The 57,671-nt window shown below is 42.7% G+C and carries 53 protein-coding genes and 1 pseudogene; 25 read left to right on the top strand and 29 right to left on the bottom strand.

Annotated features, from left to right (window positions below; genetic code table 11):
* Positions 1–108: 108 nt before the first annotated feature.
* On the bottom strand, positions 109–654 hold the full coding sequence (gene orn, locus AB4209_RS17580) for an oligoribonuclease (RefSeq protein WP_010434065.1): 546 nt from the start codon (positions 652–654) through the stop codon (positions 109–111).
* A gap of 150 nt (positions 655–804) precedes the next feature.
* Here orn and rsgA point away from each other — a divergent pair, with 150 nt between their 5' ends.
* The 4 genes from rsgA to AB4209_RS17560 all read left to right on the top strand — a co-directional run bounded on the left by rsgA (position 805) and on the right by AB4209_RS17560 (position 5,631).
* Positions 805–1,860, top strand: a complete 1,056-nt coding sequence (gene rsgA / locus AB4209_RS17575; RefSeq protein ID WP_017061306.1) for a small ribosomal subunit biogenesis GTPase RsgA — start codon at positions 805–807, stop codon at positions 1,858–1,860.
* Positions 1,861–1,985: 125 nt separating this feature from the next.
* On the top strand, positions 1,986–2,906 hold the full coding sequence (asd, locus tag AB4209_RS17570; RefSeq protein ID WP_065584498.1) for an archaetidylserine decarboxylase: 921 nt from the start codon (positions 1,986–1,988) through the stop codon (positions 2,904–2,906).
* A gap of 308 nt (positions 2,907–3,214) precedes the next feature.
* Complete coding sequence (locus tag AB4209_RS17565) at positions 3,215–4,630, top strand: DASS family sodium-coupled anion symporter (protein WP_017061303.1); 1,416 nt, start codon at positions 3,215–3,217, stop codon at positions 4,628–4,630.
* A 113-nt stretch (positions 4,631–4,743) separates the two neighbouring features.
* Positions 4,744–5,631, top strand: a complete 888-nt coding sequence (locus AB4209_RS17560) for a DMT family transporter (protein ID WP_017071213.1) — start codon at positions 4,744–4,746, stop codon at positions 5,629–5,631.
* 85 nt (positions 5,632–5,716) lie between these two features.
* Here the strand turns inward: AB4209_RS17560 and epmA are convergent, their stop codons facing one another.
* Complete coding sequence (gene epmA, locus AB4209_RS17555; protein WP_017071212.1) at positions 5,717–6,688, bottom strand: elongation factor P--(R)-beta-lysine ligase; 972 nt, start codon at positions 6,686–6,688, stop codon at positions 5,717–5,719.
* A gap of 451 nt (positions 6,689–7,139) precedes the next feature.
* On the opposite strand from epmA, the gene frdA reads away from it, so the two are divergent.
* From frdA to frdD, 4 genes are read left to right on the top strand one after another with little or no spacing between them, the layout of a single operon-like run.
* Complete coding sequence (gene frdA / locus AB4209_RS17550; RefSeq protein WP_372056696.1) at positions 7,140–8,963, top strand: fumarate reductase (quinol) flavoprotein subunit; 1,824 nt, start codon at positions 7,140–7,142, stop codon at positions 8,961–8,963.
* Positions 8,963–9,727, top strand: coding sequence for a succinate dehydrogenase/fumarate reductase iron-sulfur subunit (locus AB4209_RS17545; RefSeq protein ID WP_009847917.1), 765 nt, complete (start codon positions 8,963–8,965; stop codon positions 9,725–9,727). The genes frdA and AB4209_RS17545 overlap by 1 nt, the downstream gene beginning before the upstream one ends.
* A 1-nt stretch (position 9,728) precedes the next feature.
* Positions 9,729–10,112 carry a fumarate reductase subunit FrdC gene (gene frdC, locus AB4209_RS17540; protein ID WP_017061300.1) on the top strand — a complete coding sequence of 128 codons (384 nt, stop codon included), beginning with the start codon at positions 9,729–9,731 and terminating at the stop codon, positions 10,110–10,112.
* Between the two features lie 12 nt (positions 10,113–10,124).
* Positions 10,125–10,511, top strand: a complete 387-nt coding sequence (gene frdD / locus AB4209_RS17535; RefSeq protein WP_017067166.1) for a fumarate reductase subunit FrdD — start codon at positions 10,125–10,127, stop codon at positions 10,509–10,511.
* 333 nt (positions 10,512–10,844) lie between these two features.
* Here the strand turns inward: frdD and efp are convergent, their stop codons facing one another.
* Positions 10,845–11,411 carry an elongation factor P gene (gene efp, locus AB4209_RS17530; RefSeq protein WP_017067165.1) on the bottom strand — a complete coding sequence of 189 codons (567 nt, stop codon included), beginning with the start codon at positions 11,409–11,411 and terminating at the stop codon, positions 10,845–10,847.
* A gap of 33 nt (positions 11,412–11,444) precedes the next feature.
* Between efp and epmB the strand changes: the two genes are divergently transcribed.
* The 3 genes from epmB to AB4209_RS17515 all read left to right on the top strand — a co-directional run bounded on the left by epmB (position 11,445) and on the right by AB4209_RS17515 (position 13,620).
* Positions 11,445–12,467: an EF-P beta-lysylation protein EpmB gene (epmB, locus tag AB4209_RS17525; protein WP_372056694.1), complete on the top strand. Its 1,023-nt coding sequence runs from the start codon at positions 11,445–11,447 to the stop codon at positions 12,465–12,467.
* Positions 12,468–12,480: 13 nt separating this feature from the next.
* Positions 12,481–13,026 carry a prepilin-type N-terminal cleavage/methylation domain-containing protein gene (locus AB4209_RS17520; RefSeq protein ID WP_102320025.1) on the top strand — a complete coding sequence of 182 codons (546 nt, stop codon included), beginning with the start codon at positions 12,481–12,483 and terminating at the stop codon, positions 13,024–13,026.
* Between the two features lie 105 nt (positions 13,027–13,131).
* A complete protein-coding gene (locus AB4209_RS17515; RefSeq protein WP_004733333.1) occupies positions 13,132–13,620 on the top strand; it encodes an MgtC/SapB family protein in 489 nt (162 codons plus the stop codon).
* Positions 13,621–13,706: 86 nt separating this feature from the next.
* Here AB4209_RS17515 and AB4209_RS17510 read toward each other — a convergent pair whose 3' ends face one another.
* Complete coding sequence (locus AB4209_RS17510; RefSeq protein ID WP_372056692.1) at positions 13,707–15,185, bottom strand: diguanylate cyclase; 1,479 nt, start codon at positions 15,183–15,185, stop codon at positions 13,707–13,709.
* A 237-nt stretch (positions 15,186–15,422) separates the two neighbouring features.
* A complete protein-coding gene (locus AB4209_RS17505) occupies positions 15,423–15,980 on the bottom strand; it encodes a VC2662 family protein (protein ID WP_017061293.1) in 558 nt (185 codons plus the stop codon).
* 441 nt (positions 15,981–16,421) lie between these two features.
* Between AB4209_RS17505 and AB4209_RS17500 the strand changes: the two genes are divergently transcribed.
* Complete coding sequence (locus AB4209_RS17500) at positions 16,422–18,842, top strand: ATP-binding protein (RefSeq protein WP_372056690.1); 2,421 nt, start codon at positions 16,422–16,424, stop codon at positions 18,840–18,842.
* Between the two features lie 153 nt (positions 18,843–18,995).
* Here the strand turns inward: AB4209_RS17500 and groL are convergent, their stop codons facing one another.
* Complete coding sequence (gene groL, locus AB4209_RS17495; protein ID WP_372056688.1) at positions 18,996–20,642, bottom strand: chaperonin GroEL; 1,647 nt, start codon at positions 20,640–20,642, stop codon at positions 18,996–18,998.
* Between the two features lie 206 nt (positions 20,643–20,848).
* The gene (locus AB4209_RS17490) at positions 20,849–21,139 is read right to left on the bottom strand and encodes a co-chaperone GroES (protein ID WP_010433998.1); all 291 of its coding nucleotides are present in this window, start codon (positions 21,137–21,139) and stop codon (positions 20,849–20,851) included.
* 217 nt (positions 21,140–21,356) lie between these two features.
* On the opposite strand from AB4209_RS17490, the gene AB4209_RS17485 reads away from it, so the two are divergent.
* Positions 21,357–22,706, top strand: coding sequence for an MATE family efflux transporter (locus AB4209_RS17485; RefSeq protein WP_017067999.1), 1,350 nt, complete (start codon positions 21,357–21,359; stop codon positions 22,704–22,706).
* 62 nt (positions 22,707–22,768) lie between these two features.
* Here AB4209_RS17485 and AB4209_RS17480 read toward each other — a convergent pair whose 3' ends face one another.
* A complete protein-coding gene (locus AB4209_RS17480; RefSeq protein WP_017067998.1) occupies positions 22,769–23,065 on the bottom strand; it encodes a HigA family addiction module antitoxin in 297 nt (98 codons plus the stop codon).
* Positions 23,065–23,343, bottom strand: coding sequence for a type II toxin-antitoxin system RelE/ParE family toxin (locus tag AB4209_RS17475; RefSeq protein ID WP_017067997.1), 279 nt, complete (start codon positions 23,341–23,343; stop codon positions 23,065–23,067). Before AB4209_RS17475 ends, AB4209_RS17480 begins: the two co-directional genes overlap by 1 nt.
* A 155-nt stretch (positions 23,344–23,498) precedes the next feature.
* On the opposite strand from AB4209_RS17475, the gene AB4209_RS17470 reads away from it, so the two are divergent.
* A complete protein-coding gene (locus tag AB4209_RS17470; protein WP_372056686.1) occupies positions 23,499–23,984 on the top strand; it encodes a methylated-DNA--[protein]-cysteine S-methyltransferase in 486 nt (161 codons plus the stop codon).
* Positions 23,985–24,092: 108 nt separating this feature from the next.
* Positions 24,093–24,281, top strand: coding sequence for a hypothetical protein (locus tag AB4209_RS17465; RefSeq protein ID WP_017071100.1), 189 nt, complete (start codon positions 24,093–24,095; stop codon positions 24,279–24,281).
* A 15-nt stretch (positions 24,282–24,296) separates the two neighbouring features.
* Here AB4209_RS17465 and AB4209_RS17460 read toward each other — a convergent pair whose 3' ends face one another.
* The 5 genes and pseudogenes from AB4209_RS17460 to AB4209_RS17440 form a co-directional block, all read right to left on the bottom strand.
* On the bottom strand, positions 24,297–24,620 hold the full coding sequence (locus AB4209_RS17460) for a nucleotidyltransferase family protein (RefSeq protein WP_019822029.1): 324 nt from the start codon (positions 24,618–24,620) through the stop codon (positions 24,297–24,299).
* On the bottom strand, positions 24,610–25,056 hold the full coding sequence (locus tag AB4209_RS17455) for an HI0074 family nucleotidyltransferase substrate-binding subunit (protein ID WP_017093683.1): 447 nt from the start codon (positions 25,054–25,056) through the stop codon (positions 24,610–24,612). Before AB4209_RS17455 ends, AB4209_RS17460 begins: the two co-directional genes overlap by 11 nt.
* 286 nt (positions 25,057–25,342) lie before the next feature.
* The gene (gpmM, locus tag AB4209_RS17450) at positions 25,343–26,875 is read right to left on the bottom strand and encodes a 2,3-bisphosphoglycerate-independent phosphoglycerate mutase (protein ID WP_017060549.1); all 1,533 of its coding nucleotides are present in this window, start codon (positions 26,873–26,875) and stop codon (positions 25,343–25,345) included.
* A 314-nt stretch (positions 26,876–27,189) separates the two neighbouring features.
* Positions 27,190–27,294 (bottom strand): annotated as a pseudogene (locus AB4209_RS17445) (type II toxin-antitoxin system YoeB family toxin); the annotation flags it as partial.
* A 77-nt stretch (positions 27,295–27,371) separates the two neighbouring features.
* Positions 27,372–28,580, bottom strand: coding sequence for a hypothetical protein (locus tag AB4209_RS17440; protein ID WP_372056684.1), 1,209 nt, complete (start codon positions 28,578–28,580; stop codon positions 27,372–27,374).
* A 425-nt stretch (positions 28,581–29,005) separates the two neighbouring features.
* On the opposite strand from AB4209_RS17440, the gene abiEi reads away from it, so the two are divergent.
* The 4 genes from abiEi (at position 29,006) to AB4209_RS17420 (ending at position 31,859) form a co-directional block, all read left to right on the top strand.
* Positions 29,006–29,530 (top strand): type IV toxin-antitoxin system AbiEi family antitoxin, encoded by a 525-nt coding sequence (gene abiEi, locus AB4209_RS17435; RefSeq protein WP_310736118.1) that lies wholly within the window; start codon positions 29,006–29,008, stop codon positions 29,528–29,530.
* Positions 29,531–29,544: 14 nt separating this feature from the next.
* Entirely contained in the window at positions 29,545–30,435 is an 891-nt protein-coding gene (locus AB4209_RS17430; protein ID WP_372056682.1) for a nucleotidyl transferase AbiEii/AbiGii toxin family protein, read from the top strand.
* Between the two features lie 852 nt (positions 30,436–31,287).
* Positions 31,288–31,458 (top strand): acetyltransferase, encoded by a 171-nt coding sequence (locus tag AB4209_RS17425; protein WP_367971151.1) that lies wholly within the window; start codon positions 31,288–31,290, stop codon positions 31,456–31,458.
* Complete coding sequence (locus tag AB4209_RS17420) at positions 31,458–31,859, top strand: type II toxin-antitoxin system death-on-curing family toxin (protein WP_367971150.1); 402 nt, start codon at positions 31,458–31,460, stop codon at positions 31,857–31,859. Before AB4209_RS17425 ends, AB4209_RS17420 begins: the two co-directional genes overlap by 1 nt.
* 601 nt (positions 31,860–32,460) lie before the next feature.
* Here AB4209_RS17420 and AB4209_RS17415 read toward each other — a convergent pair.
* Both AB4209_RS17415 and AB4209_RS17410 read right to left on the bottom strand, forming a co-directional pair.
* Positions 32,461–32,754, bottom strand: coding sequence for a hypothetical protein (locus tag AB4209_RS17415; protein ID WP_372056680.1), 294 nt, complete (start codon positions 32,752–32,754; stop codon positions 32,461–32,463).
* 108 nt (positions 32,755–32,862) lie between these two features.
* Positions 32,863–33,417 carry a GTP pyrophosphokinase gene (locus tag AB4209_RS17410; RefSeq protein ID WP_372056678.1) on the bottom strand — a complete coding sequence of 185 codons (555 nt, stop codon included), beginning with the start codon at positions 33,415–33,417 and terminating at the stop codon, positions 32,863–32,865.
* A gap of 377 nt (positions 33,418–33,794) precedes the next feature.
* On the opposite strand from AB4209_RS17410, the gene AB4209_RS17405 reads away from it, so the two are divergent.
* From AB4209_RS17405 to AB4209_RS17380, 6 genes are all read left to right on the top strand, one after another.
* Positions 33,795–33,950, top strand: coding sequence for a hypothetical protein (locus tag AB4209_RS17405; RefSeq protein WP_158008997.1), 156 nt, complete (start codon positions 33,795–33,797; stop codon positions 33,948–33,950).
* Positions 33,951–34,202: 252 nt separating this feature from the next.
* Positions 34,203–35,822 carry a hypothetical protein gene (locus AB4209_RS17400; RefSeq protein ID WP_372056676.1) on the top strand — a complete coding sequence of 540 codons (1,620 nt, stop codon included), beginning with the start codon at positions 34,203–34,205 and terminating at the stop codon, positions 35,820–35,822.
* The gene (locus AB4209_RS17395) at positions 35,812–38,907 is read left to right on the top strand and encodes a hypothetical protein (protein WP_372056674.1); all 3,096 of its coding nucleotides are present in this window, start codon (positions 35,812–35,814) and stop codon (positions 38,905–38,907) included. Before AB4209_RS17400 ends, AB4209_RS17395 begins: the two co-directional genes overlap by 11 nt.
* Positions 38,908–38,965: 58 nt before the next feature.
* A complete protein-coding gene (locus AB4209_RS17390) occupies positions 38,966–40,309 on the top strand; it encodes a hypothetical protein (protein ID WP_372056672.1) in 1,344 nt (447 codons plus the stop codon).
* 307 nt (positions 40,310–40,616) lie between these two features.
* On the top strand, positions 40,617–41,780 hold the full coding sequence (locus AB4209_RS17385; RefSeq protein WP_372056670.1) for a tyrosine-type recombinase/integrase: 1,164 nt from the start codon (positions 40,617–40,619) through the stop codon (positions 41,778–41,780).
* On the top strand, positions 41,777–42,364 hold the full coding sequence (locus tag AB4209_RS17380; RefSeq protein ID WP_372056668.1) for a hypothetical protein: 588 nt from the start codon (positions 41,777–41,779) through the stop codon (positions 42,362–42,364). Before AB4209_RS17385 ends, AB4209_RS17380 begins: the two co-directional genes overlap by 4 nt.
* A 138-nt stretch (positions 42,365–42,502) precedes the next feature.
* Here the strand turns inward: AB4209_RS17380 and AB4209_RS17375 are convergent, their stop codons facing one another.
* The 13 genes from AB4209_RS17375 to AB4209_RS17315 form a co-directional block, all read right to left on the bottom strand.
* Complete coding sequence (locus AB4209_RS17375) at positions 42,503–44,443, bottom strand: polysaccharide biosynthesis protein (protein ID WP_372056666.1); 1,941 nt, start codon at positions 44,441–44,443, stop codon at positions 42,503–42,505.
* Positions 44,444–44,757: 314 nt separating this feature from the next.
* Complete coding sequence (locus tag AB4209_RS17370) at positions 44,758–45,924, bottom strand: nucleotide sugar dehydrogenase (protein WP_372056664.1); 1,167 nt, start codon at positions 45,922–45,924, stop codon at positions 44,758–44,760.
* 59 nt (positions 45,925–45,983) lie between these two features.
* The gene (locus AB4209_RS17365) at positions 45,984–46,532 is read right to left on the bottom strand and encodes a sugar transferase (RefSeq protein ID WP_372056662.1); all 549 of its coding nucleotides are present in this window, start codon (positions 46,530–46,532) and stop codon (positions 45,984–45,986) included.
* 1 nt (position 46,533) lies between these two features.
* A complete protein-coding gene (locus AB4209_RS17360; RefSeq protein WP_372056660.1) occupies positions 46,534–47,487 on the bottom strand; it encodes a UDP-glucose 4-epimerase family protein in 954 nt (317 codons plus the stop codon).
* On the bottom strand, positions 47,484–48,695 hold the full coding sequence (locus AB4209_RS17355; protein WP_372056658.1) for a glycosyltransferase family 4 protein: 1,212 nt from the start codon (positions 48,693–48,695) through the stop codon (positions 47,484–47,486). Before AB4209_RS17355 ends, AB4209_RS17360 begins: the two co-directional genes overlap by 4 nt.
* 3 nt (positions 48,696–48,698) lie before the next feature.
* Positions 48,699–49,829 (bottom strand): non-hydrolyzing UDP-N-acetylglucosamine 2-epimerase, encoded by a 1,131-nt coding sequence (gene wecB, locus AB4209_RS17350; RefSeq protein ID WP_372056656.1) that lies wholly within the window; start codon positions 49,827–49,829, stop codon positions 48,699–48,701.
* Between the two features lie 9 nt (positions 49,830–49,838).
* Entirely contained in the window at positions 49,839–50,942 is a 1,104-nt protein-coding gene (gene wbjC, locus AB4209_RS17345) for a UDP-2-acetamido-2,6-beta-L-arabino-hexul-4-ose reductase (protein ID WP_372056654.1), read from the bottom strand.
* Positions 50,942–51,979, bottom strand: coding sequence for a polysaccharide biosynthesis protein (locus AB4209_RS17340; protein WP_372056652.1), 1,038 nt, complete (start codon positions 51,977–51,979; stop codon positions 50,942–50,944). The genes wbjC and AB4209_RS17340 overlap by 1 nt, the downstream gene beginning before the upstream one ends.
* Complete coding sequence (locus AB4209_RS17335) at positions 51,972–53,114, bottom strand: glycosyltransferase family 4 protein (protein ID WP_372056650.1); 1,143 nt, start codon at positions 53,112–53,114, stop codon at positions 51,972–51,974. The genes AB4209_RS17340 and AB4209_RS17335 overlap by 8 nt, the downstream gene beginning before the upstream one ends.
* Positions 53,111–54,514: an oligosaccharide flippase family protein gene (locus AB4209_RS17330; RefSeq protein WP_372056648.1), complete on the bottom strand. Its 1,404-nt coding sequence runs from the start codon at positions 54,512–54,514 to the stop codon at positions 53,111–53,113. Before AB4209_RS17330 ends, AB4209_RS17335 begins: the two co-directional genes overlap by 4 nt.
* Positions 54,511–55,569 carry a glycosyltransferase family 4 protein gene (locus AB4209_RS17325; RefSeq protein WP_372056646.1) on the bottom strand — a complete coding sequence of 353 codons (1,059 nt, stop codon included), beginning with the start codon at positions 55,567–55,569 and terminating at the stop codon, positions 54,511–54,513. The genes AB4209_RS17330 and AB4209_RS17325 overlap by 4 nt, the downstream gene beginning before the upstream one ends.
* The gene (locus AB4209_RS17320) at positions 55,562–56,662 is read right to left on the bottom strand and encodes a glycosyltransferase family 4 protein (protein ID WP_372056644.1); all 1,101 of its coding nucleotides are present in this window, start codon (positions 56,660–56,662) and stop codon (positions 55,562–55,564) included. Before AB4209_RS17320 ends, AB4209_RS17325 begins: the two co-directional genes overlap by 8 nt.
* 199 nt (positions 56,663–56,861) lie before the next feature.
* Positions 56,862–57,671 (bottom strand): IS4 family transposase (locus AB4209_RS17315; RefSeq protein WP_372056642.1); only part of this gene is annotated, 810 nt, incomplete at its 5' end.

Genomic DNA, 57,671 nt, shown 5'->3' with positions numbered 1-57,671 from the left:
GCAAAATTACGAAACTTTTTACTCAACTGCTGTAAAAGCACACAGATTTGCAAAAAAAACGGCTCTTATGTCCCTGAAAAGTTAGATAAACGTGATCATTTTATTCGACTAGATGTTAATAATCGTTTTTCGGTAGTACTGCAGCTCGGCGATCGACTCTCGAATATCGTCTAACGCAAGGTGACTTCCCGACTTAGAAAAACCATCTAACACTTCAGGTTTCCAACGACGAGTCAGCTCTTTCAGAGTGCTTACGTCAACATAGCGGTAGTGGAAGTACTCTTCTAACTCTGGCATGTGCTTGTATAGGAAACGACGGTCTTGACCAATGCTGTTGCCACAAATTGGTGACTTACCTTTTGGTACCCATTTTTCAAGAAACTCAATGGTTTGTTGGATGGCATCTTGCTCTGAAACCGTGCTTTCTTGAATTCGCTTCACGAGGCCGCTGCCAGTGTGAGTCGTTGTACACCACTCGTCCATCTTGTCCAATTCACTCTGAGGTTGGTGAATAGCCAAAACAGGTCCTTCAGCCAGGATGTTAAGCTCACTATCAGTAACGATAGTAGCAATTTCAATGATTTTATGAGTTTCAGGATCAAGTCCTGTCATCTCTAGATCAACCCAAATAAGGTTCTGATCGCTAAAGGACATAAGGCGTCGCCTATTTGTTTATGTGTAAAAGAGGTACTATACCCAAATAACTATACTCAAACTAGCTTTAGGACCATCGAAATCACGTGGTACCAGCAACATCCTGTTTGAGTCCCCAATCATCAAGTTAGATGTGTTAAGTGAAAAATTGTGGCTAAAAAAAAGAAGTTAACCAAAGGTCAAGTACGTCGTGTACGTAGCAACCAGAACAAGCGACTCAAGAAAGAAGATTCTATCCAATGGGATGAGAACATGCTTGGCGGAACCAAAAGCGGACTCGTGATTACGCGCTTTGGCCAACATGCTGATATCGAAGATCTTGAAACTAACGAAGTTCATCGTTGTAACTTACGCCGTAGTATCGAGACTTTAGTTTCTGGTGACCGAGTGACTTGGCGCGCAGGCTTAGAATCAATGGCCGGTATTTCTGGCGTTGTGGAAGCGGTTGAGCCGAGAACTTCAATGCTGACTCGCCCTGATTACTACGATGGCCTAAAGCCAGTAGCTGCGAACGTCGACCAAATGGTTATCGTATCGGCTGTGCTACCAGAGCTATCACTTAATATTATCGACCGTTACCTAATTGCTTCAGAAACGGTAAACATCGCGCCGCTTGTTGTACTGAACAAGGTCGATCTACTGACTGATGAGCAGATTGCTGAATACCGTGAAACACTTAAAGAGTACGAGAAGATCGGCTATAAAGTGATGTTCGTGAGTAAAGAGTCTGGCTACGGCATCAAAGAGCTGGAAGCTGAACTCAAAGACCGTATCAACATCTTTGTTGGTCAATCGGGTGTGGGTAAATCAAGCCTAGTGAATGCATTAATGCCTACGCTAGACATTGAAGAAGGCGAAGTCTCTGAGAACTCAGGTCTTGGTCAGCACACAACCACGGCAGCTCGTTTATACCACTTCCCTTCTGGTGGTGATCTGATTGATTCACCAGGAGTGCGTGAATTCGGCCTATGGCACCTAGAGGCCGACGAAATCACTGAAGCCTTTATCGAGTTCAAGCCTTACCTTGGCGGTTGTAAGTTCCGTGACTGTAAACACATTGATGACCCAGGCTGCATCCTGCGCGAAGCGGTAGAAAACGGAAAGATCAGTCGATTACGTTTCGACAACTACCACCGCATCATTGAAAGCATGGCGAGTAACAAAGATAACCGTCAGTATTCACGCAACAAAAAAGCCGATCTCTAATCGCGTTTTTGTGAACAAATGTGTGCATTTACTGACAATTGGCGCGAATTTAAGTAACATCTCGCGCCCTAAACCGTCATCGACAGATTTAATTGAAAAACAATTAGCATTGGAAAATTAATACAATGGATAAGATTAAAGTTGGATTGCAGTACTGGATTCCACAACATGGATTAACTCGCCTAGTCGGCAAACTTGCGTCTGCTAAAGCGGGCGGCTTAACGACAGCGATCATCAACTGGTTCATCAAGCAATACAAAGTGAACATGGATGAAGCTCTGCATAGCGATCCAAAACACTTTAAAACATTCAATGAATTCTTCGTGCGTGAATTGAAAGAAGGCATGCGTCCTATCGCTGAAGGTGAGTCTGTTATTGTTCACCCTGCAGATGCACGTGTGAGCCAATTTGGCCCAATTACTGACGGTCAACTGATTCAAGCGAAAGGCCATAACTACTCAGCTCGCGAGCTATTGGGTGGTGATGCTGCGCTAGCGGATGAATTTAAAGACGGTGAATTCGCAACGCTTTACCTGTCTCCAAGTGATTACCACCGCGTGCACATGCCATGCGACGGCACACTGCGCCAGATGATCTACGTTCCAGGTGACCTTTTCTCAGTTAACCCGTTAACGGCAGAAAACGTTCCAAACCTATTCGCACGTAATGAGCGTGTCGTTTGTATCTTCGATACGGAATTTGGCCCAATGGCACAAGTGCTGGTTGGCGCAACGATCGTAGGTAGCATTGAGCAAGTATGGGCAGGTACCATCACCCCACCTCGTGGTAACTCGGTTTACAAATGGGATTACCCTGCACAAGGTGACAAAGCAATCATCTTGAAGAAAGGCGAAGAGATGGGCCGCTTTAAGCTTGGTTCAACCGTTATCAACCTGTTCGCTAAAGATGCGATCAAGTTTGACGACACTATGCAAAATGGCGAGAAAACGGTTCTTGGTACACCTTTCGCGCACATTGCTGGCAAAGAAGCGCAAGAAAATGACGATGTTGTTACCGATTCTGCTGAGAACACTGACCAAGCTTAACAATTTGAGTTAACTCATTTAAGCTTTCAAGGCGCGTTACTTTTTCTATTTCAGAGAAGAACGCGCCTTTTTCTTAACTCTACCGATTCATTTGCTACTCAAGCTCTAACAACTCAATCTTTCAAACCCTGCCCAGCCACCTGATGCTTCTCACTCTTGTCTCTAATTGCCCAGATAAAAGATTGACCAAAAACAAAACAACTGTCGAAACCTTAAACAACTTTTTGATTTTCCAACCCGTCTCCAAGTACCAGAAAGCCAGATAACTTACTCTATTTGAAGATATTTTATTTATAGGGTCTTTGTACATGCCTAAACTCAATGTTGGCGTTCTGGTCAAGCTGTTGATTTGTTTTGCGATTCCCTTAGGCGTGTTATTCATGCCGATAGATTCAATACCAATCGATGATCTCACGCTGATTCAACACCGCCTGTTGGCGATATTCTTATTAGCAGCCCTGCTGTGGGTGCTTGAACCTGTTCCGGTATTCGCCACTTCCATTTTGATCATTGCGCTTGAACTGGTGATGATATCTGACAAAGGTTTACACCTATTTAGAAATCCACCAGCGGGGCACGATCTCGGTGAGTTAATCAAATATACCGACATCTTCGGTGCATTTTCATCACCAATCATCATCCTTTTCATGGGTGGCTTTGCTCTTGCGATATCCGCATCCAAGTACGAACTCGATAACAACCTAGCTCGAGTGCTTCTCAAACCATTTGGTACAGAGCCGCGCTTCATTATGCTCGGCTTAATGCTGATCACCGCCGTGTTCTCAATGTTCATGTCAAATACCGCAACAACGGTAATGATGCTTGCGCTGCTCGGCCCTATCGTGGCATCTGCACCAAAAGGCGATATGGGTATCAAAGCGCTCGTGTTGTGTATTCCAATTGCTGCCAATACTGGCGGTATCGCAACCCCAATCGGTACACCGCCCAATGCCATCGCGCTGCAATACCTAACGGGTGAAAATACCATCGACTTCCTCAGCTGGATGATGATGGGCTTACCCTTTGTGATCATCCAACTCACCATCGCTTGGTTTCTTCTACAAAAACTCTTCCCTTCTAAAGAAAGAAACATGGTGCTCAAGCTCGATGGACAATTTAGAAAGAGCTGGCGAGCGATTGTGGTTTACATCACCTTCGCTGCGACAATCTTATTGTGGATGACCACCAAACTGCATGGCATGAACACCTATGTCGTGTCTATCATTCCATTGGCTGTGTTTACGCTCACTGGCATCATGGGTAAAGAAGAGCTCAAGCTGATTAACTGGGATGTGTTGTGGCTGGTCGCAGGTGGTATTGCGATTGGTATTGGCTTAGATAAAACAGGCTTAGCCGCTGCACTCGCACACGCAATTGACTATGAATCGCTCTCACCTGCAGCTGTGGTACTGACATTGTCTATCGTGTGTTGGTTAATGGCGAACTTCATGTCAAACACTGCGACGGCCAACTTGCTGATGCCGATAGCCGCTGCAATTGGTGCTTCCATGGAAAGCCTAGTTGCGATTGGTGGTCTGCAAGGCTTGCTGGTTGTGGTCGCCTTCTCTGCGTCACTTGGCATGATTCTGCCCGTATCGACACCACCAAACTCACTGGCCTACTCGACCGGGCTTATCGAAAGCAAAGACATGGCGAAGATGGGCATCATCTTAGGTATTGTGGGCTTGCTGATGGTTTACCTCGCCCTGTTTATCATCACCTAGCACGTTAATCCCTACTAATGCCCTTCCAGATAGTAATCACGTCTTTGCTATCTGGAAGGTTTAGTGCATATTGAATCCCCCACTTCTACATTTTGACACGGACGTACACTTCAATGGGATTCGAATGGCTGGCTCTTGCTGCCGCTTTTCTTTGGGCTATCGCGAGCCTGATGTCAGTAAAGCCTGCTCAACACTTAGGTTCTTTCGCCTATAGCCGTTGGCGCATGGGTTGCACTGCTATCATCTTATCGAGCATGGCTTGGTTTACTGGTGGCTGGTCAACGGTCGAAGCAGACCTAGTCACGCCGATGATGCTGTCTGGGCTAATTGGCATCTTCATTGGTGATACCGCCCTATTTGCTTGTTTGAACAGAATGGGACCGCGCCAAGCAGGTTTGCTGTTCTCTTGTCACGCCGTGTTCTCGGCAATTCTTGGTTACTTCCTATTTAGCGAAAGCATGACTTCGGTGGAGCTGATTGGCTCGGCTTTGGTGTTCAGTGGTGTATTAACCGCGATATTCTTTGGTCGTCGAGGACAAGCCAACAACCAACTCGAAACCATCAAGGGCACCGTGTGGATTGGTGTAGCTCTCGGAATCACTGCCGCTATTTGCCAAGCCTTGGGCGGTATTATTGCAAAACCCGTGATGCAAACCAGCATAGACCCTGTTGCCGCTTCAGCGATTCGTATGATTACCGCTTTTGTTGCTCACTCCGCATTTCGTCTAACTGGCGCTAAGCTCTCACGCGCAATTAACCCGATGAATGGTCAAATATTCGCGATTACCGCAGTGAACGGCTTTCTTGCTATGGCGGTGGGAATGACGCTGATCTTGTATGCGCTTCAGGAAGGCAATGTCGGCATGGTTGCTCTGTTATCTTCAACCACACCAATCATGTTGTTACCAATACTTTGGCTGTACACCAAACAGAGACCAAATGCCTACGCTTGGATCGGTGCCATTGTTGCCGTAGTGGGTACTGGTATTCTAGTCAGCTAGCTAGTGAAGTTAATTGGCAGCTGATTGGAAACTGAGAGTGAATAGCTAATGACTATTCACTCTCAGTAAAAACAAAAGCAAAAAGTTAAGAACGTGGGAAAGGAAAAGCCGTCACGTCATCGATGTGGTCATAACCTAACGCCAGCATGATCAGACGATCAATACCTAAAGCAACACCCGCACAGTCTGGTAAGCCCGCTTTTAATGCCTCAATCAAGTGATGGTCAATCGGTTGAGGCGATAAGCCCATCTCAATACGTTTGGCATTGTCATCTTCAAAGCGCTTGAGCTGCTCTTGTGGTTTATCTAGCTCATGGAAGCCGTTTGCTAACTCGATGCCTTTGAAATACACCTCAAAGCGATCCGCCACTCGCGAATCCTCAGGATTAATCTTAGCCAATGCCGCTTGTGAAGCCGGAAAGTCATAAACAAACGCAGGGACTTGTTGCCCTATTTTGGCTTCAACCCCAATACTAAACAGCAACTGCAGCAAGGTATCACGATCTTCTTCAGGGTCAGCTATATCGCTGAGCCCAAGTTTTGCTGCGGCTTGCTTTAGCGTAGCCATCGAATCTTCCAGGGGACACACACCTAACACGTCAATAAAGGCTTGTTGGTAAGTCATTCGCTCTGCTGAGCCTGATTTAAGTACCTGCTGTAACAACAGATCCATTTCATCCATCAGGTCATGATGATCAAAGCCAACGCGATACCACTCCAACATAGTGAACTCAGGGTTGTGATAACGGCCATTTTCTTCGTTACGGAAAGACTTACAAATTTGGTAAATACAGCCACTGCCCGCCGCTAATAGACGTTTCATATGAAACTCAGGGCTAGTCATAAAGAACAGTGGCTGACCGTGTGCATAACCCGGCCCTACGAATTCAGTTTTGAAAGTATGCAAATGCACGTCCGTCACCGTGGCGTGGCTCATCGCAGGCGTATCCACTTCCATCACGTTTCGCTCAGCAAAGAACTGACGAATTTGATTAAGGATATCAGCACGTTGCTTTAACTGTTTAATGGTTGCGGCCGGTTGCCATGTAGAGTGCATTATTGAGTTCCATATTACTGAATTCTAGGCGACGAAAATTACCACCTTTCATCGCTTTTGTAAGCTTCTATCTTTCTATTCGTGAAAGCAAAATGTTGTTTTAATGAAGCCAGAAAATCACGTTCTACAATACAATTATCAATACAGATTTCACATCAACATTGATAACAAAAATCATACTCAACAAGCCGTTAACACCCGTCCTGTGGGTTAATCGTTATCAACGATTCATTGCCGTGATTGCAGTCACATAACCTATAATTTCTATGCCTCCATATGCATTACCGACCTAAAAACCCAAATGCATCAACTTTTCGAATACCTTCCTCTCTTACACTGAACCTACCACTTAAGGCTTAGGGGTGCTAAATGGTTCCTACAATTTAGAACCTCCTAAATAGGCTTTTTATAATAACAAGCGGAATACTCCGCATCACACTGGAGAATAACTGTGAAGACAATTACCACAGATATCGCAGTCATCGGCGCAGGCGGCGCTGGTCTTCGTACAGCTATTGCTGCGGCTGAAGCTAATCCTGAACTGGAAGTAGCACTGATTTCTAAAGTTTACCCAATGCGTTCGCACACGGTAGCGGCAGAAGGCGGTTCAGCAGCGGTAATTAAAGACGAAGATAGCCTAGATAACCACTTCAACGATACTGTTGGCGGTGGCGACTGGCTATGTGAACAGGATGTTGTTGAATACTTTGTTGAAAACTCGACTCGCGAAATGATCCAAATGGAACAATGGGGCTGCCCATGGAGTCGTAAAGAAAACGGTGAAGTAAACGTACGCCGATTCGGCGGTATGAAGGTAGAGAGAACGTGGTTCGCAGCGGATAAAACCGGCTTCCACATGCTTCATACTCTGTTCCAGACTTCGATGAAGTACGACACAATCAAACGATTTGATGAGTACTTTGTGGTGGATTTGCTCGTTGAAGATGGCGAAGTACAAGGCCTAATCGCGATTCACATGTCTGAAGGTGAGCTTGTTACCATCAAAGCAAAATCTGTTGTTCTAGCAACCGGCGGCGCAGGTCGTGTTTACCACTGTAATACCAACGGCGGCATCGTAACTGGCGACGGTATGGCAATGGCTTATCGCCACGGTGTACCACTGCGTGATATGGAGTTCGTTCAATACCACCCAACAGGCCTACCGGGCACTGGCATCTTGATGACCGAAGGTTGTCGTGGTGAAGGCGGTATCATCGTCAACAAGAACGGCTACCGTTACCTGCAAGATTACGGCATGGGCCCTGAAACTCCAGTGGGCGAGCCGAAAAACAAATACATGGAACTGGGTCCACGTGACAAAGTTTCTCAAGCATTCTGGCACGAACAGCAGAAAGGCAACACCATCAAGCACCCACTTGGTGATGTCGTGCACCTTGACCTTCGCCACCTTGGTGAAGAGTACCTGCAAGAGCGTCTACCGTTCATCTGTGAGCTTGCAAAAGCGTACGTAAACGTAGACCCAGCAAAAGAGCCGATCCCAATTCGTCCAACCGTTCACTACACCATGGGTGGTATTGAAACTAACGGTACCTGTGAAACTCGTATTAAAGGCCTATTCGCCGTTGGTGAATGTGCTTCAGTTGGCCTACACGGTGCAAACCGCCTAGGTTCTAACTCACTGGCTGAGTTCGTGGTATTTGGCCGCGTTGCTGGTGAAGAAGCGGTGAAACGCGCTGCTGAATTCAAAGGCTGGAACGAAGAGTCTATCGCTAAGCAAGTGAAAGCGGTTGAAGAGCGCATCGCAGGTCTACTAAACCAAGAAGGCGACGAGAACTGGGCTGATATCCGTACTGAAATGGGTCACACCATGGAAGCGGGTTGTGGTATCTACCGTCAAGAAGACTTGATGCAAAAGACCATCGACAAACTCACTGAACTGAAAGCTCGCTACAAGAAGATCAGCATTAAAGACAAAGGCAAAGTATTCAACACTGACCTACTTTACGCTATCGAAGTGGGTTACGGTCTTGAAGTTGCAGAAGCGATGGTTCACTCAGCGATCCTTCGTAAAGAGTCTCGCGGTGCACACCAACGTCTAGACGACAACTGCACAGAACGTGATGACGTGAACTTCCTGAAACACTCTCTATCTTTCTACAACGAAGATGCAGCACCAACCATCGACTACAGCGGCGTTAAGATCACCAAATCTCAACCTAAAGCTCGTCTGTACGGTGAAGCTGCAGAGAAAGCCGCTGCCGCTGAAAAAGCAGCAGAAGAGAATGCTAAGAAGAGCGAAGAGGAGCAAGCATAATGTCAGCGAATCGAATCCAAAAAATTGAAATCCTGCGTTATGACCCTGAGCACGATGCAGAACCTCACTTTCAAACCTTTGAAGTACCATTTGATGAAACCATGTCGGTACTTGATGCGATTGGTTACATCAAAGATAACCTAGATAAAGACCTGTCTTACCGTTGGTCTTGTCGTATGGCGATTTGTGGTTCTTGCGGCATCATGGTTGATGGCGTGCCAAAACTGGCATGTAAGAGCTTCTTACGTGATTACCCGAATGGCTTCAAGATTGAGCCTTTGGCTAACTTCCCAATCGAAAAAGATTTGATTGTCGACATGACGCCGTTCATCGAGCGCCTTGAAGCGATCAAGCCTTACATCATTGGTAACGACCGTAAGCCAGAAGACGGCACGAACATCCAAACTCCAGAGCAAATGGCGAAATACAAGCAGTTCGCTGGCTGCATCAACTGTGGTTTGTGTTACGCAGCATGTCCTCAGTTTGGTCTAAACCCTGAGTTCATCGGCCCTGCGGCACTTGCTCTGGCTCACCGCTACAACCTAGATAGCCGTGACAATGGTAAAGCTGAGCGCATGAAGCTTATCAATGGCGACAACGGCGCTTGGGGCTGTACGTTTGTAGGTTACTGTTCTGACGTTTGTCCGAAGAAAGTAGACCCAGCGGCTGCAGTAAACCAAGGCAAAGTTGAGTCTTCAATGGACTTCGTTATCTCGATGTTCAAGCCTGATGGATCGCAAGTAAAAACAGCAGAGGAGGCATAATATGAGCAATCGTAAGCCTTATGTTCGTGAGATGAAGAGAACGTGGTGGAGCAACCATCCGTTCTACCGCTTCTACATGCTACGTGAAGCGACTGTACTGCCTTTGATTTTATTCACTCTGTTCCTAACCTTCGGTTTGGGTGCACTAGTGAAAGGCCCTGAAGCTTGGGCTGGTTGGTTGAGCTTTATGGCTAACCCTATCGTCGTTGGTATCAACATCGTGGCACTGCTAGGCAGCTTGCTGCACGCTCAAACCTTCTTCAGCATGATGCCTCAAGTAATGCCAATCCGTCTTAAAGGCAAATTGGTTGATAAAAAAATCATCGTACTGACCCAGTGGGCAGCGGTGGCTTTTATTTCTTTAATCGTTCTTGTTGTGGTGTAAGGAGCTTTCGTTATGAACACAAATTACAAAGTAAAACCTGTTAACCACAACCCACAACGCTCTGATGAGCCAATCTGGTGGGGCCTATTTGGCGCTGGCGGTACTTGGTTTGCGATGATCACACCAATCACGATCTTAGTGCTGGGTATCTTAGTGCCAATGGGCATCATCGATGCGGACGCAATGAGCTACGAGCGTGTGTCTGAATTCGCCACCAGCATTATCGGTGCGCTATTCATCATCGGTACGCTAGCACTGCCAATGTGGCACGCAATGCACCGTCTTCACCACGGCATGCACGACCTTAAGTTCCATGTCGGCGTTGCGGGTAAAGTGGGCTGCTACTTCGTTGCAGGCCTAATCAGCGCATTGTCTGTTATTTTCATCTTTATGATTTAAGAGTTAAGGGCAGATTCGAGATTCGAGATTCGAGTAATCGAGTAATCGAGTAATCGAGTAATCGAGTATCGAAGAGCTTAAAAGCAGAAAAGCGAAAGCAGAGCTAGGTTATCCAGCTCTGCTTTTTTGTTATTTGTTGAATATCTTATCTCTCTGACTCGACTCTGATCTTCCTGCTTTTCGTATCTCGCATCTCGTTCACACATATCTGCTCTTCCAGCTCTTCGTATCTCGCATCCCGCATCCCGCATCCCGCATCTCGTTTACGCGAATCTGATCTTGGGATACAAAAAAAGGCCGCCTAAGCGACCTTTTTCAGATACTTGAAGTCAATTACTTCACACGACCAACGTATTCGCCAGTACGAGTATCAACTTTAACAACTTCACCGATAGCGATGAATAGAGGTACGCGAACTACCGCGCCTGTTGCTAGAGTTGCAGGCTTACCGCCAGTACCTTGTGTGTCGCCCTTAAGGCCAGGATCGGTTTCTGTTACTGCGATCTCAACAAAGTTTGGTGGAGTTACTGTGATAGGGTTATCATTCCACAACGTTAGAGTACATACGTCGTTTTCAACTAACCATTTAGAAGTCTCGCCTACTGCTTTTGCATCAGCAGCGATTTGCTCGAATGTTTCGTTGTTCATGAAGTGGTAGAATTCGCCATCGCTGTATAGGTAGCCTAGTTCAACGTCTACAACGTCCGCTAGTTCTACTGTATCGCCTGACTTAAATGTTTTCTCTAACACTTTGCCTGACAGCAGTTTACGAAGTTTAACACGGTTAAACGCTTGGCCTTTACCTGGCTTAACGTATTCATTTTCGATAATTGAGCAAGGCTCGTTATCCATCATGAATTTTAAACCGCCTTTGAATTCATTGGTGCTTACTGACGCCATGATTTTCTCTTCCACATCTTTGAGTTAATTTCAATGCCGCATATCATAACCCGAAAAGTCGAATCTGTTGAGCAAAACTGGCTCAAACAACTATCGAATGCGATCTCTGACCCGACAAAACTGCTTGAGGCATTGGAAATAGACCCAACACCATGGCAAGCAGGCTTCGCTGCTCGTGAGTTATTTGCACTTCGGGTACCTCTTAGCTTTGTCGAACGAATGGAAAAAGGCAACCCACACGATCCATTGCTACGACAGGTTTTACCGCTAAGCGAAGAGTTTGAGGTACACCAAGGCTATTCCGCCGATCCTTTGGAAGAACAAGAAAATGCAATTCCGGGCTTACTGCACAAATACAAAAATCGTGCATTGATGATTGTAAAAGGCGGTTGTGCGATTAACTGCCGCTACTGCTTTCGTCGTCACTTCCCTTACCAAGATAACAAGGGCTCGAAGTCGGTTTGGCAAACCAGTCTCGACTATGTGGCGGCTCACCCAGAGATCAACGAAGTTATCTTGTCAGGTGGTGATCCACTGATGGCAAAAGACAGCGAACTCGAATGGCTGATCAATGCCATCGAACAGATTCCACATGTAAAGACCGCTCGAATTCATAGCCGATTACCGGTTGTGATTCCAGCGCGAGTGACTGACGAACTCTGCCAAACATTGACTAACACTCGCCTTAATGTAGTGATGGTCAGCCACATTAACCATGCTAACGAAATCAACTTAGAGCTCAAACAAGCCTTCCACAAGCTTAAGTTAAGTGGTGCTACTCTGCTCAACCAAGGCGTGATGCTTAAAGGCGTAAACAACAGCGCTAACTCATTGAAAGAATTAAGCGAAAAGCTATTCGACGCCGGTGTTTTACCTTACTATATGCATGTACTTGATAAGGTTCAGGGCGCCGCTCATTTCTATATTTCAGATGAAGAAGCGAAACATCACTTTAAAGGATTAATCTCTGAGGTTTCAGGCTACCTAGTTCCGAAGTTAACCCGTGAGATTGGCGGGCGCAGCAGCAAGACACCGCTCGACCTACACATTGAATAGAGAAGTTGTATCAATGAAACACAATACCTCAGTTGCTCCACCAGCAACCATATCTCAACCAGCGCTTAGGTTCAGCTCAAGAGGTTTCACCATCATCGAGCTGGTCGTGGTGATCGTGATTCTAGGTATTGTGTCGGTCACTGCAGCTTCTAAGTTCCTCAACCTTCAAACCGATGCTCGTATCTCGACATTAAACGGCCTTAAAGGCGGAATGGAGGGCGCAAGTGCTATGCTTTATGGTAAGACATCAGCATTGGGCTTAGATAAAGCAGCTAGCGCATCGATTAATGTTGAGGGTGACAATATCTCAGTGGTCTATGGTTATCCTGCAGCGATGAACGATCAAACTTGGTCACAGCTCATCGAATCAACCTTTCTAGATGCTGTTTGGGATACGGGTCGAGCTGACTGGTTCTTTACCAACACAGATGCGAATGATGGCATTATTCTTTATGCGCCTTCTAGCCGAAAAAAACAGGCTGATAACTGCTACCTTGAGTACCAAGAAGCGACAGAGACCACGACACCAGCCTTCACCTTAACAACAAGCGGCTGCTAGGTTTTAAGTAATCTTTATCAATCGTTAAGACAAAAAGTTTTTGTTCGATCGTCCGGTCTATTATTAGCATACTCGGCTCTATTCTAAATTTTTAGGAGGGGTGATATGTCACAATTTATAGAACAAACTCTCAACCTTGCCCCCTTTAGCTGGGCAGGCCTCGCTGCATGCATGCTGTGTGGTTCTTTAATCGGAATCGAAAGGCAAACACGCGGTAAACCCGTCGGAATCCGAACGTCGATTCTGATCATCAGTGGTACCTATTTCTTCCTCACCATGGCGATCAGCCTATCCCCCAACACACTCGATCAAGCTCGTGTGCTTGGTCAGATAATTACGGGTGTTGGATTTCTTGGGGCTGGTGTAATGATGACACTGGATGGCAAGATTCATGGCGTGACTTCAGCCGCAATTATCTGGGTACTCGCAGCATTAGGTATGATGATCGCACTAGGGCATCTTTCCCAATCGGTCATTATCACGCTAATGGCGCTAGTGATTCTGCTTGGTGTCGATAAAGTGGAAAACAGCTTCCAGAGCCTGCGTCGTGGCGTTCACCAAAAGTGGATGCGAAAAGGTCGCGTGAAGAAATAGCGCAGCACTTGGTAGCCTTAGTGGTAATGCCAATGATACAAAGAAGCCTAGTCAAACGACTAGGCTTCGCATTATTTTGGGAGAACTTAATACACTTGAATACACACCTGATTCTTACCCGCAGCCTTTGCCTTATAGAGCTGCTCATCAGACGAACGAATACTCTGGTTTTCCCACAAGTGCCCTACGCTGTCGAACTTATACAAAGAGTAAAGCGTCGCGCCACCAGACACTGAGATACTAATCTTGTCACCCGTAGGGCATCGATAACTCTGTAGGCTAATGTCGTTTTGAATTCGCTCAAAGATCGATGAAAGCAACTCAGACGATTCACCCGTAATCGCGACAACAAACTCTTCGCCACCAAATCGAGCCACGATATCTTGCTGTCTAACGCTGTTCAGCATCAACCGAGCAACATGGCAAATCACCTCGTCCCCCACTTTATAGCCATGCTGATCATTAACGACTTTGAAATCATCGATATCAAACACGCCAACACCAATAATCGGCTCCTCATCTTGCGCCAGTAATCGAGCCTCAAAACCACGTCGATTCAGCAAGCCCGTTAATGGGTCGCGCATTGCTAGCTCATTTAAACGCTGGTGCTCTTGTCTTGTATAGAAGCGCCATAGCCATAAAACTGAGAGCAGATACAAAACCAACAGTATCGAAAGCTGAATCTTCTCCATCTCCAATACATGCAGAAAGTGCTCGCTCTTATCTTCTTCAATACTCAGATATAACTGGGTGTCAATGTCATCAACATACAGAGGCTTGGAATACGTAAAATCCATAAACCCGTATTTGTTTGCGCCTCGAGTACTGGTGACTTTATAGCCATGGGTAGGGTTCGATACTAGGTTCGAGACATAACCATCGACACCCAACACCCCTTTAAACTCACCATTAACGTAGATTCCTTTGGTTAAGGTCACCACTTTCTGACCTGTCAGGTAGTCATCATATTGGCCGGTATACACCACTTGGTCTTGCCCTTGAGCTAAGCCAAAGCGAATCGTGTTCACCCAATAAGGCCTGCTATTCACAACCGAATCAAAGGTGTCGCCCTTAATGTAACTGGCAAAATCAGAAGGCGAAGAGATAATGAATTTCTCTTTTGAAATGAAATAAATCGCAGAGATGGTATCAATGGTATTGGCAAAATAAGCCATGGTCGGCGCGATGAACAGGCGCTTGCCCGCTTCGGTATAAAGGTCCGATTCCGGGTTGCACATCTCGCGAGGGCCAGAGAACATAAAATCAAAACGAGGGGCATGTTGCTCCTCACTGGTGAAGTAACACGTCTCACCCTCGATCTTTTTGTCATGCGAGAATACGTAGGTATCCCCATGCAGTGGATAAAGCGCAGTGATGTTGTACTCAAGCGCATTGATGATCTGTGTGAGCTCCGCTAAAGAGCGTGTTACGCCTTGGTTCTCCATTCCATACTGTTTATCTGATTCTTCCGCTGAATCAACGAGCAACAAGCTCAAAACTACTAAAAAACTGGCGGTCAGGCCTAAGAAAGCCTTTTTAAAATCGACGGTATGGTGGTTAATCAAAGCATATAAATCATCATTGGGAATTTATCGCACATTGTACCTATAAATTAAAACATCGCAACAACAAATATAAAACAACATGCTTATTGGGTAATTTGAGAAGTTTATCGTGGAAGTAGAATTGAATGTAATAACGCCCAAACAAGGGTTTAGGCGTTGATAGGCTTAGCGCTTAAAAGCTAATGCACTAACTGAACGTTGCTCGCCAATGGGAGAACCAAAGGCTAAACGACAGCGTTATTTAGCAAAGTTTACAATCGGGAAGCACGGGAAGAAACCGTTGTCAGCACAGTTGATCAGACCAACTTGTACGCCTTCGATTTTGTTGGTTTTGTTGAAGATACCAACCTGAACCGTAGACACTTCTGAAAGGTTCGCAGCGCCAACATCAACCATAGTGTTACCTTCTGAGTAGTTGACGAAACTCACGTTCGCGCCTTTCACATCATTAGTAATGTTCACAGCACCAAGGTTAACACCCGTTGTTTTACCCGTGTTCCAGTTGAAGAAACCTAGAGATGCACCGGTCATTTCTTGGTTCACTTTTGATGCACCCAAAATACCCAGGTTCACACCTGTGGTCGTTTGCGTCTCAGACATACCAACAACAGCAAGATCAAGACCTTTAAGGTCGTTCACTTGTCCGTGAAGTAAAGCCAAGCGCACACCGCCAACAGCATCTGAGTCAGGTGCGTTGAAGCCATTGATCGTTGAAAACATAACAGGCGAAGAGGCAAATGCCGCCGGTGCCATTACTGCTGCAGACACAGCAAGTACTGAAAGTAGTTTTTTCATTGGGGAGTCTCCACTGACTTATTGTTAACTTGATTAATCCATTTTTAATCAAGCATTTATTGTCCTTTATTCAACAGCTACCCATGTTAAATCAATGTAATAACTGTACTGTTGAATATAAGCCGCTAAATCATAAAGAGCAATGGTTAAGAGCAGATGCGGGATTCGAGTGAACGAGATGCGAAAAGCAAAAAAAACAGAGACCGAAACCTCCGCTCTAACGCTTATTATTCCAAACAAAATTCTAGGCGAGAAAATCAACATGTTTCACAAGCTTATAGCCCACACACTTATTGCCGCATCTAAAGCGATGTCATCCTAAAAAATTTATTGATAAAAGCTCAACAGACCTCAGGTATTCAAAAACTAATGTTCGTAAAATTCTGAAAATAAACTAAATTCTAATATAGGAATAGAACGATATGAAACAGTGGGAATAGCATGATTAAGGAACCTACGAATAAACAGACCATTAAAGCGATTATTTCGCGTGGTTTTTTGGCTATCGTGTTATTTTTAGGCCTCTATATCTATGTTAGCCATGCTCTGAAGAACAAAGAGCAGGACATGATTAATCTCCAGCTCAGTCTTTCTGAAGCTTATAGCGTTATGCTCTCTGTCAGACGACAAGAGCAGCAGTTTGTTTCCACAAGGCAACCAGAGATTCAAGAACAACTCAATATAAAGCGAAGTCAGCTGATCGAAAAGCTGGCTGAGATCGATGGGAAAATCGTACGAAGCGACCTCAATATTTCTTTTAATTATGCCAAAGTTGTCGAGTATCTCGACGAGTACCACACCGCCTTTACATTATTAGCCCTTGAGTTAGTCAGCATACATGGCAAGAGGGACCAAATTGGGCTCATTGAGAAACTAAAAAATGCAGCGTTGACACTTGAGCGCTTCGTACATGAATCCAATAATGTGCAGCTTGAAGAATTGACTTTAGAAACACAAGATCTCATGTATCAGTTCTTTACCGATTTTGATCAGACAACATTAGATAAGATTGTCGATTCATTGTTCAAAATCCAAGATGAAATAGAACAGAATTCCCGAACGATCAGTGCATTAGCTTCGTTTAATAATTTTAAACGCCACTTTTGGCGATTGCAGCGAGGGTTAAAGAGTGTCGGGTACAGCTCTGATAGCGGCCTCAAAGGAGAACTCACCAGCAGTATTTATCATGTTGAAGATGAGCTCAACTTACTTTTCACCGAAACACCCAAGCAGATCGCAGAGAGCCTGACGCAGATAAAGTCGTACAGCTACTTATCGACAGCCGCATTAGGAGGGGTGACGTTACTGGTGCTGCTTTATGTTGTGTGGCGTGCCAGTCAACTTGAAACTCAATTGATTGTTTCACAAGAGAAAGCACGACAAGCAAACCGTGCAAAAAGTGCCTTTCTTGCCAATATGTCTCATGAGATACGGACACCGCTTAATGGCGTGATTGGTATGTCAGAAATACTGGCAGAAACCAAACTATCCGCAGAACAGAAAGACTGCCTTGGGACTATCTATACCTCTTCTCAAACCTTACTTATGTTGATCAACGATGTTCTCGATCTGTCCAAAATTGAATCGGGTAAACTGGAAATTAATCCACATACGACAGACTTAAGAGAGCTGCTGTTTGATAGCGTGACTCTGATTTCTTCTAAAGCTTATCAAAAGCAGATTAAGTTGGAAGTTGAAATTGATGGCGAGCTCCCAGAGTACATTCATGTTGATGGGAATAAGATTCGCCAAGTGTTGATGAATTTAGCCTCAAATGCGATCAAATTTACAGAACAAGGCTCTATCGTATTCACCGCTAAACGGCTTCCATCATTGGAAACAGAGTGTGTGGTCGAGTTTTCTGTTCGAGATACAGGTATTGGTATCGCAGCAGACCAACAAGAGCACATTTTCAAAGCGTTTTGCCAAGAAGATACCAACATCACCTCCAATATTGCGGGGACCGGATTAGGGCTTAGTATTTCGTCACGTATGGTGGAAATGATGGGAGGCTCGATAAGCGTTGAGTCAGAGAAAGACGTGGGCAGTTGCTTTCATTTCCAATTAACCGTAGTGCCATCAGATCATTCTGAACATAAAAATCGTAAACAAACCGTTGTCTATTATTCAGATGCGCCATCGAAACTTTTACTCGATGACTTGTTCCGCCTTGGTTACTCACCACAACTAAAATCAATCGAAACAAACTTGGCGGCAACTGACCTCCCAGAGATCGCTTTGATGGAAGATATTAACCAAGCCAAAACACTGCATCGCTTAGCACCAGAGGTGAAAATCATCATAGTGAAAGATAATCTTAGTGATCCTATGAGTGAGTGTCATTTTATCTCAGGCTATGTGACTCTTCCTATGCTCGGTTCCCGCTTAAGTAGCATGTTGAACTCCGTGCTTGAAAGGTCACAGCCACAACCCCCTCAACATCAACCAGAGCCGATAGAAGCGACTGTACGTCAAAAAGTCCTCGTAGTTGAAGATAACCGCGTAAACCAGAAGGTGGTATGTATCAATTTAGATAAGTTAGGGATTGAATATTGGATTGCCAATGATGGACAAGAAGCGATTGATTTATATCGAGAGCATCATCAAGACATCGGCCTTGTTTTGATGGACTGCATGATGCCGAATGTAGATGGCTTTGAGGCAACAGAGCGAATCAGGCGCTATGAAGAAAACCTGCAACTTCAGGCAACACATATCCTCGCTTTAACGGCATCCGTGCTCGATGATGATATTAAACGTTGCTTCGAGTGTGGAATGAACGATTATCTTCCAAAACCATTTAAGCGTGACATGATGCTGCAAAAAATTGATGAACAACAGTTTACGCACAAGGCAGGCTGACCAAGGAGCTTTGGAAAAAAAGAGTGATGGTGAAGCTGAAATACAGATACGGGATGCGAATAAATAAGGCTTAAGAGCAAAAAAACGGAGACCGAAGTCTCCGTTTTCTAAAGCTTATGTGTGACTTTCTCTGCTATAGAGAAAGGGGGATGATTACATCATGCCGCCCATGCCACCCATACCGCCCATGCCACCCATATCAGGCATTGCAGGAGCTGAATCTTGTGGCTTATCAGTGATCATCGCTTCTGTTGTGATCATAAGACCAGCAACTGACGCTGCGAACTGAAGTGCAGAGCGAGTTACCTTAGTTGGATCTAGGATACCCATTGCAATCATGTCGCCGTATTCGCCAGTCGCCGCGTTGTAACCGTAGTTACCTTCGCCAGTACGAACGTTGTTAGCAACAACAGATTCTTCATCACCTGCGTTCTTCGTGATTTGACGGATAGGCGCTTCCATTGCACGTAGTGCAACACGGATACCGACGTTTTGCTCTTCGTTGTCGCCTTCAAGGCCAGCAACTTTAGATGCAGCGCGGATAAGTGCAACACCACCACCAGCAACCACACCCTCTTCAACGGCAGCGCGAGTTGCGTGAAGTGCATCTTCAACGCGGTCTTTCTTCTCTTTCATCTCAACTTCAGTTGCAGCGCCTACTTTGATTACTGCAACACCGCCAGCTAGCTTAGCTACGCGCTCTTGAAGTTTCTCTTTGTCGTAGTCAGACGTTGCATCTTCGATTTGTTGACGGATTTGAGAAACACGACCTTGGATCATTGTTTCTTCGCCCGCGCCATCGATGATGGTTGAGTTTTCTTTAGTGATAGTTACACGCTTAGCTTGACCTAGGTCTTCTAGCGTTACTTTCTCTAGGTCTAGGCCGATCTCTTCAGAGATAACCGTACCGCCAGTTAGGATAGCGATGTCTTGCAGCATAGACTTACGACGGTCACCGAAACCAGGCGCTTTAACAGCAGCCACTTTAACGATGCCACGCATGTTGTTCACAACTAGAGTTGCAAGCGCTTCGCCTTCTACATCTTCAGCGATGATAAGAAGTGGACGAGATGCCTTAGCAACTGCTTCTAGAGTCGGAAGAAGTTCACGGATGTTCGAAACTTTCTTGTCGATAAGAAGAATGAATGGGCTTTCTAGATCAACAGAACCTGCTTCTTGGTTGTTGATGAAGTAAGGAGATAGGTAACCGCGATCGAACTGCATACCTTCAACTACGTCTAGCTCGTCTTGTAGAGCCTGACCTTCTTCAACTGTGATAACGCCATCACGACCTACTTTTTCCATCGCTTCAGCAATGATGTTACCTACTGTCGAATCAGAGTTCGCAGAGATAGTACCTACTTGCGCGATAGCTTTTGTATCTGCACATGGAACAGAAAGGCCTTTTAGCTCTTCAACTGCAGCGATAACTGCTTTGTCGATACCGCGCTTAAGATCCATTGGATTCATGCCAGCAGCAACGGCTTTTAAGCCTTCAGTGATGATTGCTTGAGCAAGAACTGTTGCTGTAGTCGTACCGTCGCCCGCCGCGTCATTCGCTTGCGAAGCCACTTCTTTAACCATTTGCGCGCCCATGTTTTGGAACTTGTCTTCAAGTTCGATTTCACGTGCAACTGAAACACCATCTTTAGTGATAGTCGGTGCGCCAAATGATTTGTCTAAAACAACGTTACGGCCTTTAGGACCTAGTGTTACTTTTACTGCGTCAGCCAGAACGTTTACACCTTCTAGCATTTTAATACGTGCGTCATTACCAAATTTAACGTCTTTAGCAGCCATCTTAATTTCCTTTCAAATTCTTTGTTTCGGGGCGTCTCAGCGTTATCGCGTCATTCTGAACAGTGAGGGACGAACGTGATTCAGAATCTACTCAAATCGCACTCTGTTTAGATTCCAGATAATTCGTTCCTCATTTCTGGAATGACGATATGAATCATCCAATACTGGCTCTGATAACTTTTACTGAGAGTTAAATGAAAAATAGATTACTCGACGATCGCCATGATGTCGTTTTCAGACATAATCAGAACTTCTTTGCCGTCGATTTTTTCAGTTTTCGTGCCGTAACCTTCAGCAAAGATAACGGTATCGCCAACTTTTACGTCCAACGGTTGCACTGAACCGTTTTCTAGAATGCGGCCTTTGCCGACAGCTAGAATGATACCGCGAGTCGATTTTTCTGCGGCAGAACCAGTTAGAACGATGCCACCAGCAGATTTAGATTCAACTTCTTGGCGCTCAACGATAACTCGGTCATGTAGAGGACGGATATTCATCGGTCTTATCTCCTGATAATTTCCATTTAAATTTTGATAGTTGCCACGATTAGCGTGGGTCAAACAATATGTTGGGGCGATGTGAAAGATCCCAAGGGGGGAACGAAAAAATTGTGAGCTAAAGTGCAGATTCTCACCCCTCATCTTTCCCTGCTTTTCGTTTACTCGTATCCCGCATCTGTTTATCCTACGCTTTTGGTTTCTATCGGCGTTTTGCATGCAAGATAAGCACGGGCTATTAACGGCCCCAATTGAGAGTACATTGCGTACCATGACCATACCGACCATATTCGGTATGGTGGCGATCTTGATGTTTAACTTGGTCGATACCTTCTTTATCTCACTGCTCGGCACACAAGCACTTGCAGCAGTGAGCTTTACCTTTCCAGTCACCTTTGCCATCAACTGCATCACCATGGGGATTGGTATTGGCTTATCGACATGTATCGGTCGATTGCTTGGCCAAGGCAGCGCACAAAATGCAGCACGCTTTACCTGCCATGGATTATTACTCGCGCTACTTCTGGTCTGCTGCGCTTCCGCTGTTGGCATTATCTCACTCGACCCCTTATTTACTTTATTGGGTGCCGAAGCGGAGTTACTGCCTCTGATCTCTGAGTACATGCTGATCTGGTATATCACCATTCCCCTATTAGTGATCCCAATGGCAGGCAACAGCGCTATTCGTGCCAGTGGCGATACCAAAACGCCTGCTAAAATCATGATGCTGGCAGGGTTAATCAACGGCGTTCTCGACCCTTTGCTTATTTTTGGATACGGCCCCTTCCCTGAACTAGGGATTCAAGGTGCTGCAATTGCAAGTGGTTTCAGTTGGTTTGGCGCTTTGTGTTGCTCGCTGTACATCTTGATTAAACGAGAAAAGCTTCTGGCTTTACCGAATATCAAAAACATCCTTAGCGATTGGTATCAAATACTGACTATCGGCACTCCTGCGGCACTGTCCAATGCGCTCAATCCATTAGCGGGTGCCATCATAATGATGATGTTGGCCAAACAGGGAACCGAAGCCGTTGCTGCTTATGGTGCTGCTCAGCGTATTGAATCCATTCTTATCATTGTGTTGATGTCTCTGACTTCAGCCCTTACGCCTTTCATGGCGCAGAACTTTGGCGCAAACAACTCTCAACGCAGCTTTAAGGCATTGTTTCTCAGTATGCGTTTTGCTGTGATGTTCCAAGGTTTGATTTTCTTAATGATGGTGCCGTTGAGCATCCCCTTAGCTGCCCTGTTCTCTCAAGAAGAATCCGTACGAGGCATTTTGTGGCATTACTTGTTGGTCGTCCCCTTTAGCTATGGATTCCAAGGTATTGTGATGATGCTGATCAGTGGAATGAATGCCATGCATCAACCACTCAAAGCCTTTCAATGGAGCTTCATGCGTTTGTTTGTGTTTACCTTGCCCTTTGCGTGGATAGGCAGCCAAATTGATGGTGTCGAAGGGTTGTTTATTGGTTTAGCCTTGGGGAACATCATGGGTGGTATTTCAGGGTATTGCTTTGCACTTCGTGTGAGGGCTAAAGCAGATGCGGGATACGAAGAGGGATAGTACAAACCAAAAACTGAAAGACAAACGCTGACTACGCAGCGCTTAGTCCATCTTCGTTATATTTATGTCGCTAGAGCAAAGTTGATCGTATTTACCTTCGCTAGATTAACGTTCTGTTTTGCTTGCCACAGATCATAGTGATCCTGCATTGTTAACCAACTCTCCGGGGTTCTACCCAGTGACTTAGAAAGACGTAAAGCCATTTCAGGAGAAACTGCACTTTGGCCTTTAAGAACACGATTCAGCGTAGAAGGGGATACATCAAGCTGCTTTGCAACAAAACGACAGCTATAACCAAACGGTTCCATATATAGGTCATAAATAAACTCACCTGGGTGAGGAGGGTTGTGCATACTCATTAGTGATAATCCTCATAATTTAAAATATAGGCATTACCATCAATAAATTCGAAAGTAATACGCCAATTACCATTTACTGTGATTGACCAAATACCATCTCTATCCCCTTTTAATGGGTGAAGCTTAAAGCCAGGTAGATCAACATCATCAATAATGGTTGCAGTATCTATAGCTGCCAACTGCATCCTAAGCTTACGCTCATGCTTAGCTTGAATACCGGCTTTACTGCCAGTCTCAAAAAACTTTTTGAGACCTTTATGCTTGAATGTTTTAATCATACAGAGAGTGTAGCGTGTTGCGCATCATGAATCAAATTTCAAGCAGCTTAAGAGCAGATGCGAGATTCGGGTAAACGGGATGCGAAGAGCCTCAAAAACAGATACGAGATTCGAAGAGCTTGAGAGCAGAAAAAGACTAAAAGAAGGAAGATGACATGGAAGACACCACTTACAAAATGTTCTATGACGCACCGATTGGCAAGATGATCATTGTGAGTAATGGTGTGTCGCTTATTGAAATTGACCATGTAAATCACGAAGAGCTAATGACTAGCAATCCAGATGAGCTTTGCCAACTGGCGACGAAACAGTTAGATGAGTATTTCGCAGGTCAACGAACAGAATTCGATTTGCCATTAAGAGCGATAAAAGGCACTGACTTTCAAAAAGTAGCTTGGCAGGCTTTAACAACCATTCCTTATGGCGAAACCATCAGTTACGGTGAACAAGCAAAGAGAATGGACAACCCAAAAGCCGTAAGAGCTGTGGGTGGTGCAAATGGCAAGAACCCATTTAGTATTGTTGTACCTTGCCATCGAGTCATCGGCGCAAATGGCACATTAACCGGCTACACCGGCGGCATGAACCGCAAAGAGTGGTTACTGGATTTTGAGCGTTCGGTTGTAGATAGAACGCAATAAGCCTTACCTCGCTAGATCAATAATATAAAGTTTCACCATCAAGAAGCGCCATTATCACCAGACAACATATAGTCTATATTTAAAATTTCATACAAAGAGGTGATGGTAATGTCCACTGATACGATTGAATCTTATGAAGATCGAAAGCGTAGAGATGGAGCTATAGCGCTAATGAAACTATTATCGTTTTCTATTGATGATAAAAAACATGGCCGAGTCAATTCAGGTACTCAGATTCGAGATAAACTGGCAAAACGTAAACAATCGGTTCAAGAATCAACATCACCGTTACGCTGATAATAATACGTTCGGTTACTTTAGTTTAATCCCATAAGTGTCAATATGGGCAAGTAACTCGCTTGATGTAATTCTATGCTTAACGAGCAAGTCAACCTTGAATGGAAGCGACGACTGTTCTAAACGATCTTGCAAGCCTGCGACGACACTTAACGAAATCCCATGCCCCTCGATAACAATATCGATGTCGGAGTTATCTTTATAAGTTCCAAGGGCTCTAGAACCGAATACCCAGGCATGAATGACTGAGACATGGTTCAAAACAATATCCTCAATCAGCTGATACTGATGAGGCTTAAGGCCGACCGAGTCTGGTTTAACCAAATAACTATCGATCACATTTAACCTCTTGTTCGCATTGACCCTCTTGATCACATTTAAGCTTTAAATAGAGTGTGACTTGCCCTATCACTGGTGAAAATGACTCTAAGATCAGTGACTGAGCTTCAAGGACATTTTCCTCATCATAGGTGTGGGACAATAAATTTCGTTTTATGAGTGCTTCAAGCATAATCTCACACTGCTCCGAAGACAGGTGCTTAGCTTCTAAGGCCGTACGAAAAACGCTCCTCGGCGAAGCCACATCAAACCCTTCAAACTCAAGTAAGTCTTTAAGGGTCTTCCATGTCAGTTCGAAAGAAAATTCAAAAGTTTGTACTAACCCAGCGAGCTCTAACTCATTGTAGCTATCTTGTGAGCACGCTCTCTCAAGCCTTTGCTGCGCTTTCATTAAGTTTTGCAGTCGTTGCTTCCAACGGTCTGGGTTTGAGTTCATATAAACAGCCTAAATATAAGGTAAAAGACAAGTATAGTATGAGCCTTAAGCTACCTAATCATTCAAGCAATGTCACTCTTTCGATATTCATCAAGACTGTTCTTTTCGTCTTTTGTTTAAGGTCGTGCCCTTCTGTTCTCCCCTGCATGTTTTTCTTACCCAATTCCTGCCCTTAAGCTCTTCGTATCCCGTTTACTCGCATCCCGCATCTATACTCAAATTCCAGATACAAAAAAACGGCCACACTCACGCGTAGCCGTTCTAGTATTCGATGAAAGTTAAGTGATTACTTAACGATCACATCGCCTGACATCTCAGCAGGGATTGCGATACCAGACAAAGAAAGCATCGTTGGTGCAAGGTCAGACAGCTTACCGCCCTCTTTGAACTCAACGTCTTTGTTACCTACGTAGATAAGTGGCACTGGTAGGTTAGTGTGTGCAGTGTGGATGCCGCCCGTTTCTGGGTTTACCATCATTTCCGCGTTACCGTGGTCAGCTGTGATTAGCAGTTGGCCGTCCGCTTCTTTGATTGCTTCAACCACTTTACCAAGACATTCGTCTAGCGACTCTACCGCTTTAACTGCTGCATCGTAAACGCCAGTGTGGCCAACCATGTCACAGTTAGGGAAGTTACAAACGATAGCGTCGTATTTGCCGCCTTTGATTGCGGCAACAAGCTTTTCAGTTAGCTCTGGTGCGCTCATTTCTGGCTGTAGGTCGTAAGTTGCTACTTTTGGAGAAGCAACAAGTTGACGCTCTTCACCTTCGAACTCGTCTTCGATACCGCCATTGAAGAAGAAAGTAACGTGCGCGTATTTCTCTGTTTCAGAGATACGTAGCTGCGTTTTACCTTCCTTCGATAGCCATTCACCGTAAGTGTTCTCTAGAGAAGCCGGTGGGAATGCACATAGAAGCGGGATGTCTGCTGCGTATTGAGTCAGCATCACGAAATCGATCGCTGGGAATACGTTACGAGCAAAACCATCGAAATCAGGAACGAATGCACGTGTAATTTCACGAGCACGGTCAGCACGGTAGTTCATGAAGATAACTGCATCGCCATCTACGATAGCGGCAGACTCTTCGCCTTCTGCTTTGATTTCAGTCGCTTTTACAAACTCATCGTTTTCATCACGAGCGTAAGCCGCTTCTAGGCCAGCAACCGCTGTATCAAACGTGAATTCTGCTTTTGCTTGAGTCAGCAGGTCGTAAGACTCTTGAACGCGATCCCAGTTGTTATCACGGTCCATTGCGTAGTAACGACCAATAAGCGAAGCCACACGGCCTTTGCCTAGCTTAGCGAACAGTTCTTGGAAACGTGCCAGTGTGTTTTCTGCGCTACGTGGCGGCGTATCACGGCCGTCTAGGAATGCGTGTAGGTAGATTTTCTCTGCGCCACGTTCTGCTGCCATTTCAACAGCTGCGTAGATGTGATCTTCATGAGAGTGAACGCCACCTGGAGACATAAGGCCCATGATGTGAACCGCTTTCTCAGCTTTCACCGCTTTATCGATAGCGTTCACTAGCGTTTCAGTTTGGCCGAACTCACCATCTGAAATTGACTTAGTAATACGAGTAAGATCTTGGTATACCACGCGACCCGCACCAATGTTGGTGTGACCCACTTCAGAGTTACCCATTTGGCCATCAGGTAGGCCTACATCTAAGCCAGAAGCCGAGATTAGCGTGTTAGGTTGGTTAGCAATAAGACCGTCTAATACTGGTGTTTTAGCGTTCGCGATAGCGTTGTCTTGGTTGTCTTCACGGTAACCGTAACCGTCAAGGATCACTAGAGCCATTGGCTTCTTAGCTGACATAGGACTGACCTCGTTCAATTCAAAATAAATCGGTATTAAAACAAATTAGCGTAATTTTACTACAGTTTACAGTCAAAACTGTAGTGGAAGATCAAGAAAGGTGGCAGGTAGTAGGATCGGTTGTGAAAAAAAGTGTCATTTGATGAACAACGTTTCGCCGACATGACTATCGAGCAAGCCGTTATTCTCTGAATGAACAATGAAGTCGAGCGATATCTTTGAGGTGTGGTTATCCAAAGGAAAACCCGCTTCGCCCCCCCCCTCGTCCAAGCGGGTGGTGACAGTCTTTTCTACTCATGTAATTGGCGCCGCTTTTAGTCGTGGTAACGACATGAAATTATTGTTGTTGCTTGCTCATCGATTGCATAAAAAAGCCTATTTGTATCGTCAATACGGCGAGACAAAAAGCCAACTAAAGATAAAGAGCCTACTTATTTGTAGGCCTTTTTACTTTATCCGTCTAATACTATCCTTTAGTTACCCACTTCAAGCACAATCAGGAAAACAACTCAGACGGATCTATTTGAAAAAACGGATTGTTAAAGCGAGACGCCTCAATACGCTGCTTTAAACGCAACTGTAACTGCTTAACCGTTTTGACCTCTTGGCATTCAGCCAGGAGATCTTGCGCTTCTTTGTGCAAATTATCACGGTACTCTCGTAACCCTTTCTGTCGTGACGCCTTATTACCCCCACCAAACCGTTGCCAAATGATACTTTTGATATCACCACCATGCTTAAGCTCTTGATAATCAATATTTAATTGCTCAATTTTTTCAGTCAGCGTGATCTTTAAGCGTTCAAGCATCCCTTCATCCATCACCATCTCATGCTCAGGGAGGTATTGCTGAGCCAGCATAAACAAGGCCACCACATCTTTGTCTTTCTTCGCTTGTGATAGCTGCTGCATTAATGCGCTTTTCTCTGACTTCTTCTCTTCGTCCGTTTCTTTGTCTGGATGTAATTGCTTAGCCAGTTGGCGATACAACTTGCTTATCTGTTTATCGCTGTAAAGCGCGTCGCTCTCTTGAGGATGCGACACTTCGAAGTGTGCTTGGTCATCGGTTTGAGAAAAATAATCCTCACCTCCCCAATCGATGTCATCCTCTTCAACATGTTCCTCTTCCATTTCTTCAGCCATCACGCTTTGCAGATAGTCGTGAAACTTTTGAGGATCCTTGATCATGGCCATTAATTCATCATCGCTGACATCAAGCTCGTAACCCAGCATCATGGATATCTCTTCGCGAAACGCCTCCATTTGCTCTTCCGTTATCAAGATGTCTTCCGCTTGGTTCGATGGTAACGCCAAAAGCGCTTGATTGAACGCCTCACGTAACACCCTCGAGTCCACAGGATTAAAGGGATTTGATTCTAAAATGCTCAACTCTTCTTGTATCCAATCGTACAGAGCTTCACGTTGCGGCCCTTTAATCGTTTTGCGCGGGATAAAAGTCAGCAGATGATGGATCCATTTCTCAGCCGCTCGGCACACTGCCTGCTCTTGCTTTTCAGTCGATGCTTTGAAGTCATGATAAAAATCATCCAGCTTGGCTTGATAACGTTCGATACGCCTTTGTTTTTTTCCTACTTCCTCCCATAGCTGGTTAAGCTTATTCTTCTGCTTTGGGGTGGATGAGGTCGTTGCTAAAAAAGAAAGAGGGGCGGTTGTCATAATTCGCGAGTCGTTGAGAGTGATGGCCATATTCTATCGCGTATTCATGGTTCGAAAAAGTAGAGGCTTTGTTGCGTAATTCATCAGAGGGTGACTTCTCACCGCCTTATCAGGCGATGCTTCTTGATTCGTCGGCTATAGTTCGAAATATCGAGTCTTACGTAAGCCTCTACATGTACATTTAACGGAACAAGAATAGTCTTCACTACTCTACTTGTACAGCCAGCTGAACATGCGATATTGAGCATCCGCTTGCGCAACCCCGCTCCTCAGGGGCAGGCCGAGCAAGTTGTAACAAGCATGGATAATTTGTATTGAAAAATGGCAGCCGCCTCCAATAACCAAGTTTCCTTGTCAAATATATGTCCTGTATTTTTTCTGATGGATACCACCATTTCTTTTATCCACAATATGGTCTACACTAAATTACATATTAAGTAACTTAGTGTAGACCAGTGACTAAGGTAGAAAAACTAATTTCAGCGATGGCTGAATCAAGTAAATTTGGCAAAGGCGTATTCAGTAAGGCTGAACTTGCCTACCTTCTCAATGTCGAACAAACACCCCGTTTTAACAAATTTCTGTACGACTGTGTTAAAAAAGGCACCATTAATCGAATCGCTAATGGTCTCTTTGAAAGCACAATCACCCCTCCAAATCCCCGAACTGCAATATATGAAGTCGCCCGTAAATTAAGGCCTGGCTACCTAAGTTATATAAGTTTAGAGAGTGAATTATCACGTACTGGAAAGATATCTCAAATCATTATGGATCGCCTGACTCTAATGACTCGGGGGCGAAGTGGGACATTTAAAACTCGCTACGGAGTGGTTGAGTTTACACATACTAAGCACAAAGTATCACAGCTTGAAAATGACCTATTCTTCGACGAAGAGGTGAAAATGTATCGAGCTATGCCTCATCGAGCATTAGCCGATTTAAAAAGCTGTAAACGAAACCTACAAATGATAAATCACTAACTAGGCTCTCTACTATGCTAAAACAAAAAATAGACGAAATTCTAAAACGTAACCCTGAGTTAGCACCCGTTGTTGAAGTGATCGAAAAAGAGATACTTCATCATGATATTTTGCATGTCATGACAGAACACGGGGCACTACAAAGACTCACCTTCATTGGCGGTACCTCACTACGCCTTTGCTACAACAGTTCTCGGTTATCTGAAGACTTAGACTTTAATGGTGGTCATGATTTTAAGCCATCGATGTTTGATGGGCTTGAGGATGAAATACAGAGCTTTTTGCAAAAGAAATATGAGATACCTGTATACGTCAATAAACCTAGCCCAGACAAGCAAGGGAATACATCATCGTGGAAAATCAGCATCGAGAAAGAACCAAACCGTGCTGATCTGCCCAGACAGAAAATGCACATTGATGTTTGTGCTTTACCCTCTTTCGATTTGACAAATCGAGTGCCTATAAATCACTACGGAATCGACACACAAACAGAAGGTATGCTGATCCGTTGTCAAACAATGGACGAAATTTTAGCGGATAAATTCATTGCTCTAGCATACAGGGCAAGGCGAATTAAGCCCCGTGATGTATGGGATATTGTGTGGCTAAATCAAAGAGGCATTGAGGTCAATAACCAGTTAATCAACAACAAACTAGAGGCCCGCGACAAAGAGCGCGATGATTTTTTGATTGCGCTGGGCAGGCAAATAAAAAACCTAACTGAAAATGATGCAGTCAAGGCAGACTTCAACAGCGAGATGAGTCGATTTGTACCTCAAACATTGCAAGCAAAAACGCTTGATGTACCTGAGTATTGGGACTATGTGAGAGAAACGATTAGTAGCATGGGTAAGAGAGTTTCACAACCAAGCTCACCAACAAATAAATTTGATATGAGCCTTTAGCTTTATCTTAGGTTGCTGTCTCATTTCGCAATGAGCATACCCCGTAAAGTCTTAAATATTATAGATGGCACTGTTAATTTCAAGATTTGGCACCGTTGCTGTGATTACTATGTTAACGCTTAAAGCTAAATAATCTTACGTATGCTGGTAAACGCTCTCATGAAAAACAACTCATAGAGAGACCACCGTCAGCAGTATTCTCACCGTTTGAAGTTTTAATTCAAGGCCGTAGCGCCTTAGCGCCATTTTTACTCAGCCCGAAAACCCAATTAAAATCAAAGTCTTGCAGAGATTAACGTTTCACCCTGAGACACAATCGTGGCGACTGAGGCCCCTTTGAGACAGTGTGCATCGCAGTGACCATGGCAACCGACTTGTACCGACGCCATGAAAAAGGGGCTCAATGAGAGCGCCAAGTACACCCCTTGCATCGTTCCTTTTTCGTTTGATATTCGATATGAAGTGACACCCAATATGGGCTAAAACAGGGGGTATTTTGATATCTCGCCCAGTACGATGCACGTGCGCATACTGCCAAAGCGTCGAATACCTCACCAGCGCTCTTAATCGTGACAAGATGATGGGGAGATCACTATCATAAAGTGAACTGATCACCGTTTTTCTGCTGGCTCTGTACCAGACAGAGGGAGATGTTGTAGGTGTTAAGGGTAATAGCGATGATCACAAGATTATGGCTTGTACTCGCTTGACACGGGTAGCATGTTCAGTTTAGAAGGCGTTTTGTTGACAGCGCAGTCATAGCGTTGCCTCGCCACCTCATACGACGTTATGTTTTTTGGGTGGGTTAATAGTATAATAGATTTTAAATGGTTATTTTAGAGGTGAAGGTCGATGAATAAGAAAATGGAATCTTATGGTGTGGGCGCGGTTGAAAGGCCCAGGATCAAAGCCACAAAAAAACTCGATTTATCAGGAATTTACGGACAACAAATTGTTAAATCCGAGTCCAAATTAGCATTGAGAACGCACCGGAAAACGTTTGAAAAACTGGCTCATATGTAATGGACATTATTTGTTTTCCATTCGAGCGAGTCATAGAAATCAATACATTCATACTCGATACTGAGCCTGGTATGAATGGGGCCGTCGATATTCCTAAATTGCAAGGCGCTTTAGGTAGGATTGATAATGCTATTGTCTATGATGGTTTAGACGATATTTTTGAGATTGCTGCAAAATATACGGCTAGTATTGCGGTAGCCCATGCGCTTCCGGATGCAAATAAACGAACTGGATTAATGGTGGCTCTTGAGTACTTATCTCTAAACGACTATGAGTTGACCAGCGATAACGAGTTGTTGGCTGATGCCGTTCGAGACCTAGTGCTCGCTGGTATCTCGGAAACCGATTTTGCAGATATTTTGTATGCTCAATATGCGCAAGAAAACAACCTCGTTGATTGAACAGAATTAAGGTGTTGCGCAACCTGATCTGCATCATCAAGACTGAATGACAAGTAAAGTAATTTTCTGTACTTGGATAGTTATCAGAATCGGTTAGCAGTCAACAATATAATAAGAACCATCTACAACGATGATTAAAACTTGGAATCAGCATGCTATACATCCGTTTGTTGAAGCTCGGTTGATGACCACTGGTACAATACCCAAACAAGTATATCCCCTTTAATGACCTAGCACTCACCGCTCTGACATCGCTACAAAACCAGGAGTGAAAATCAAAATGCTTTTTCCGCCCGCAATGAGTCATGACCAACACAGCAATCCCTACTGTTGACTGCTTAAACCTTCCACTTTTTCAATGGTCGTATTCATGTTTTTTCCTCCTCTGTAAACCAAAACTTAAGCTCGTTGATGTCTCTTTACCCCATCAACAGGTGCATTTAAGAATACTCTCAGCAATATCGATAGCTTACGCACTACAAGCTTCATGAATCGTTTAGCCATAAATGGAGAAATTGGTATCGACATGAAAGAAGCTCACTTTCAGTAAGTGCATCCATTCAGATCTTATGCTTAAAAACTCGAATATTTAATGACCTACTCACTCTTGAAACTCACCCAAAGTATTCTCATCAAGTTCTGTTAATGCTTGAGCATTCAGGTGAGCAATGACTGCTAAGCGAGCACTCATTGGTCTAAACCATGAAGCAGAGTCAACATTCTTGCCTTCTAAAGCTTTCATAAGTCCTTCAAAAAAAGTGGCGCTCATCATATAACCAGCAGGCTCATTGTTCGATAAAACGACGACAGGCTCCCCTGATAAGCAATCTTTAAAGTGCTTTCTAGCTTCGCTTGATGACACTGCTTTTTCTGCATAAATGGTACTTGTTTTCATAGCACCCTCGCGTACTTAATATTGTTTATTTGTACATGATTGAGTTGCTTTGAACATCGAGTGTTTACAACGAAACACATGGCTCTTGTAATGTCGCCGTGATAAATCTTAAATAAAGCTTCGCTTAAACTTCTCATGGTTTTCGACATTCGACCTCAAATCTTCTTTATCCCAAATTTGAAGTTCCCACGGAAAGTAAAAGTTACTTCTATTTTTAAAATAGATGTGAAGTCCTTTATAGCCTTCCTTATCACGCAAATACCAGTTTTTCAAACCAAGTTCATCTTGCCAGTTATCCAGCTCTTCCATCACTTCTGCAATCTCGGACTTGGTTAATATAATCCTTGCCCCAAAAATATCATTGAGCCAATTGTTCACCGGATACTGATTGTCGCGCTCACTATAACGCGTAATTTTATCGTCGATACTTTCTCTTGTTTTTACTCGATAAAAGTATTTCAAGTCAATATGAGAGGTCATGAGATAGTCATTGATGCTTTCATGAAGCACTAAGCGGTATTTATAGATATGAGAGGCCGGAACGTTCGAGATTGTCCTAGATAGCTTCACTTGCTCAAACATCCCCTGATCAAAGCAAGATTCTGAAAACTCTTTGTGAATTCTATTGATCTCTTCAATGAGTTTTTTAACTTGCTCTTTCATCCCACCTCCACGGCTTTAACTGACTGATGAATAATCTGACATGATTAAATATAGATGGAAGTATAGCAAGTGTGGTAATGGAAGCAAAAGCCACAAAAGAACCTCTAAAGCTCTGCAGAAAAAACACACTGCACCTCCCTATGAACATTAAGCCTTATTGGGTACATATCTTGTACTCCGACCTCCCGAAACGGTTCTCTCTAAACACCCTATATCGACCAAATAAGCAAGATGTCTGGTCGCATTCTTCTGCTTTGGGGAGGATGAGGTCGTTGCTAAAAAAGAAAGAGGGGCGGTTGTCATAATGCGCAAGTCGTTGAGAATGCTACTCAGAGATTATCGCAAATTCATGGTTCGAAAAAGTCCGAGGTAAAGTTTTGATGATACTGATCCGGTTATTAGGCTGCGTCACCTTAAAAGCCGGTAACATTATTGCTTGTTGTGAAAAGAACCTAGATAACGCCTCCACTCGCTGGGTATTGGATGCGGTTATCTTCGATATAAACCTTAATCAAGTCACTGTACTGGCTTGAGACGCTTCACCTTAGCTCGGCGTGTCTTTTACCTCTTATGTTTCCATATTGTCCGTGTCATCCGGCAGGCCGGTAGCTTAAGCTCTATGCTACGCGATTCACTTTTTCTGGATGCCAGTTCACATTTACCGCACAAACAATGGCAACCTCCTTTCTTTCTCTTGACCTCACAAATCACTCTTGATTTTATTATAAACATCAGTTCATTAATTGAACAATATTTCACTCTAGGATTATTCTGAGAGGGGCGCTTTGGGTTATACTGCGAACGAAAAAAGAAAAAATCGAAACAAACAAAGTGGCGCCCCTTACCCTGAAGCCAAGCTCTCGGTCACTTCCCTTACCCGAATTTTCAAAAATTTAAATCGCAGCCGACTCCCGATACGAAAACGAGAAAAATTCTTTTTTGTGTTCATTTATCTTTGGCTTACGGGCGAATTAGCCTCGTTAAGAAAACAAGACAATAGCGCTAAGATCTCAGACTACACACTGCCCGATCTTTTCCGCCAACAGGCTTACAAAACGTGTCAAAAAAATGCGTTTAGAACCGTCATGTACGACTCCACTTCTTGGGTTGAATACGCTGTCGCTTACCCAGTCAAAAACCGCATCGTCTATTTATGGCAACCTGTCCCCTCTCGTCTCAACCCTTTTTTTCAGCGATTTCTTTCCTTACGCGGCTACGAACGTCCTTTTTTAAGCTCAAACGAAAAAGGCGAACTCAAGACCATGATTGAGAAACGTTGGAAACAACATGGATTGGATGAGTTAGAGCAATCGGTGGGCCGAAAAGATAACCTCATTAACTATTTCAATATCTGCATTCAAAATGACAATCGCCTCTCCGCACTGCCTCGATATGTACTTACTCATCAGCATCATAGGGTTCATCACGACCATGCTCGGTATTATCAACAAGAATCCAGTGACCGAATACGAGCGAAAATATTTCGAGCGCATGAACGCTATCTAGAACGCTTAATTTTTGAGATCAGAGCGTTAAATCTTGAAGAGAAATTCACCGTAGAGAGACGCACAAAAAACCGCTCGGGGATAGAACGCGTCTACTTGGTGGATACCACCTTAATACAAAGCATCCCTGCGGCATTCGAAGCTCATAGCATTGAACAACTTCACTATCACGAAGGCGAATCCAAGCCAAGTTCAGCGCAAACGCCCATATTGATCGGCAGCCGACGTAACGTAGATGTGGTGACTTTAGCGAGCTTTTTTCGCCAACTGGAGAGTGATGTCCATTCACACGCCATAATGATTGAGGAAGACAACTCTCTCGAGGCGCTCGTCTCCTATTACAATTTATGCACTTATCATCTCACATTATGCTTTTTGATCTGTACTGGCGTACGCCCCACCCACCATATCAGTATTGAGTCTCGGCGTTACTTTCCAGGGAAAAAAGCGAGTGTGTACGATAAGGGGCATTATCGTGAAATCTTCATCAATGAGTACCTTTCTGAGCAAATTCATCAATATCAGCGATTACAACAGAGGGTAATGTCGCGCTTACCCACGCAGGCTTTCCAGTTAGAGAAAGACATATTGTGGTATCTGGTCAATGATAATCAAAAGGCGCAAGCGGTCTCTGCCAGTCTCTTGCGCCAGTTTTTAAAACAACGAGGTGCGACCTTTTTGGCCTACTCGATACGCCATACTTTTGCTCAATTCGCACTCGAACATGTTACCCCTTCTTCTTTAAGTAACGCTCAAATCGATAGACTGATGGGGCACGCGAACCTCGGTGAAAATATCGGCAATGACCATATCTTCCCCCTGCATCGTCAACAACTCGTTCAACACGTCAATCGCATTGCCTCGAACTTTAACTTACAAAAGGTGTGCTATGTCAGATAACTCAGCGCGCAGCGCGCCTTCAACAAGCCATAAAGACGATAAAGACGATAAAGCCACCATCCAGGCTTCTGCTTCGTTCTTGCATGCACTCTCTATCCAGCACATTGTGCATTACACGCAGCAAAACCATGCATTAACGCCATCAGAAGACGCCATAAAGTGGGTGTTACACCGCTGGCCAAACACTCAAGAAGCCCGCCGTCAAGTCACGGAAACCACGTTAAGTGACATCAGACGACAATGGATACACCAACCGGCAAGACTCAAATCGAATTACCAAAACGCATTGACCGCCATTTTACTGTATCTCCACCATGTACTTGGATGGGAAATACCGAAAACAGAAGAAAAAAAATTAGTCGATCATGACGCCAAGCTCTTTGAGAACATCACGTCTCATGCGTGTGCGTCCTATCACCTTCTTCAAAGGTACAACACATTTTTAGAGACCTTTTATCAAAAGAGAACTCCGCTTAGTCAAGAGCAGGTCGCGTTAATCGTAGCGCTAGAAGTGGCCCCTTTGCCCATCGACTATCTCCACCACATACTTACGTCGCCAGGTTGTATTGAAATCGTCGATAACCGTCTTTATCTGCGTCTAATACACATCCAAGGCCGCCAAAGTAAAGGCCGGCCAGATAAAGAAGCCGATGACGCGTCGTTTACTCGCTACCATTTACCGCTCTTCGTTTATCGCGCCTTAACCATCTTCTATGAGCAACACGCGGCAACGCTTTCTCATCCCTCAATGGGGCTCAATCGGCTCAAAGACCGACTTCATGCCTTAATTAACCAACTGATCAATGACGTCGAGCCATCAACTGGCGCTTCCTCACCAACCCATCCTTGCTCAAAGGCGCAGTTGCATTTTCTCTTGCAAGCGATCTGGTATTACCGTGACGACGTAGTGCCAACACTCTTAAAAGACATCGCTTACCCGGCAAGACACGTCGCCTATGAGCTGAAAACACTCAGTATTCCCAATCAAGAGAAGCAGCTCGATGATATTTATGCACAAACTTGGGATGACAAGTGGTATGAAAAAGTAAAGCCAGGCGAAAAAGAACAATGGCCTCACCAGCAACTCTTAAATGCGTATAAGAAAAACCGAACAAAGCCAACTGAGTACGACGTGACGAGATGGCAAATGCACAATGTCTTGCCTCAGCTGGCGGGGCTATTTGTAAAAAACCTGATATTGTACGGTGGCGAGCGGGTTAAAGTTCTCAGCGACAATACACTGACTCAATATTCAGGATTAACGAAGATACTCAAGTCGTCCCCTTTAAGTTTTGAAGCGAGCCAAAACCATGATGAACTCATGGCTTGGGCACACCGCACGTATGCAAAGCTCACCACTTCCAATTCACAACAAACACTCCACCGCTTCTTTAAGTTTTTAACGACGCAAGATTTAACCGATCACATCGATTTAAACGAACTGCACAACCCAATCGTACCCGTCAATGTGGACGCCAATTTCATCTCTATTGACGCGTTGCACCAGATTGTTCATGCCTTAGTCAGTAATACAAAAGGGCATTTCTTCCAGCGCTTATTCAGCGCATCCGCAGTCATTCTGGCGTATTTTGGCAAACTCAGACGCAGTGAAATAATACGACTGCGAATTAAAGACATTTGGCCCGCTAAAAAAGCCGTCCCGAATCATGGTTCAGATGATAATCAATACTTTACGCTGCATATAACCCAAACGAAGGAAGGCAAAACGAAAAACAGACAATCACGATGGGTGCACGTACACCTTCCCCCTGAGTTTGCCACACTCATTCGTATGTGCATCAAGCTCAAACCGAGATTGTCCGCTCGCACGGGCATTACCAGCCGTTCCCCACAGATGCCACTCATTGGTTTCGAAAATGAAAGCACGACATCAAGACAGCTGCATTACTTATTACCCGCCACCAAAGCGATTAAAGCGATTTGTGGTGAAGATGCCCGCTTTCATCATTTAAGGCATTCGGGTGCCTTTGTTTCTCTTCTTCAAAGCCTGCATTTCATCAGCCATGGCGTTGATACCGATATGGGATTACCACCCAAACTACAAGCCTTGATGACCCAAGAGGTATTGAAAGCGCAATTTCAGCATTGGTTAGAAGTACAGGACACGCTTAGTCTCAATGATAATTTGGTGTTTGAAGAGCTCATTCGAGAAATCGGGCACAAACACTACGCCACAACACGTAAGCACTATGTCCATGGCATTGATTGGCTTTACCCGTTTTATCGAAAATCAGGGAATCCAAAAGAGAATAAACCTTACACTCGAGCAGAACTGTGTTGGCTATTGGGGTTAAAAAAAGGATCGAACGATCTATCTCGACGCATCGCGAAGTTAGACACGCAATACGCGCAGCTTTCAACAGAAGAAAAGAAGCATTACTCACTGTTATTCTCCGAAGAGGCCCTTTGCAACCACTTGTTCCCTCCAAAGCCCAAGGGCCAACCCAACACCGTAGCAACATCACACTTAACTACGCTGCTTACGGAGCTATCCGATAAAGCGTTACGTGCAAATCAACCGGATTGTCGCCCTTTTCCGAGCATTCAACACAGTTTACTTAAGACGCTTTTTTGCCAGCAGTTCAATCACAATAAAGACCGCCTCCTCATTTCAGACATCAGCACCATTTGGGCTTACTCCAACAAGCATAAGCCTGAGGTTTCACGCAAAAAATGGGAGAAAGCCATAGGCAAAGTGAAACATATGGAACTGATTGACGGTGATGGAAAGCCGCATATTTTAATCAAGATGTCGACAAACCAAAAGGATGGCGCCCTATTTCGAGAGGCCTTTAAAGTACCCGAGCTTCAGTTTTATCACTCGACCTTTAACCTCATGGTGAATGGAAAGACAGACCCGACGCGACAAAAGAAAAACATCCATGAACGCTTTGCCGATGAAAAAGACACGATCCTTATCACGAAGAAAGACGAAGGAAGCACAGAGCTTCATATCACACTCTCCCTTCGAGAGAGCATCACACTGGCACCGCAAACGGTGCATTATATCTATGAGTATCTGGCCTATTTTCAGACTCACACCGCAAGAGTCATGAAGGACTAGAGCAACCAAACGCCGCTCAATATCAATGACGACACCTTCAACCAATAAAGGAAATTGAATGAAAAAAAAGACCGTCCCACTTCATATTAACGCGAAATTCGCCCAAAAAAGCTTACAACGCATACAACGTCAACTCATCAAAAATAGCGACGACTTTTGTGTCAGCTTCTGTTTTGACTTTGAGAAAAACCAATGCAAAATCATTGGTGGGCATACGCCTGAATATTCACTCATTGCCTTAGATCTCAACGACGGCATCAGAGTGAACAAGGCGCTACGCTCATTTTCATTGTCGGGTGATATCTTTAAAAACTGGCTTGAATCTGCCATCGAGCTTAAAAACCTCATGAAAGAGGACTTCGTTACTCTCCACATTGACGGTCATTTAAAAGACACCACGCCTTCTATCATTATCTACGACACCAAAGCGGTCTCTCTTCTTAACAAAAAAAATGACGTCGATGCCATCCTAGCTCGTGCTTGTCGTCGCCAAATTAAGACGCAAGATCCGCTTGATCTGCACCTTCAGTTTATTGATTCAGATGTTCAACGTGACTATCAAACGATCAGCAAATCCACCTGTCAAAGTCTTATCCATGAGATAAAGCCGCATTCCCCTTTCCAAATGATTGAATTTGAGCCGGAGACGAAAGAACTCAAAATCATGCGCCAAGGTAAGGTTGCAACGAGCAAAACCAACCTTAACATCGATCTCGGGCATTCGTTCATTTCCTCTGAGCCTGGTGTCGAAATGCTTGGGCACATGATCGAAAACACGGCCGATAAAGACATCCTGATCCGCCAAGAAAACGATAAACTAATCATCAAAACTTCCGAACAATGCTCGGCACTGTCGCTTGAGGGGCTTGATGAATTTAAGCAAAAAATGGCCGATACACTTGACGTATTGTCCACCTTTACCGTTGACATCTCTCCATTCAAGGCTGAAGTAACAGCTTTGCGCAACTATCTTGATGTCCGCTCTCAAGACGTTGCGTATTTTGTGATTCAAAAAGAGGACTCGTTCTTAGTCGCGCAAGTTGAAAAGGAAACGCACACCAAACCCATTTTGGTGTCTAACTTATCCATGCCAAGCTACAAGCAAATTATCGTGCTGATTCATTTAAAACCGTTTCTCGACTTAAAAATTTCGAACTTAATCGAAATGAAAGAGATGAAAGTCACCATCTATAAAAATGACCGTCTCGAAACGTATATGGGCTTCTTTGACGAAGCCAGAAAAGATCTCCCGACACAATCCCTTGCTGTCGAACTCATTAACAACGCGCAGAAAATTCGAGAGATTAATATCGCGCTGGAAGATTATAAAAAAGACAAAGGCTTGGTTAAGCCGGAAAAAGCAGGAGAAAACCACACTTTAGATTTAGAGTCGATGTTTTAAAAAGCGAAGCGGTGCAGAGATAACCGCACAGAAAATTCGCACAAACACTGGACATTAAAACAGTGTGAGTCTAAATTAAATGGTGAAACTTTATACAGGCAGGGTGATAGGTTCATTGGGCAATAAAGCCGTGATACACGCCCGAGTTTGAAAAGAGTAAGAATGCAGTTGGGATAGGAAGGCGGCAACCTCCCTACCCCGTACCGGCTGCGCGACGTTTAAACCACCCCAGCCGATGGCTCGATTCTAGCGAATTCCATTGGTGAGGGACAGATCTATTTAAGATCTGACATCCATGGAGGCCACTATGGCTCACATTCGCATCCGTCCCAATGGGCGCATTCAGTTCGATCTTCATGTGTACGGCCAGCGCTTTCGCGAAGGCACCAAACAAATGGCTAGCCCAAAAAATTTAAGGCTTGCTCAAGCCGCCCTCAAACAAATGAACGCCGAGATTGACCTTGGGACGTTTCAATACCGCGACTACTTCCCTGACAGTAAAAAAGTCGACCTGTTTGAACGTTTACAGCGTGAGAAGTACCCCGACCGCCTGTATCCTTTTTTTAATGACTTTGCGAACCAGTGGTATGAGCGTCAAAAAGGCAATTGGAAAAGCAGCTATCAAAGCGTGGTCAAAAACACGCTCGAACACTACCTCATTCCGCACTTTGGCAATACGCTCGTTTCTGAGGTGTCACTCTCCCAAGTGGAGTTTTTTCGTCAGACGCTGCAAGAAGGTCGAAAAGATGATGGCACGCGCAAGCTCACCAACAAGCGCATCAATAATATTTTATGGCCACTGATCGCCATTATCAGCCTTGCCGCTGAAGAGCATGACTTCAAATATCCCTTTCGACGCTACAAATCCCTTAAAGAAGAAAAAGCAGATTCGAAACCACTGACCATGGAAGAAGTGCGCACTTTCTTAGAGTGCTGCGATGAGCAGTGGCATGATTATTTTTTACTGCGATTTTGGACGGGGATGCGAAGTTGTGAGGTACATGGACTGCATTGGGAGCACATCGATTTTGAGCATAGATTGATTCGTGTGAGACAAAATTATGTGAATGGGGAAATTTGCGATGTGAAAACACCCAAATCTCGTCGTGATTTGCAGATGTGTGACACCTTATACGCCGCGTTCAAGCGTCAATGGAACAAAAGAAATAACAACAGCCCGTTTGTATTTCCCTCCAAAACCGGAGAGGGACTCAATACGCAATACATCAGTCAAAAGGTATGGCATCCAACCTTGAAAAAGGCCGGGCTCACACCTCGCCGCGCCTACGAGACGCGTCATACTGCGGCGGTGCTGCATATTGCCGCACATGAGAATCCACTCTTTATCTCACACAAGTTAGGGCACAGCGATACCAAGCTCCTTTTTGAGGTGTACGCCCCTTATGTCGCCAACGCTTCCAGACAAGACGGAAACGCGTTTAACGATATGATGTTAGGAGGCATAGCATGATGATACTGTCTTTTAACCGCGTCCAATACTTTCATCAAAACCTAACGGACAAGCATCAACTGTGCGCCTTTGCTTTAGGTATAGAGCTGCCTTCGGTTTATACCCTCATCGGTAACAAACGAGTCATGCCGTTGAGCTCATTGAACGAACAAAACCGTTTAGAAGCGATAGCAAAGCAATGTTATGAGCGCTTTATGGAGGAACCGAGGCTACATTCGGTATTGAATGAGTATGCCGACAGCATACTGAGCGCAGAGATGGTCATGTTTCACGATGTTCGTTTACACACTCAGTACGCTGGGCTGCCTTTAGCCAAATACTACAGCGCACTGAAACAAACCGATGGGCATTGGGATAGAACGACGATCTGGGAAAAGCATCTTCAATGGTATCAAGCGTTATCGTTGGCTTTGTATGAGCATTATCAAGATCCACGCAGTAAGATTTCTTATGGCGAGAAAACCGTCATTATCGATAAACCGCATGATAGGCAGTGTTATAGCTATACGACCATCAAAACACCGATCTCGTTTGAGCTTAACCAATACCACTATAGCCAGCGACCTTGGCAGTGGGAGGATTAGCTGTACCGATCTTTACGACAGAGTTAAAGTAAGTTTAAAAACCGCTAATCAGAGCTAGAAAGCCTACAGCGATAGAGATACAAACAAAAAGAGCCCCGTAATCACATTACGAGGCTCTTAATTATCTATGGGCTTTCACTAAGCACGGGTTGTATTAGGATCTTCTTGTCTTTGACTCGCATTCCAAACCAAATCACCGATACCATCCGTTGGTTTAAAACCTGTTGGGGCATCGAGCAACAACTGGCGAATCACTTCATGCTCTAAGCTATGGCAAGCAAAGTCTAAGGATTCAAGTAGCATGTCGTATTCATCAATTGGTAAGAACACTTCTTGTGCGGTCATGATACGTTCGTGAGCGGTACGTGCGACATTATCGCCAATCAACAACTCTTCATACAACTTTTCACCAGGGCGTAAACCTGAGAACTGAATCTCGATATCACCGTGCTGGTTCTCTTCGTTCTTCACTGAGAGACCTGAAAGCTTAATAAGGTTTTCCGCGAGGTCGGTGATTTTTACTGATTCGCCCATATCCAGCACAAACACATCACCGCCTTTACCCATAGCGCCTGCTTGAATCACCAGTTGAGCAGCCTCTGGGATGGTCATGAAGAAACGGGTAATATCAGGGTGAGTCACCGTGAGTGGGCCACCGGCTTTAATCTGTTTCTTAAACAACGGGATCACTGAACCTGAAGAACCAAGCACATTACCAAAACGTACCATACAAAAACGAGTACCGTTCTCTTTTTGGTTTTCTTGTTGTGCTAAGGCTTGTAAGCCCAATTCCGCCATACGTTTGGTAGTGCCCATCACGTTAGTAGGGCGTACCGCTTTGTCTGTCGAGATAAGAACAAAAGACTCTACACCCGCTTCAATAGCGGCTTTCGCCGTATAGTAAGTGCCGTAAACATTATTACGTACGCCTTCCACTACGTTGTACTCTACAAGAGGGACATGCTTATAAGCGGCCGCGTGATAAACCGTTTGTACGCCAAAGGACTTCATTGAGGTTAGCAAGCGATGTGAGCGCTGGACCGAACCTAATAAAGGCACAATTTCAACATCATAACCTTTGGTTTCTTTCACGAGCGAAAGCTCACGATCAATTTGGTACAAGCCAAACTCAGAGACTTCAAACAGCACTAACGTTTTAGGCTGTTGTTTCAAAATTTGACGACACAGCTCTGAACCAATAGAACCGCCAGCACCGGTCACCATCACCACCTTATCTTTAATATTGGCTTCCATTAACACTTGCTGAGGCGCAACCGCATCTCGACCTAATAAATCTTCGATAGGTACATCGGTAAGTTCATCAATTTTCGCTTTGCCAGACACAATATCCGCCATGTCTGGTACCGTTTGGATTTCAACAGGTAACGGCGCTAATAAATCCAGAACTTGCTTACGACGTGCACGAGAAGCGCTTGGGATCGCGAGTAAAATTTTTGAAATATCATACTTATCGATCAAAGCTTGAGTTTTGCCTAAACCGACAACAGGTAACCCTAAGATCACTGTGTTAGTAAGTGTGCTATCGTCATCAATAAATGCTCTGACTCGATAATCTTCGGAAGCACGAAGTGCCACCGCAAGCTGCCGACCACCGGAGCCTGCACCATAAATCAACACTTCTTGACGAGAGTCTTTCGATGGTGACGTAGTGGCAACAAGGTTACGAACCACAAGACGAGAGCCCCCACACAATAGCGCCAAGTAAGCACCATAGATAATAGGGACAGTACGAGGGATTGGCTCTTGCAGGTAATAAGCGAATACGGCCAAAGATACTGCCGATAATATCGCACCAGCCATCACCACAAACAGCGCTTGAAAGGTGAGGTAGCGGAGAACGGCGCGATAAAGCCCTATATTTGTAAAAATGATGACCGTTGTAACTACTGTTAAGCCAGCCAGTAATAAATTATCACCATCACTCAAAAATTGAAAATTGCCAAGCCTTGTCCACAAAGCAATGTGCAGAGCAAAGAGAATAAGCAAAGTATCAATCGTGACACTTATGATCCGCTTTTTCAAGCGAGACAGTTGCCATATAAAATTTAGACGTTGCATAAAATTATTCTTATTTGTTGGTATTTAGGTGTACTGAGAGCGTGTTAAAAAAACTATCGAAGTAACATTCATTGACAAAGCCCATCAATATATTATGTACCTGATCATGCTCCACGCTTAACTTATCATGAACAAACGCCCTAATAGTCTCAAATTTAAACCTATTAGGGCATTTAGGTAACGCTTCAAAAGAAGGAGCTTAAACGATCACCAGCCTCAGGGATGAGACAGGGAGTGCTTTAGAGTAATGATTAATTAACAAAATTACCTTAGAAAAAGATCAGCCCCAATAGGCCGCACGGAATCGAGGGAAATTAATCAGAACCAAATAAGTCACGAGTATAAACTTTATCCGCAACATCTTTAATTTCATCGACCATGCGATTTGATACAATCACATCACAGCTTTCTTTGAATTCTTGTAGATCGCGTATGACTTTTGAATGGAAAAACTCATCGTCTTTCAAAACAGGCTCATACACAACTACTTCTACACCTTTCGCTTTGATGCGTTTCATCACACCTTGAATACTTGATGCGCGGAAGTTATCTGATCCAGATTTCATGATAAGACGATAAATACCAACACGTTTGGGATTTTGACTTAAAATCGACTCTGCGACAAAATCTTTACGAGTAGTATTTGCATCAACAATTGCTCCGATAATATTATTCGGAACATCAGCATAATTTGCTCGCAATTGTTTAGTGTCCTTTGGTAAGCAGTAACCACCGTAACCAAATGAAGGGTTGTTATAGTGAGAACCAATACGCGGGTCTAAGCTCACCCCTTCGATGATTTGGCGAGAGTCTAATCCATGAGATTCAGCATAAGTGTCTAGTTCGTTGAAGTAAGATACTCGCAGTGCCAAGTAAGTATTAGAGAACAGTTTCACAGCTTCAGCTTCTGTCGAATCAGTAAACAAAACTTCAATATCTTGTTTCTTCGCTCCTTCAACCAGTAAACCAGCAAATATTTTAGCTCGCTCACTACGTTCACCAACTATAATACGAGAAGGGTACAAGTTGTCATAAAGTGCCTTTCCTTCACGTAAGAACTCTGGAGAGAAAAGTAAGTTATCACACCCAAACTCTTCTTTAATACGAGCAGTGTAACCCACAGGGACGGTCGACTTAATAACCATTATTGCGCTGGGGTTAATCGCCATGACATCTTTAATTACAGCTTCAACCGATGAAGTATTAAAGTAATTAGTTTCAACATCGTAATCCGTAGGTGTAGCGATGATGACAAATTCCGCATTTGAATAAGCCAAGATTTTATCAAGCGTTGCTGTGAATTTTAAAGGTTTGTTTGCCAAAAAATCTTCAATTTCAGCATCAACGATGGGTGATAATTTATCGTTAAGTAATCTCACTTTCTCTTCGATAATGTCGACTGCGACAACGTCATGATGCTGTGATAACAGCATCGCATTTGATAAGCCTACATAGCCTGTACCGGCAATTGCAATTTTCATAAGTAGCCAAACATGTTCGTAAATTAAAATAAAATAAGGGTATATTCTTGCAATAAGTTCTACTTAACGGCGTCACCAGAACCGCTGCCCGTTACAGTCATTAGGATATACTTAAAGTAATCCTTTAATGTCAATGAATCGATCATTTGTTTGTCCACTTTAGCCAGCAGATCTGGAGTTGACATATCAATGTTCTGAACCTGAGCGAGTCCAGTCACACCCGGTAAAACATCATACACACCTAGAGCATCACGCTCTTTAATCAACTCTTCTTGGTTAAACAAATTGGGGCGAGGACCAACTAAACTCATTTCACCTTTCACAACATTGATTAATTGCGGTAGCTCATCAATTTTAGTTTTACGCAAAAAGCCACCAAGCCTTGTGATTGAAGCATCGCTCGCTAAATGACTGGCTACCGACTTTGTCTCAACCGACATGGTACGAAACTTAATAAGTTTAAATGGTTTTTTGTTACGACCAACACGTTCTTGAATAAAAATTGGTGAGCCTGTATCAAACATGCCAATAATGATTACAACAACAAGAACTGGCCATAGGAACAACAAACCAAACAAAGAAGCGAGAAAATCGATTAAACGGATCATGTTACTTGTTACCTCGTTTATTTAAAATATGGTCAGCTGTTTCTTTAAAACCATCTTGTAAAGACTGAGGTGGTGTCCAGTCTAGTGTTTCTTTGGTATGAGATATATCTACCTGCAAAGAACCAATAAGGCGATCAACAACATCTTCTTTTTTAAGCAACTTGCCCGAAAATTTGTAGCACCAAGCAGGAACCGGTAATTGGAAGTTTTTCTTACCACAAGCAACTGACATTTCACGAACCATTTCAGAAGTAGAAACATCGTGATCATCTGAAACTAAAAACACTTGATTTTTTGCTCTAGGGTGCTCGATACAGGTAACAATTAAATCAACCAAATTGGTCACAGATACCAAACTACGCTTATTTGAATTGATCAAACCAAATGGTAAAGGAAAACCTTTAGAAGCCAAATTCATTAAAGAAGCAAAGTTAGCTTTAACACCTGCACCGTAGACTAAGGTTGGTCTGATAATCACAACTTCTAGTCCGGTATCTTGAGCTAACTCTAATAATTGAACTTCAGCTTCAGACTTGGATTGACCGTAAAAATCTTCTGGGAGTCTAGGGCTTTCAAAACTAAAAGGATTATTATCGTAAGTATGTTCACCATTGGCTTTGATACTACTAATAAAAATAAATCGTTTAACACCAGATTCTGCAGCCTGCTTAGCTAGGTTCAAGGTTCCTGCAGTATTAACTTCTCGATAATCATTAAGGGGCTCTACAGATTCATCCTCCATTATATGAACTCGAGCTGCAAGGTGTATCACGACATCAACCCCTCTTAATGCCACTGAATAATCCGTGTCACTACCAATTTCAAGATTAAAAAATTGTTCAGAAGATTGTATCTTAGGCTTTTTACGGCCTAATGATAGTGTGCTTTTAGCTGGAAGTTGCTCTAATAACTTACTACCTATAAACCCCGAAGCACCAGTTAAGATTACTTTCATTTGTTTGATTTCTCGATTGTGTTTATTATCTGACTACTGGCAGCTTCAACTGAGAAGTAAGCTTTAAGCACCTCATAGGCTCTAGAACCCATTGCACTTCGTAAACCTAGATCTTGAAGTAACATCAGCGCAGCATCATACAAAGATTGATCTTCACCATTTATATAAGCCATACCAGTTCCTTCATGATTGATAAACTCAATGACATCATTACCTTGGTTTACACTACCTAAAATTGGCAAAGACTGAACCATATAACCCAATAATTTACCAGGGAAGTTATGCGCTTTATGGGTTTTGGCAAGAGAAAACAAACCCACATCGACTTGAGTCAAAACTTCTTTGTAAGCTTCTTGGCTAATTGAGGGGAGAAGCGTCAAGTTATTTAGCCCTTTTTTAACCTTCGTTTTTTCGACTAGTTCAAACTCATCACCCTGCCCGATAAAGAGAAAATGAGCTTTAGGGTGATCTTGCATGCTTTCAACTAAGTGCAATAAGTTACCCATATCTTGCGCATGACCGATGTTGCCACCATAAAAGTAAATAACTTTGTCATTCAGTTGGCACTGCTTTCTTATATCAATCAACGAGGTACTATAACTTTTTGGGCTCACGTCAGCCCAGTTACGAAGAACTTGAAGGTTTTGATAGCTTGGGTGCAGCTTTGAAAAATACGTCACATTGGCAGGTGACATTAAGCCGATAGTATCCGATGCGTTGTAGTTCACCCTTTCGAAGAATCGAAAATAACTCGCTATAGGAGATTTTTCAGATATCAACCCCTCATCGATAACCCATTGTGGAAACATATCCCTTAAAACTAGATAGTTATACGTACTACAATAGCGCTTGAACCAGTGCATTAGAGGGCCAAAGAATATTGTAGGGGAATAATTCACGCAAGCATCAAATGACTTAATATTATCAGCACCTCTTAATGCTAAATACGCATTCAATGACAGTAGCGACTCCGTGATCACTCTTTGCACCTTCCCTTTCCCTCTCATTGGAGGACTGCGAAAGCGCCAAACTTCTACACCATCTAGTTGCTCTCTCATCAAGCGTTGCTTTTGCTTGCCATGACTAGGGGTAATGATAACAGGCTCGTGACCGAGCCTTTTCAGCTCCAAAGCTAGCTCATGAAACATTTTCGCATGAACCAGTGTACTACTTGGTAAGTAGTCATCAGGAAATAACGCGATTCTCACAGTTTAGTATTCCTTCCAAACTACTCGCTTGACGTAATCAGTATACGAGTGAATGATTCTCACCATTTTGTCAGATACATTCGGCATGCTGTAATCGTATACTGGGCGTAATAATCGCTCATCACCACTTGGCTGAGTCTCTAAAACTTGCAGCGCTTGCATTACACGCTCGACATCTAAACCAACCATCATGACCGAAGCTTCTTCCATTCCCTCAGGGCGCTCATGTGCTTCTCGCAAGTTTAATGCAGGAAAATTCATGATCGAAGACTCTTCATTAATAGTGCCGCTGTCTGAGAGAACGACTTTGGCATTTTTTTGAAGGTGGTTATAGTCATGGAAACCCAATGGCTTGAGCAATTGAATATTCTGATGAAACTGAATACCTTGAGCTTCAATTCGATTACGAGTTCTAGGGTGTGTTGAAACTATCACTGGTAAATTATAGTATTCTGCAACAGTATTTAATGCCTCAGCGAGCTTCGCCAGTTGTTTCGGAGAATCTACATTTTCTTCACGGTGAGCACTCACCACAAAAAACTGCCCTTTTTCAAGTTTTAAACGAGCTAGCACATCTGAACAATCAATTTGAGGCATGTAATAACTTAATACCTCAAACATTGGGCTACCTGTTTTGATCACACGATCAGCAGGTAGACCTTCTGCTAGCAAGTAGTCGCGAGCAATAGAGCTGTAAGTTAGATTTATATCGGCTGTATGATCAACAATGCGGCGGTTAGTTTCTTCTGGTACACGTTGATCAAAACAGCGATTACCCGCTTCCATATGAAAAATGGGAACTTTGCGACGTTTCGCTGGTATTGCAGATAAACAAGAGTTGGTATCACCCAATACTAGCATTGCATCTGGCTGGATCTCTTCTAATGCTTGATCGACTTTAATGATAACTTGCCCGATAGTCTCTGCTGCATTTTTACCTGCAGCATTCAAGAAATAATCAGGTTTACGTACGCCTAAATCATTAAAAAACACTTCATTTAGCTCGAAGTCATAATTTTGACCAGTATGAACAAGAACATGGTCGCAGTGTTCATCTAACTTAGCTAAAACTCTAGATAATCGAATAATTTCAGGTCGAGTTCCGACCACCGACATTACTTTTAATTTTTTCATTTTAAATTCCTACAGTGGCTTTGCAAACGTGTCTGGCTTTTCTCGGTCAAAGATTTCATTGGCCCATAGCATTACGATTAGTTCAACGTCACCTATATTAGTCACGTCATGAGTCCACCCGGGAACCGTTTCGACAACTTGGTAATCATCACCAGTAACATCTAATTCGTAACACTCACCTGTTGAGATATGTTCAAACCGGAATTTTGCTCGCCCTTTAATAACTAAGAATTTTTCATTTTTTGAATGATGATAGTGCCCACCACGAGTGATACCTGGATGAGCAGTAAAGAAAGAAAACTGCCCCGCATCCCTAGTTTTTAACAGTTCACAAAAAGAACCACGAGGATCAGTGTACGCAGGCACTGTGTACGAGAACTGTTCAGGAGAATAATAACTAATGTAAGTCGAATAAAGTGCTCGTAAGAAGCCCGAGCCTACGTTTTCCGTTATTAAAGATGATTTACTTGCTTTAAATGCCTCAAGTGCGTTAGCAACCTCACCAACAGTCGTAGGATAGATTGGCTTAATTGACTGCTCGCCGGATTCCTCATCATGGTTCAAATGATGAATAAAATGTTCACAAACTGTATCTATATAAACTAAATTGACTTTTGCTGCAGGGTCGTTGATTGTCAACGGTAAATCATTAGCCACATTATGGCAAAAAGTAGCAACCATTGAATTGTAATTTGGTCGACACCACTTACCAAAGACATTTGGCAAACGATAGATATAGACTTTTGCTTGAGACTGAAAACCGTATTCCTTTACAACATCTTCTGCCTGAGCCTTGCTAACACCGTATGGGTTCGATTGTTCAGCTTGTATGGAAGAAGTAAGAAGAATAGGAGTAGCTTTGTTGAGCTCATTTAGCTTGGTTACGATATGCGAAGTTAGGTCAGCATTGCCTTGTTTGAATTCATCGTCATTTTCCGGCCGATTAACACCTGCTAAATGATAAATGAAATCTGCTGTTTCTAATGCGTTATATAAATCTTGAAGTGAATGGGCTCGGTCAATTTTAACAATATCTGTAAAACCTTGCTCTTCTAATTGAAAACACAGGTTCTTACCAATAAAGCCTTTTGCGCCTGTAACTAAAATTCTCATTACACACCTTCAGGTACGTTAAGGCTACCAGCTTCGATATCAGCAATAAAATCCAACTTATGAAGTAGCTTAACCATACCAGCTACATCTAAACGTTCGGTATTATGAGAGTTGTAATCTTCAATAACACTTAAATCTTGTTCACCCTCTTCAACGTATTGTGAATAATTTAAATCTCTGTTGTCTGAAGGGACTCGATAATAACCACCTTGGTCTTCAGCAACAAACATCTCTTCACGACTACATAATGCTTCATACAATTTTTCGCCATGACGAGTACCTATCACATTGACTTCATGTTCGGGTTTAGACGTGATGGTTTTTAAAGCCTGCACTAAAACATCAATAGTCGCTGCGGGTGCTTTTTGCACAAAAATGTCACCATTAATACCATGTATAAATGCATGTAATACAAGATCGACAGCATCATTCAATGTCATCATAAAGCGTGTCATATTCGGATCTGTAATTGTAATTGCATCGCCATTTATAATTTGACGCAAAAACAACGGAATTACCGAACCACGAGATGCCATAACATTGCCATAGCGAGTAGCTGATATTACTGTTTTATTAGGATCAACATTACGTGACTTAGCAACAATAACTTTTTCCATCATCGCTTTGGAGATACCCATCGCATTAATTGGGTAGACCGCTTTATCTGTGCTTAGACAGACAACTCTAGCAACTTCGTTTGCGATACAAGCTTCAAGGACATTTTCTGTCCCCAACACATTGGTCTTAACAGCTTCCATAGGGTGGAATTCACACGAAGGTACTTGTTTAAGTGCTGCTGCATGGTAAACAAAATCAACACCACGTGTAGCCGATAGAATAGAGTTGTAATCGCGTACATCACCAATATAGAATTTTAATTTGGGTGAATGATACTTCTTACGCATATCATCCTGTTTTTTCTCGTCACGAGAAAAAATACGGATTTCTTTAATATCTGTTTCTAAGAAACGGTCAAGCACCGCGTTTCCAAAAGAACCAGTTCCACCAGTTATCAATAAAACTTTATTTTTAAACATTATTAACCTTAAGTTTGGAAATACAATTTAGATATTTTTTTGCTCTATCCTTCGCACTTGGTTTTGAGAGTGCAAAATGATAGGCATTAACTAAAACTGATGTTAACTCTTGATTGAGTGTTAAATTATCAAAAATCACTCTAGCAATATTTTGTGCATCATATGGGTCAAAATAAAAAACATGGTCTTCACAAACATCTTTAACAAAAGGTAAATTAGATGCAAAAACAGGCACCTTCATTAACATACCCTCTAAGGGCGTTGCTGAAAAACATTCCAAAAGGCTTGGAAATATTAACGCATCAATTTCTCGATAAAAGGAAGGGCATTGATTGCTATTTATAGGTCCAATAGAATGGAAGTTAGGTAAGTCATTGAACTCTAAATCCGCCATTTCGTCATCTGTTAGCGTAAATAGAAAACGATGTGTCAAGTTCAGATCATTTTCTAAAATATGACTAACCTTAGCCAGTATTTTAAGATTCTTATGATAATAGCCTCGTCCCAAAAAACCAAAAGTTAGCACGTGATCGGATTTGTTAAAAGGTAAGGAAATCCCCGCCCATGTTTCAGGTTTATTATTAAAAAAACCTGAAACACAGTTTTCAACAACAGAGATCTTATCTATATCTACCTTTCTATTCTCAGTTAGTGCCATCTTCACATGTGGGAGCTCAACAATTAATTTATCAGCCTTATTAAAGTAAAGCCATTGGACCTCATACTTAACTCTATTTAATATACGTCGGAAAAAATTAAAGTTATGAAAAACTGGATTATTAGGATACGCAATCCAAGCTTGAGCGAATCCGACAATATTAAAAGCCGCATCGTTATTATGGTAGTTCGGGCCAAAGACAGTAAACACCACATCATATCCATTAAAATATTTTTCTTTGCAAGCCGTCTTTTTTACGCCAAAAACATCAATCACATTAAATTTATCGAATGAACAGAACGAAAACTCTTTATCCAAGTTGTAATAGACCGAAGTAGAGCAAACTACACTAATACGAGCTTCTTCTAGTAGATTTGAAGCATTAAGAATGTCAACGAGTTCAGAAAGAAAGGAAGCTGCAACCTGTACTCCACCACCAACATGAAGGTTAGAAGCATTAATTAGAAGTCTCATCATCTAAAACCTAAATTATAATACCTAACAACTTTATAACTAAAACCAACAACTAATACATAAAGCAACACTTTACTGAGGAAAAAATACAAACCATCCAACCAATGATTTAAAAAACTCATAAGAATGTAGACCGAACAAATAGAGAAAAAAAACAAGGGTATTACGCTAAAGTTAACAATATAAAAACGCATGAAATACCGACATACAAAAAAGTGAAATATGCATAAGAATACATATGACAAAATCGTTGCCCAAGCAGCACCTTTTAACCCCCATAAAGGAATAAATAAATAGTTAAGCAAAACATTAATAAACAAAGCAAATAATGTAGCTAAAGATATAAAGGCTGTTTTTTTTCTATAATAGGTAAAATTTGCATATATGAGATATATATGAACGAGTGCGTTGGAAATTGTAATCAAAGGAATAATAGGTATTCCTTCATAGTAACTCGAGTTGCTTAAAATAACAACAAACTCTTGACTAAATAATACTAAAAGAGAACCCACGCAAAAAATCACAACACAGCTAAACCTTGTTACTTTTAATATATCTAAATTTGAACCACTTTTAATTAATTCAAAAAATCTCGGTTGCCAGGAACTATTCCAAGCCATAACGACAACGATGACAGCCATTCCAAGATTATAAGAAAATGAATAAATACCAGTAGCATGAGAACCTAATAGATCATTAATAATAATTCTATCTGCATGCGCAAGTAAACTTGTAGCCAACACATGAGGGATCAATGGAATAGAAAACTTAAATGCATCCTTCACAAATTTGATTTCAAATTTGAATTTTACAATATAAAAAATAGAAGGTAAAATAATAACCATTGATATAGAAAAAACAATAATACTAGCATAAACCTTTGATAAATACTTATCACTAAGAAGGCAATATGCAATTAAGAACATTAATATAACTTCAGTCAATTTAGATGTTATATTTATAACGGCATAACGACGACTCTGTCGAGATGCTTGAAGGTAACTACAATAGATATTGAAGTAAGTCATCAAAAAACAAACAACAACAACCAAAAACAAATCAAACTCATTCAAACCAAACCATTTGGATAAAAAAGAATGGTAAAAAGGGAACAATCCAATCGTCAAAATTTGGATTGGAAATAATGTTAATAAATTTGAAAAAAGATAGCTACCAAAATCATCCGATGAGTGTAAATATTTATTATAAACTGCATTTTGAATATTAAAAGAAAAGAATACAAATAAAATTGATATTGCTGAAGTTATTAATGACAATATTCCATAGTCTTCCGGAGATAATACCCAAGATAATAAAGGCAATGAAATAAACAAAAAACCTTTGACAAATAAATCCGAAATGAAATAATTGATAAAATCTTTTGCAACTCTATTGATCTTCACTTAATCACCGATATATAAGCTCGAACTTGATTTGCATCGCGAACAGAAAAATCAATATCATTTACATTACTTAAATAATGTAAATAATTTACCTCTAGATTATTTATTGCTTTATCAAGTGAAGAAAAGCAATCAGGTTCAAATACTAAACCTGATTGCACACTTGTAACCATATCATAAGCACAACCAACCTGAGAACTAGCAATCACCGGCATTCCATTCCAAAGAGCCTCATCAACGACCAAGCCCCAAGGTTCAGATAGAGAGGGTATAATAAAACAATCATGATCTCTGTAGATGTGATGCAACTCTTCATTAGGAATGTAACCAAGCAACTTTACATTACTTCCAGCAATACGCTTTAATAACTCCTCATCTTTTCCATTACCAACAATAGAAAGTGACTTGTTAGAATTATTAAAATATCGAACTAGAAACTCAAGATTTTTCTCTTGAGATAACCTACCAACATAAAGATATTTTATATCATCCTTTCCAATCAATCTGTCCATTATTTCACGATAAAACCTAGATGCATCCCTACTAGGTATACCAACACCGTGAGTTAGAACAACATCTCCTTCAAAGCCTGATTTATCAACTATATCACATTGCAATTTACCTGAAGGAAACAAAATACTCATTCGATTTATCAGAAATTTTTTCACATTCCAAACAAGCCCACTGGTTCTTGACTCCTTGATACTACTCTCTATTACCATTGAATTTCGGTTCTTACCTAGCATGACCATCAAGGGGATTAGCTCTATCAATTCCCACCCAGGATATACAATCTTTTTAAATTGTATAGAACTTAATATAATGAGCAACCGATAGAGACACACTAATTTATTTCTTTCTTCAAAATTACCATTACAAATAACATCATAATCGAAATTTATTTCACCTTTCATAAAATCCGACATTCTTATTGATGATGATTTTGAAATAAAAACAACTCTTATATTAAGTTCTTCACTTAACTTATTATATAAGTTTATTTTATAGAATGCAGGCAAATTGGTAATAAAAACATAATCGTAAGTATTATTCATTAATAAGATCCAACCATTGACTACTGACACTTTTTTGAGAGAATTTTTCTATGGAAGATATTGAGTTAGAAGAAAATAGCGCCCTTGATTCCGGTGAATTCATTAAATACGACATACTATTAGATAATTCAACAATATTACCGGGTTCAACTAACATACCATTATAGTTATGCTTTATAATTGTTTTAGGCCCTGCTGGGCAAGAAAAACTAATACAAGGTAATTTATGTGCTAGGGCTTCAATTAACACCATACCAAGACCTTCATATCTAGAAGATAATACAAATATTTCTGAGCTACTGTAAATTTCATCAATGTTATTAGTAAAAGGCTTTAGCGAGACTGAGGCTACTTTGTGATTTTCAATTATTTTTTCTAGTTTTTCTTTATCTTCACCTTGACCATAAATTTCTAGTAACCAACCTTCACGCTGTGTTTCTGGAATATTACGCCAAGCATTAATCAACAGATCAAACCCTTTTTGTTCACAGTAACGACCAATTGCGATAATTCTTTTAATCTTCACATTACTTTTCACGTCAGAAATACTGTACATATTAGGGATAACATTGACTTTCCCTTTAGGTAACCAAGAATATTTTGAGAAGTCCTCGTTCGTTTGAGTGACAACTTTCACTCTACTGCTTTTGTACAAAAATCTTCTTAACATTCTTAAAAAAAAATTAGGGACATCATATTCAAAATGTTCAATTGCGATTATATCGGATTTTTTGGTACTCCTCAAAACCATTGCCAGTGCCAGTGTTTTTATATCTGGAACCACAATATAATCAGGGGTATTACTACGGAAAACGTCATTTATTTGCTTTGATTTTTTGTATATATATATAAAATCAAAAATCAAACCTCGTAACAGACCATAAGGTCTATTATACATGCTAATCTCATAAGTATTGTTGAGGTAATCAATAGGTAGGTCAACAACTTTAAATGCGACTTCTTTGTTTTTCTTATAGAGACTGATAACTTTCGTAGAGATGAACTTATTAAGCTCATCAGATAGATTCAAAGTTACTTTTTCGATCCCACCGCATTCTGAAGCATCGCCTAAAATAAATACTACTTTCTTCATATAAAACCTATATAAATTTAAATAGACCAATAGTTTTGTAATTATAATAAGGTTAAAATTACAAAACCTATTCTCTTGCAAAACTGCCAACAAAGAACAATCCCGTTTACCCCTGGGCAAGATTACAAAACCCCTTGCCCTGCGTATTTATCACCTTCAAAACTATTGAGCATACTAGAGCCTGTCTCTTGATCAGATCTTATAACGATTCTCCAGTAGCAAAGAGAGTTTTAGCTACCCGATAACCTTTCACTTGAGATTGAAGTTCATCCCACCCGTCCCAAACGGTTATCCAACTCGCCATACCTGTTCTTTTTGTGTCGGTAAAACCACCTAACTTCGCAATGGGTTGATAAGCCCATTTCATGCTTGGCGCTCCTTTGCCTTTATGGTTTCGAGGCTTATAATGTTGCATTAATATTCGCCATTCATCCTCTTCTAATACACAGCTACAACTCTGATTTTCCAACGCTTTAGATTCCTCAACTTGACCTCTTTTGCGAAGGTAAATTGGAAGCGTAAGGACCTCTCGAAGCTGCAACAAACGAACCCCTACGAATGCGAGGATAGAGGCTGCTCGTTCTAAATTATCTGCCGATGTCATTCGTAATCTTTCAACACCAGCCCCTGTTTTCCAGGCTTTATGGAAGTCTTCTATGCGCCATCTCGTTGCGTAAATTTCTATTACATGGAGCTGTTGTTGTAGTGTCTCTATCGGCTCACTGGTTAAGAGCATCCATGACACTTTTTCATGCTCTTGGACTGAGCTAGATTCTTGAGCGTAAACCACATTAAGTTGATGCTCTTGTCCTCCCATCTTTATCGTTACAGTACTCGCTTTTACTGTTAATTTGGCTGTGCGTGACGGGCGATTTTTCGTCTTGTTGCGGGAGCCTGTCACTCCTTTCTGTGGGATAGTGATCGTGTACAGGGCAAGATTACGAAGCCCCTTGCCCTGCAAGGACTTGCGAAAGGTAAGCGTTATTGCGGTTCGCTTTTTTCTGCTTTC

Origin of the sequence: Vibrio sp. 10N.286.48.C11, from assembly GCF_041469805.1 — a bacterium.
Classification (GTDB): domain Bacteria; phylum Pseudomonadota; class Gammaproteobacteria; order Enterobacterales; family Vibrionaceae; genus Vibrio; species Vibrio crassostreae_C.
The sequence above is the reverse complement of the archived record's forward strand: the minus strand, read 5'-3'. Positions and strand labels throughout refer to the sequence as shown.

Excerpts from the sequence above, each read along its gene's own strand:
- orn (WP_010434065.1), bottom strand. The coding sequence starts at position 654 with ATGTCCTTTAGCGATCAGAACCTTATTTGGGTTGATCTAGAGATGACA.
- asd (WP_065584498.1), top strand. The coding sequence starts at position 1,986 with ATGGATAAGATTAAAGTTGGATTGCAGTACTGGATTCCACAACATGGA.
- AB4209_RS17565 (WP_017061303.1), top strand. The coding sequence starts at position 3,215 with ATGCCTAAACTCAATGTTGGCGTTCTGGTCAAGCTGTTGATTTGTTTT.
- AB4209_RS17560 (WP_017071213.1), top strand. The coding sequence starts at position 4,744 with ATGGGATTCGAATGGCTGGCTCTTGCTGCCGCTTTTCTTTGGGCTATC.
- epmA (WP_017071212.1), bottom strand. The coding sequence starts at position 6,688 with ATGCACTCTACATGGCAACCGGCCGCAACCATTAAACAGTTAAAGCAA.
- AB4209_RS17545 (WP_009847917.1), top strand. The coding sequence starts at position 8,963 with ATGTCAGCGAATCGAATCCAAAAAATTGAAATCCTGCGTTATGACCCT.
- frdC (WP_017061300.1), top strand. The coding sequence starts at position 9,729 with ATGAGCAATCGTAAGCCTTATGTTCGTGAGATGAAGAGAACGTGGTGG.
- frdD (WP_017067166.1), top strand. The coding sequence starts at position 10,125 with ATGAACACAAATTACAAAGTAAAACCTGTTAACCACAACCCACAACGC.
- efp (WP_017067165.1), bottom strand. The coding sequence starts at position 11,411 with ATGGCGTCAGTAAGCACCAATGAATTCAAAGGCGGTTTAAAATTCATG.
- epmB (WP_372056694.1), top strand. The coding sequence starts at position 11,445 with ATGCCGCATATCATAACCCGAAAAGTCGAATCTGTTGAGCAAAACTGG.
- AB4209_RS17520 (WP_102320025.1), top strand. The coding sequence starts at position 12,481 with ATGAAACACAATACCTCAGTTGCTCCACCAGCAACCATATCTCAACCA.
- AB4209_RS17515 (WP_004733333.1), top strand. The coding sequence starts at position 13,132 with ATGTCACAATTTATAGAACAAACTCTCAACCTTGCCCCCTTTAGCTGG.
- AB4209_RS17505 (WP_017061293.1), bottom strand. The coding sequence starts at position 15,980 with ATGAAAAAACTACTTTCAGTACTTGCTGTGTCTGCAGCAGTAATGGCA.
- AB4209_RS17500 (WP_372056690.1), top strand. The coding sequence starts at position 16,422 with ATGATTAAGGAACCTACGAATAAACAGACCATTAAAGCGATTATTTCG.
- groL (WP_372056688.1), bottom strand. The coding sequence starts at position 20,642 with ATGGCTGCTAAAGACGTTAAATTTGGTAATGACGCACGTATTAAAATG.
- AB4209_RS17490 (WP_010433998.1), bottom strand. The coding sequence starts at position 21,139 with ATGAATATCCGTCCTCTACATGACCGAGTTATCGTTGAGCGCCAAGAA.
- AB4209_RS17485 (WP_017067999.1), top strand. The coding sequence starts at position 21,357 with ATGCAAGATAAGCACGGGCTATTAACGGCCCCAATTGAGAGTACATTG.
- AB4209_RS17480 (WP_017067998.1), bottom strand. The coding sequence starts at position 23,065 with ATGAGTATGCACAACCCTCCTCACCCAGGTGAGTTTATTTATGACCTA.
- AB4209_RS17475 (WP_017067997.1), bottom strand. The coding sequence starts at position 23,343 with ATGATTAAAACATTCAAGCATAAAGGTCTCAAAAAGTTTTTTGAGACT.
- AB4209_RS17470 (WP_372056686.1), top strand. The coding sequence starts at position 23,499 with ATGGAAGACACCACTTACAAAATGTTCTATGACGCACCGATTGGCAAG.
- AB4209_RS17465 (WP_017071100.1), top strand. The coding sequence starts at position 24,093 with ATGTCCACTGATACGATTGAATCTTATGAAGATCGAAAGCGTAGAGAT.
- AB4209_RS17455 (WP_017093683.1), bottom strand. The coding sequence starts at position 25,056 with ATGAACTCAAACCCAGACCGTTGGAAGCAACGACTGCAAAACTTAATG.
- gpmM (WP_017060549.1), bottom strand. The coding sequence starts at position 26,875 with ATGTCAGCTAAGAAGCCAATGGCTCTAGTGATCCTTGACGGTTACGGT.
- AB4209_RS17440 (WP_372056684.1), bottom strand. The coding sequence starts at position 28,580 with ATGGCCATCACTCTCAACGACTCGCGAATTATGACAACCGCCCCTCTT.
- AB4209_RS17430 (WP_372056682.1), top strand. The coding sequence starts at position 29,545 with ATGCTAAAACAAAAAATAGACGAAATTCTAAAACGTAACCCTGAGTTA.
- AB4209_RS17425 (WP_367971151.1), top strand. The coding sequence starts at position 31,288 with ATGAATAAGAAAATGGAATCTTATGGTGTGGGCGCGGTTGAAAGGCCC.
- AB4209_RS17420 (WP_367971150.1), top strand. The coding sequence starts at position 31,458 with ATGGACATTATTTGTTTTCCATTCGAGCGAGTCATAGAAATCAATACA.
- AB4209_RS17415 (WP_372056680.1), bottom strand. The coding sequence starts at position 32,754 with ATGAAAACAAGTACCATTTATGCAGAAAAAGCAGTGTCATCAAGCGAA.
- AB4209_RS17410 (WP_372056678.1), bottom strand. The coding sequence starts at position 33,417 with ATGAAAGAGCAAGTTAAAAAACTCATTGAAGAGATCAATAGAATTCAC.
- AB4209_RS17395 (WP_372056674.1), top strand. The coding sequence starts at position 35,812 with ATGTCAGATAACTCAGCGCGCAGCGCGCCTTCAACAAGCCATAAAGAC.
- AB4209_RS17390 (WP_372056672.1), top strand. The coding sequence starts at position 38,966 with ATGAAAAAAAAGACCGTCCCACTTCATATTAACGCGAAATTCGCCCAA.
- AB4209_RS17385 (WP_372056670.1), top strand. The coding sequence starts at position 40,617 with ATGGCTCACATTCGCATCCGTCCCAATGGGCGCATTCAGTTCGATCTT.
- AB4209_RS17380 (WP_372056668.1), top strand. The coding sequence starts at position 41,777 with ATGATGATACTGTCTTTTAACCGCGTCCAATACTTTCATCAAAACCTA.
- AB4209_RS17375 (WP_372056666.1), bottom strand. The coding sequence starts at position 44,443 with ATGCAACGTCTAAATTTTATATGGCAACTGTCTCGCTTGAAAAAGCGG.
- AB4209_RS17370 (WP_372056664.1), bottom strand. The coding sequence starts at position 45,924 with ATGAAAATTGCAATTGCCGGTACAGGCTATGTAGGCTTATCAAATGCG.
- AB4209_RS17365 (WP_372056662.1), bottom strand. The coding sequence starts at position 46,532 with ATGATCCGTTTAATCGATTTTCTCGCTTCTTTGTTTGGTTTGTTGTTC.
- AB4209_RS17360 (WP_372056660.1), bottom strand. The coding sequence starts at position 47,487 with ATGAAAGTAATCTTAACTGGTGCTTCGGGGTTTATAGGTAGTAAGTTA.
- wecB (WP_372056656.1), bottom strand. The coding sequence starts at position 49,829 with ATGAAAAAATTAAAAGTAATGTCGGTGGTCGGAACTCGACCTGAAATT.
- wbjC (WP_372056654.1), bottom strand. The coding sequence starts at position 50,942 with ATGAGAATTTTAGTTACAGGCGCAAAAGGCTTTATTGGTAAGAACCTG.
- AB4209_RS17340 (WP_372056652.1), bottom strand. The coding sequence starts at position 51,979 with ATGTTTAAAAATAAAGTTTTATTGATAACTGGTGGAACTGGTTCTTTT.
- AB4209_RS17335 (WP_372056650.1), bottom strand. The coding sequence starts at position 53,114 with ATGATGAGACTTCTAATTAATGCTTCTAACCTTCATGTTGGTGGTGGA.
- AB4209_RS17325 (WP_372056646.1), bottom strand. The coding sequence starts at position 55,569 with ATGAATAATACTTACGATTATGTTTTTATTACCAATTTGCCTGCATTC.
- AB4209_RS17320 (WP_372056644.1), bottom strand. The coding sequence starts at position 56,662 with ATGAAGAAAGTAGTATTTATTTTAGGCGATGCTTCAGAATGCGGTGGG.